This is a genomic window from Pseudomonas fluorescens, from assembly GCF_902497895.1.
Classification (GTDB): Bacteria; Pseudomonadota; Gammaproteobacteria; order Pseudomonadales; family Pseudomonadaceae; genus Aquipseudomonas; species Aquipseudomonas fluorescens_BP.
On sequence record NZ_CABVHQ010000025.1, the window covers coordinates 1 to 56,891 of the forward strand.

A 56,891-nucleotide genomic window follows, 5' to 3' on the forward strand; every position below is an offset into this window, starting at 1 on the left:
CTGTAGAGCCCGTAGCAGCTGCCGAGCAGCACGAGGCTGCGTTCGACCGCGAAGCGGTCGTAATCTGGTGCATACCGTCAATCTGTTAAATCGCGATCACAGGATTCACTGTAGAGGCCGTAGCAGCTGCCGAGCCTTGCGAGGCTGCGTTCGACCGCGAAGCGGTCGTCAAATCAGGCAACGGGTTCTTTCAGGCAAATCGCGTGCGCAGTATTTGCGAGGACTTCGTCCCCGAACGCAGCCTCGCGCAGCTCGGCAGCTGCTACGGGCATAGCCCGTGTTTCAGCTTTGGAGCGGAAGGCTCAGCGGTAGCAAGCGTGCGGTATTGCGCGCATCCTCCAGGGCCCGGTGCTGTTGGCCGTTGAACTGCATCCCGGCCAGTTGCAGCGCACCATTGAGCCCCAGCGGTCGTTCCAGCCGGCGGGCCTTGGCAAAGCGCTGTTTGAGGTTGATATGGGGCACCTGACTCAGGGCACTGGTCAACTGCAGGCGCTGCCAATCCTGTTCCAGTTGCCGGCGATCGTATTCACCCCAGCTGACCCAGCCAACCAGCTGCGATTGATGCTGGCCAAGCCAGCGTTCGAACTGTGGCCAGACCTCGGTCAAGGGCTGCGCGGCGTCGATATTGGCTTGAGTGATGTGCGTCAGCTCCCGACAGAATGGCGTCAGCAGCGGTCGACGCAACGGTCGCACGAACCGCTGAAAGCTGTCCAGCTCCCGGCCGTCGCGGGTCACCAGGGTGGCGCCGATTTCGGTGATTTCCATCTCGGTGATCGGCCAGCCGCCGTCGTCGGTTGTAGCTTCGAGATCAATTACCAGCCAGTGAGGCATTGCAGGCTTCCTGATATCCGCGTTCTGATGAGACTTGAGCGTAGCTAGATGCTTATTCGACCTCCAGTAAAATTTGTCGGTTTTGCACCTGATCGCCCCGACTGACCCGGATACGCTTGATCACCCCGGCTGCACGTTGCGGGCATCGGCATCGGCGTCGCTGAACACCGCGACCGTGCGGTAGCCCAGGGCCTGGGCGGTGCGCTGGACGCGACAGGCGATTTCACCGCGGTTGGCGATCAGGATTTTGCTGAAGGCGGGTATGGTGGTATTTCCTTGTATCTTGCGGCGTCAATGAAGGCCCTATCGCGAGCAAGCTCGCTCCCACAGGGAATCAATGGTGTGAACACAATTGGGTGATCACTTCAGATCTCATGTGGGAGCGAGCTTGCTCGCGATGCTTTTCAGGGTGCCCAACTCGGTGGTCTTTTTTGTACGAACGCCGTGGTCCCTTCGACACCTTCCGGTCCGGTCACTGCAGCGCTGAACCAGTCCGGGGCAGGATGCCCATCAGTTTGCAGATGATGCCCAGCATGATTTCGTCGGCACCGCCGCCAATCGAGACCAGTCGCACATCGCGATAAGCCCGGGCCACCGGGTTGTCCCACATGAAGCCCATGCCGCCCCAATACTGCAGGCAGCTGTCGCTGACTTCCCGACCCAGGCGTCCGGCCTTGAGCTTGGCCATGGAGGCCAGCCGCGTGACATCCTGGCCTTTGATGTACTGCTCGGTGGCCTGATAGACCAGCGCTCGCAGGCATTCGATTTCGGTTTGCAGTTCAGCCAGGCGGAAATGGATCACCTGGTTGTCGATCAGCGCGCTGGCGAACGTCTTGCGCTCCTTGCAGTACTCGATGGTGCTGTCGACGCAATACTCCAGGCCTTTGATCATGTTCGCTGCGCCGAACAACCGTTCTTCCTGAAACTGCAGCATCTGCATCATGAACCCCGCGCCTTCATGGCCGATGCGGTAACGCTGCGGTACGCGCACATTGTCGAAAAACACCTGGGCGGTTTCCGAACTGCGCATACCGAGCTTGTCCAGGTGCGAGCCGAGACTGATGCCGGGGCTGTTCATCGGCACCATGATCAGCGACTTGTTGACGTGGGGTTTGTCGTCCGAGGTGTTGGCCAGCAGGCAGATGAAATCGGCGCTCGGCGAGTTGGTGATCCACATCTTGCTGCCATTGATCACATAGTCGTCGCCGTCCCTGCGGGCGCTGGTTTTCAGCCCGGCGACGTCGGAACCGGCGCCGACTTCGGAGACGCCGATACAGCCGACCTGTTCGCCGCTGATAGCCGGGCGCAGGAACTCTTCGCGCAACTCATCGGAGCCGAAGCGCGCCAGCGCCGGGGTGCACATGTCGGTCTGCACGCCGATGGACATCGGAATGCCGCCGCAATGAATGGTGCCAAACTCTTCGGCAGCAACAATCGAATAGCTGTAATCAAGACCCATGCCACCGAATTTCTCCGGCTTGGAAATCCCCAGCAGGCCCAGTTCGCCGGCCTTGCGGAAAATCTCATGGATCGGAAAACTCCCGGCCTTTTCCCATTCATCGACATGAGGGTTGATCTCGCGCTCGACAAAGTTGCGCACCGTGCGACGCAGTTCTTCGTGTTCCTGGGTGAAGATCATTTTTATTGTTCTCCTTCAGGCCGAGTGATCAGAAGCGGGCGATGCGGGCACCTTCCACCAGTTGCCCGGCGGCGGTAGAGGTATCGCCCCGGAACGCACTGGCGCAACCGATGCGCACGGTCTTGCTCATGACGCAGACCCTCTGGGATAGAATTGAATCGAGATTACTAAGCAAGCGCTTGGTTTGTAAATGTTGAAATATCTTCTGCCCGAGCGCTTGCTTGGTGATCCTCTCCAGCTAAAATGCCGCGCACCCTCCCGGTTTTACCGGGCGGCAGCACACTTGATTGAAGCGCATACAGGAGAGAACGCATGGACGAGCAAAAAGCCCTGCTGGTAATGCGCGACCTGGTCGACAATGGGCAACTGACCGACCCGGAAAGTGCCCGCGGCAAATTGCTGCAAATGGCCGCTCACCTGTTTCGCAACAAAGGCTACGAGCGCACCACGGTGCGTGACCTGGCTGGCGCCGTGGGCATTCAGTCCGGGAGCATTTTTCATCACTTCAAAAGCAAGGATGAAATTCTGCGTGCGGTGATGGAGGAGACCATTCTCTACAACACCGCGCTGATGCGCGCATCCCTGGCCGAGGCGAGTAGCGTGCGCGAGCGCGTGCTGGCACTGATCCGTTGTGAACTGCAATCGATCATGGGCGGCAGCGGCGAAGCCATGGCGGTTCTGGTGTACGAGTGGCGCTCGTTGTCCGAGGAAGGCCAGGCCAGGGTGCTGGCGCTGCGCGACCTCTATGAACAGATCTGGCTGCAGGTGTTGGCAGAGGCCAAGGACGCCGGTTATATCAGAGGCGATGTGTTTATCACCCGACGCTTCCTGACCGGGGCTTTGTCCTGGACCACCACCTGGTTCCGCGTTGGCGCAAGTATGAGTCTCGATCAACTGGCAGATGAAGCGTTGATTCTGGTACTGGCAGATCCACAGCGGATGTAATGCAACCGATTAATTACTCGGTACCACGTTGTTTAAGTGGGCGAAAACGCCTAGCTTGGTTGGCTTGACGGTATTTCCTGGGGTGGGTCGCTTTGATGTCTTTGCCAATGCGGACGGCTTCACGGATGTTGTGGGTTGCACTCGGTGCGCTATGGATGCTGCCGACTTCGGCAGCTCAGCTGGTAAGGATTGGTGCAGCACATTTCCCGCCCTATACCGTGCGCCCGGAAACCGGTGCCGATACGGGTCTCCTGCCGCAGTTGGTCGAGGCCTTGAATCAGTCGCAAAACGACTATCAATTTGTGCTGGTGCCCACCTCGATTCCCCGGCGTTTCGGCGATTTCAAACAAGGCCGGGTGGATATGGCAATCTTCGAGAACCCGGATTGGGGCTGGAATGATATCCCGCATACCAGCGTCGACATGGGCCTGGAAGATGCCGAGATTTTCGTCGCGCAACGCAAACCCGATCACCAGCAGAATTATTTTTCCGACTTGAAAGGCAAGCGCCTGGCGCTGTTCAGCGGTTATCACTACGCCTTTGCCAACTTCAATGCCGACCCCAAGTACCTCGCCGATAACTACAAGGCCACGCTGACCTATTCCCATGACAGCAATCTGCTCATGGTGCTGCGGGGCAGGGCGGACATTGCGCTGGTGACGCGTTCATACTTCAGCGCCTACCTGCTGCGCAATGACAAGGTGGCGGATAAGTTGCTGGTCTCCGAGCGTATCGATCAGGTGTATCACCATTACGCACTGATCCGCCCGACCGCACCAATCAGCGGTGAGGCGTTTGGCAAGCTGCTCAAGGGTCTGCGGGAAAATGGCGAGATGCAGAAGATTTTCGATCCGTACAAGATCGCCGTTATGCCGGTGGCGAAAAAACTGAAATGATGCCAGCCAGCTGCTGATTGTATTGCCACCCCTAAATTTTCTTCCCGGGCGCACGTCACATCGTTGAACTGTCGACGATTACCGTGAGCCCGACCCATGTCCAATCTGAATGACCTGACTTCCCTGCTCCTGCCCCTGGGGCGCGGCCTCAGTGCCGATCAAAGCGACAGTCGACTGAGCCTGATACTCGAAGGACAGCCGCTGATCCAGTTGAGTCTGGAGCGCGATCCCGATCTGCAGCTACGTGTCCAGGAAAGCTCCAGCCGCCCCCTCGGGCAGGCGCTGTGGGCCGCCTGTTATTGGCTGTTTGCCCGAGACCCCGAATGCCAGCGCCTGACCTGGCACCTTGATGAACTGCCCCATGAGGCACTGCGCAGTGGTCTGCTGATTGCGACGCCAGGCACAGGCCAGTACCTGTGCGAGCGCGCCCTGTTCTGGCAACTGCCGCAACCCTGGTTGGGCGAGTCAGCCTCAGGCAGTTACCCGTAACAGATGATGATCAGTGCCGGCCAGCGCCATCCACGTCGCGCCCTGAAACCCCGAGGTGAGGTCTATCGACGTTTCGATGGGCGCCTGGGCGCCTGGGTCTCTCTGCGTACCGTGGAAATCGACAAGGATCTGGCTCGCTTCAATCGTTGGCAGAACAGCCCGCGGGTGATGAATTTCTGGGACGAAGGCGGCAGCCTCGAGCAGCACCACGAATACCTGAGCACGCTTGAGGCCGATCCACACACCCTGACCCTGATCGGCTGTTTCGACGACCAGCCGTTTGCCTACTTTGAAGCCTATTGGGCCAAGGAGGATCGCATCGCGCCGTTCTATGACGCCGGCGATTATGACCGCGGCATCCATATGCTGGTCGGAGAGGAAAACCATCGCGGCCCGCACAAGGTCGCCAGCTGGTTATCGGCGCTGGTGCACTACCTGTTTCTCGATGATCCGCGCACCCAGAAGGTAGTGTCCGAGCCGCGTGCCGACAATGCACGGATGATCAGACATATGCAGAATCAATGTTTCCATTGCGAGAAGGAGTTCGACTTCCCGCACAAGCGCGCGGCCTTGATGATCCTGGGGCGGGAGCGTTTTTTTGATCGCTGTGCGTTGGCGTGAGGCAGAGAGAACGACACCCATCTGCTGTGCCACTGTGCCACTGTGCCACTGAGCCACTGAGCCACTGAGCCACTGAGCCACTGAGCCACTGAGCCTCTGTGGCGAGGGGGCTTGCCCCCGCTGGGGTGCGAAGCAGCCCTGAAATCGGTAGGTGCGGTTTATCTGGAGAATCGCGGTGACTGGTTTTGGGGCCGCTCCGCGACCCAGCGGGGGCAAGCCCCCTCGCCACAACGGGTTACCAGGCAATAGATTGTGGAAGCCTTCCCTTCACAGGTATCAACGCCGGGCAAAGGTATCGCCGCGGTTGCCCGAGACCTTGCGGCAATGCACCAGGGCGTCGCGAATCATGAAGTTCACCAGAGTCGGCGAGACGCCCAGTTCCTTGGCGATGTCCTTTTGCGGCACGCCGTGCAGACGATACATCTCAAAGGCATAGCGGGTGCGGCTGGGAAGTTCGGTCAAGGCGTCGGCAATGTTTTCCAGGGTGGAAAAATTGATGTGCGAAGTTTCCGGCGACGCGCCATGAATGACCACATTCAAGCCTTCCTCTTCGGTACCCGAGTACTTCAGCTCCAGGGCCTAGTCGACGGCTTCCACGGCGACATGGCGGACCTGCCGTTGTTGGGTGTCGAGGAGCAGGACTTGCTGATCCATGGTTGTAACCAGAGCGACCACGATTATCCGCTGGAGCAGAGTTACGTCGAACTGTTCGAAGCCCGGGTCGCTCGACATCCGCAGCGGATCGCCGCCAGCTGTCTCGATCAGCACTCCAGCTATGCCGAACTGAACCAGCGCAGCAACCATCTCGGCCACGCCCTGGTCGCGGCCGGTGTCGGTCTGGATCAGCCGGTGGCGTTGCTGGCCGAGCGCAACCTGGATTTGCTGGGCATGATCATCGGCAGCTTCAAGGCCGGTGCCGGTTACCTGCCGCTGGACCCGGGGCTGCCGAGCCAACGCCTGAGCCGGATCATCGAGCTGAGCCGCACGCCGGTGCTGGTGTGCAGCGAGGCTTGCCGCGAACAGGCGCTGGCCTTGCTCGAGGAATTCACCTGTTCCAACCGGCCCCGTCTGCTGGTGTGGGAGGAGATTCAGCAGGGTGCCTGTTCCCTGGAAAATCCAGGCCTCTACAGCGGCCCGGATAACCTTGCCTACGTGATCTACACCTCCGGTTCCACCGGCCTGCCGAAGGGCGTGATGGTCGAGCAGCGCGGCATGCTCAATAACCAGTTGAGCAAAGTGCCGTACCTGCAACTGAACGAGGCGGATGTGATTGCCCAGACCGCTTCGCAGAGCTTCGATATCTCGGTCTGGCAATTCCTCGCTGCACCCCTGTTCGGCGCGCGGGTGGACATTGTGCCGAACAGCATCGCCCATGATCCGCAAGGCTTGCTCGGGCATGTGCAGGCCCAGGGCATCACGGTGCTGGAGTGCGTGCCGTCGCTGATTCAGGGCATGCTTGCCCAGGAGCGCATGAGCCTCGACGGTCTGCGCTGGATGCTGCCGACCGGAGAAGCGATGCCGCCGGAACTGGCGCACCAGTGGTTGCTGCGGTACCCGGACATCGGCCTGGTCAACGCCTACGGCCCGGCCGAGTGCTCGGACGACGTGGCGTTCTTCCGCGTCGACCTGGCGTCGACCCGCGGCAGTTACCTGCCGATCGGGACGCCGACCGACAACAACCGCTTGTACCTGCTCGACGGCGCCCTGGAGTTGGTGCCGCTGGGCGCCGTGGGCGAGCTGTGTGTGGCCGGTACCGGTGTGGGGCGCGGTTATGTCAGCGACCCGTTGCGCACCGCTCAGGTATTTGTGCCCAACCCGTTCGGCGCTGCCGGTGAGCGGCTGTATCGCACCGGTGACCTGGCACGGCGGCGCAGTGACGGTGTGCTGGAGTACGTCGGGCGCATCGATCATCAAGTGAAGATTCGCGGTTACCGCATCGAACTGGGGGAAATTGAAGCGCGTCTGCATGAGCAACCGGAAGTCCGCGAAGCGGCGGTCAGCGTGCAGGATGGGGTCAACGGCAAGCACTTGGTCGGTTATTTGGTGGCGACTGAATCGGCGCTGAGTACGGGCGAACGCCTGGAGCGAATCAAGCAGCGCCTGCTCGTTGAGCTGCCGGAATACATGGTGCCGCTGCATTGGTTGTGGCTGGTGCGGATGCCATTCAACGCCAACGGCAAACTCGATCGCAAAGCTCTGCCGGCGCTGGAGATCGGTCAGTTGCAGAGCCAGGATTACCAGGCACCGCGCAATGAGCTGGAGCAGACCCTGACCGATATCTGGGCCGAGGTACTCAAGGTCGAACGCGTTGGCATCCACGACAACTTCTTCGAACTCGGCGGCCACTCGCTGCTCGCCACACAAATTGCCTCGCGGGTGCAAAAAGCCCTGCAGCGCAATGTGCCGTTGCGGGCAATGTTTGAGTGCAGCACGGTGGCAGAGTTGGCCGAGTACATTGATGGGTTGGCGGCGAGCGACATCACCGAAGAGAAGGTCGATCGGTTGAACGATCTGATGGCAGAGCTGGAGGGTCTTTAAGAATCAAAAGATCGCAGGCTTCGCCGGCTCCTACAGGGGTTCGGCATACACCTGTAGGAGTTGGCGCAAATTGCGATCTTTTGATCTTTAACCGGGTCAGTCCAGTTGACTGTCGATCCCCTGCGGCTCAGTCTGCCTGAGCTTTTTGGGTGGATCCTATTCAGAAAGGAGAAAGTTGATGCCCTTCGCAACGATTGATGGACAATCCCATCACTACATTGATCAAGGCTCTGGTCCTGCGGTTCTGCTGGCCGGTAGTTACCTGTGGGACCAGGCCATGTGGGCGCCGCAGATTGCAGCACTGTCGCAACAGTATCGGGTGATCGCCCTGGACCTCTGGGGTCACGGTGAATCCGGACCACTGCCTGAGGGCACGGTTTCGCTGGATGACATTGCGCGACAGGCACTGGCATTGCTCGATCATCTGGACATTGATCGAGTCATCCTGGTCGGCCTTTCGGTCGGTGGCATGTGGGGTGCTCGACTGGCGCTTTCGGCTCCGCAGCGGATCAATGGCCTGGTGCTGATGGACACCTATGTCGGTGTCGAGCCCGAACAGACCCGTCAATACTATTTTTTGCTGTTCAAGCAGATCGAAGAGAGCGGTGTGATTGCGCCGCAGTTGCTCGATATCGTGGTGCCGATCTTCTTCCGTCCAGGGATCGATCCGCAGTCGGCGCTGTATCAGCAGTTCCGCGCATCACTGGCGGCACTGTCAGCTGAACGTCTGCGCGAAAGCATTGTGCCGATGGGGCGCATTACCTTTAGTCGTGATGATCTGTTGCCGCGCCTGGCTCTGTTGAACCCTGAAACCACGCTGCTGCTGTGCGGTGATCAGGACCAACCGAGGCCACCGGCCGAAACCAGGGAGATGGCCGGGTTGATCGGTTGCCCGTACCTGTTGGTGCCGCAGGCGGGGCATATCTCGAACCTGGAGAATCCGTCGTTCGTCACAGAAGCGCTGCTGTCATTCCTGGCCAACAGGAAATCCGCGTAGCGCTTGATGAAAAAGATCTTGAGACTGGTATGACCGAGGCGAAGGTTGATCGGTTGAAAGATTGCGGGTGTCTGTGCGGGACTCATCGCTTGCTCGCGATAGTGCCCACACAGGCGATACCGAACTTCACTTCGGCCCGAGAATCTTCACCAGCTTGTCCGGCGACGGCGCCCCTTGCTGTTGTTGCAATTCGCCTTTGTCATCCATATAAAAAATCGCCGGGGTGGCGGCCAGTTCCAGGTCCTCCATCAGCTGCATGTTGGCGGCGAGTTTGGTCTGGATGGCTTCGGGGATAGTCGTCAGCGGTTTCAACGCGGCGCTCTGGCCGGATTTTTCGTGGTCGGCCAAGGCTTTCTGTGGGTCCTTGCTGGCCAGCAGTGCGGCGGATTTGCCCGGGCTATCTTCGCGGATGATGCCGACCATGATGTGCCGCAGCTGGACCTTGCCGGCTTTCACCCACGGCCGGGCCTGTTGCCAGAACATGTTGCAGTACTGGCAGTTCGGATCGCTGAACAGGTAGACGATGCGTGGTGCATCCTTGCTGCCGTCGGCGATCCAGTTACTGGCGTCCATCTTGGTCCAGATCTCTTTGGCCATCGGCGCGTAGACCAGCTTTTGCAGCGGCTCCTGGGTCAGGTCCTTGCCCTCGGCATCGTACAGATTGCCGAGCAGCACATGCTTGCCATCCGGGGTCAGGTATAACGCCATGCCGCGGTTCTGGTACTGCGCCGCATAGCCGCGCAGACCGTTGGGGGCGTCGAAGCTGCCGACGATTTTGGCGCCCTTGGCTTCGATCTTCTTGATTGCTTCGGGCAATTCTTCAGCCTGCACCGACGGCAGGTGCAACAGGGCTGCGCCCAGGGTCAGGGTCAGCAGGTGGCGGAGGCGGGGCATGGCAGTTTCCTTGAAGAAGTGGCCGGTGCGGCAGGATTCGGGGTGGCGAAATTTTCCAGGGCGCGGGCCAGGCTGGCTTCCGACAGCTCTCCCAGATGGCTGCCCAGCAGGCGACCCTCGTTGCTATAGAAAAGCGTAGTCGGCAACGCCATGGAGCCGACGGCCTGACCCAATCGACCGCTGCCATCGAACAGCACGTTCGACAGGCTCAGGCCCTGGGTCTCGAGGAAGGTGCTGACGCTCTGCATGCTTTCGGCCTGGTTGACGAACAGGAAGGTCAGGTCCGGGCGTTGCTGCTGGGCCTCCTCCAGTACGGGCATCTCCCGCCTGCAAGGTGGGCACCAGGTGGCCCAGAGGTTGATCACCAGTGGCCCGCCCTGATAGTCGCTCAGTTGCACGGTTTCTCCTTTGGCATTGCGCAGGGCGATCTCGGGCAGACGGGTGCCTTGGTCGTAGATCGTCAGGGAAAAACTCGCCAGCAGCCAGAACAGCAGGCCGCTGCCAACACCGGCCCCCAGGGGACGGCGAAGTGCTGGCCGGCGCCAGCACCAGAGCACTGCACCGAGCAGCAGGACGATGACGCCCGGCCAGGCCAGGAAACCACCGTCGCGCAGATCGATGATCTGCCACAGGTCATCGTGATAGTGGGTCCAGTAGGCGAGGACGAACCCCACACGAGCGGCCAGCATCCCCAGCAGAAACAGGCTGAACAGGACCGATTCCGGGTTCTCGCCGCCGTGCCTGGCCATCCTCCAACCGACCAGCGTGGCCAGTGCCAGGGCACCGATCAGCAGCAGATGGTTGAGCGCGATGGCAAAGGTGCCGATGGTAAAAGTCAGCATCAACGGGCGTCCCGAGTGATAGTCCAGCGTTGCAGAAAGCCTGCGGCATCGACCTCGCCAGTGATGCGTTGGCTGCGGCGTTCTTCGCCATCCGGGCCGATCCACAGCAGGCTCGGTGGTCCGGGTACTTTATAGCGGCTCAGCAGTTCGCGGCTGGCGGCGTTGTCGGCGGTGACATCGAGGCGCAGCAGATGTACGTCTGTCAGGGCTTCCAATACCTGAGCCTTGGCGAACACCTGTTTTTCCATGATTTTGCACGACACGCACCAGTCTGCGTAGTAGTCGAGCAGCACCCATTTTCCCTGGGCCCTGGCACTGTCCAATTCGCGTTGCAATGCCACAGGGTCTTTGACGGTGGTGAAGGCCTCGTGTGCCGTGGGGTCTGCGCCGCCGCCTGCACGCGTTGCGGTATAGACCTGCAACGGCTTCCACAGATCATCGCTACCGCCAGCGGCACCAACCAGCAACAGGCTGCCCCATAGCCCGAACAGCAGCGAACTGGCGCCAAACACATGGGCGGAGCGACTGAAGCCGGCGGTTTGCTGCCAGCCGGCATAGGCCATGACCAGCAACAACGCGCCCCACAAACCGATCCACAACGATTCATCGAGCACCGGACGCAGCATCAGGATCGCGGTACCGAGGAACAGGAAGCCGAAGATGCCCTTGAGCAGGTTCATCCAGGTGCCGGGTTTGGGCAGGAAACGATTGCCGACGGTGACCAGCAGCAACAGCGGCACGCCAATGCCGATGCCCATGGCGAACAGGATCAGCCCGCCATGCAAGGCATTGCCGCTTTGGGCAATGTACAGCAAGGCACCGGCCAGCGGCGCGGTCATGCACGGGCCCACCAGCAGACCGGACAAGGCCCCGAGCGCGCCAGCGCCGATCAGGCTGCCGCCGCGCCGCGTGCGCCCGACGCCCTCCAGTCGGTCACGCACCGCAACCGGCAGTTGCAGTTCAAAGAAGCCGAACATCGGTAATGACAGCAGCACAAACACCGCGGCGAAACTGCCGAGCAGCCAGGGTTGCTGCAACAGCGCCGGCAGGTTGGCGCCGAGCATGGCGGCGAGCACCCCCATCGCGGCATACACCAGCGCCATGCTGACCACATAACTGCCGGCCAGGACAAAACCCCGTCTTGGACTGGCGCCACTGCCGACAACCAGCCCGGCCAGGATCGGCAACATCGGCAATGAGCAAGGCGTGAACGCCAGCAGCAGCCCGAGGCCGAAAAACACCAGCAGACTCCAGCCCAGGGCGCGTTGCTGCAGACCGCTGGCCAATGCCTGATCCGCTGCTTCACCCGCCGGTGTCGCCGCAGCGCCACCGCCAAGATCGACCATCAGCGATTGCGGTGGATAACACAGACCGGCATCCGCGCAGCCCTGCCAGCCGACTTTGACCTGGCCACTGGCGCCCGCAGGAATCCGTAGCTCAAGGCCCTGGCGATAAACCTGTTGTTCACCAAAGAACTCGTCGCTATGGGCTTCACCTACGGGCAATGACGGTTTGTCGGCCTCGGCCAGCCCGTCGAATTTCAGGCGTTGCTGGTACAGGTAATAGCCATCGGCAATTTGCCAGAAGAGTTGGGTTTCACCTGATTCGAGTCGTTGCGAGGTGAACACGAAGGCTTTGCCGACCGGAAGAAAATCGGCTTTGGTCTCGAACGGATTCGATCCCGCCTGAGCCAGGCCGCAGATAAGCATAAAAAGCAAAATAAAAAGTCGATGCATGGAGTAAAGCCCTGGAACAGTACAGTTGATGAGCACAATGGGTGTTGGCGATTAACCGGTGATTAACCCGTATATCGTCAGGTTGTAGGACTTTTCCTAATGTTTGCCGGGGGCAGGGCATAATGCCCGCTTAATCCTGTACCGTCTTAATCAACGCTTTTGCACAGGTCTCACCATGCATGTACTTGTCTGTGAAGATGATGAGCTGATCGCCAGCGGCATTGTCGCCGGTCTCACCGCCCAGGGGCTGACCGTGGAGCATGTCGCCACGGCCTCGGCTGCCCGCGCGATGCTCAAAGTCGCCGAGTTCGATGTCATGGTGCTCGACTTGGGTCTGCCGGACGAAGACGGCCTGAAGCTGCTGCAGCAGCTGCGTCATCAAGGGCTGGAACTGCCAGTGCTGATTCTTACCGCGCGGGACTCGGTGACCGACCGGGTCGAGGGTCTGCAGGCCGGTGCCGACGATTACCTGCTCAAACCCTTCGACCTGCGCGAACTCGCCGCCCGCCTGCACACCCTGCTGCGCCGGGTCGCCGGGCGCAGCGTCAATCTGATCGAACACGGGCGCCTGACCTACAACCCCAGCAGTCGCGAGACCCTGCTCGGCGGTCAGCTGGTGGACCTGTCGCGGCGCGAACAGTCGTTATTGCAGGCGTTGCTGCATAATCGTGGCCGGGTGCTGTCCAGCGAGCAGTTGAAAGACAGCGTCTACGGCTTCAACGATGAACTGGAAAGCAACGCCCTCAACGTGCATATCCACCACCTGCGGCGCAAACTCGGCAACGGTATCGTCGAAACCGTACGCGGCCTGGGCTATCGCCTGGGCCCGGCGGACGGCGGGGAGCAATAACCGTGATGAGTCTGCGCTTGCGCTTGAGCCTGACCCTGGGCGTGGCCTTCGCGCTGATCTGGGCCCTGGCTGCCGCCTGGATGCTCAGCGACCTGCGCAATCAGATGATGTTTTCCCTCGACCAGCGTCTGGTGGCCTCGGCACGCATGGTCGCCGGCTTGCTGGAGCAACTGCCGGCCTTGCCAAGCAACGGCGATGGCACCCATCTGAGCGCCGAACAGCTGAATATTCCTGGCGGCATGGCCTGCCAGGTCAGCTCCTTGCGCGGCGAAATTCTGGCCCGCAGCCACAGCCACCCGGATCAGAAACTGGAAGCCGAGAAGATGGGCTTCCATGATCAGATGATCGACGGGGCACGCTGGCGCAGTTTTACCCTGGCCCGCGGCGATTTGCGCATTACCACCGCGGACCGTCAGGTCGAGCGGGAGGCGTTGAACCTCTCGGTGCTGCTGGCGGCCTCGGTGCCGGTGGGGGTGGCTTTGCTGGGTTGCCTGTGTCTGCTCTGGCTGGGTATCGGTCAGGGTCTGGTGCCGCTCAATCGCATGCGCGATGCCTTGATGCGACGTAGCGCCGATTCTCTCGAACCCTTGCAGATCCAGCCGCTGCCCAGCGAACTGCAACCCTTGCTCGATACCCAGAATCAGCTGTTCCAGCGAATCGGCAAGGCCATCGAGCGCGAGCGCCGCCTGACCGGCGATGCGGCCCACGAATTGCGCAGCCCGCTGACGGCGATCAAGACTCACCTGCAAGTGGCGCGGATGACCGAGGGCGCGGCACGGGATCAATCCCTGGCCCGGGCCGAAGAGGGCGCGGACCGTTTGCATCGCACCCTGGAACAGCTCCTGCTGCTGGCTCGAGTCGAAGGCAGCCTGTCATTCGAAGACGGTGTGCAGTGCAACGCCGAACAGGTGGCGCGGCTGGCCATTCAGGATGCCGCCAGTGGCGATCGCCAGCGGATCAAACTGCACGTGCCCGACGACGTCTCTGCAGCACCGGTTGAAATGCCCTCGGTACTGTCGATCGCCGCCTTGCGCAACCTGTTGGACAACGCCTTGCGCCACACCCCGGACGATGCTGCGGTCGAGTTGCGCCTGGAAACCATCGGCAACCGGGTACGTTTCCAGGTCCGCGATCATGGCCCCGGTATTGCGGAGGATGATCTGCAGCATCTGACTCAACGCTTCTGGCGCAACGGCAAAAGCACCGGCTGTGGCCTCGGCCTGGCGATTGTCCAGGCGATTGTCCAGCGATGTGGCTGTGCCCTGCATTTCGACAGCCGGCCCGATGGCCTGCGGGTCGAACTGACCATGCCATTGCAGGCAGTCAGCTAAGAAAGAGACGCGCCGAACGCAAACCCTGTGGCGAGGGAGCTTGCTCCCGCTCGGCTGCGCAGCAGTCGTAAAGCCTGCACATGCGGTGTGTCTGGCAGAACCGGTTTGCAGGTTTTAGGGCCGCTGCGCGCCCCAGCGGGAGCAAGCTCCCTCGCCACAGGTCAGTGCTCGCCCCGGAGTGTGTTAACTGGCTGGCACTAAGGCATGCCTTCGCCGCACAAGAAATGTAACCTCAATCCATTCGCTATTACGGCTCCGGTGGCGGTAATGTCCCTGCCGTTGGACTCAATGGATTGAGGTTATAGCGCCATGGATGCACCGATAGAAATCTGCAAGGCAAAACCTGCGGACGCCGGGATTATCAGCCGAATACTCCAATGCTCGATCAAGGTCGGCTGCGCCCTCGATCACCGCAATAACCAACAAATCGTCGCCGCCTGGACGCGCAACAAGACTGTCGATCATGTGCAGCCCTGGCTGGCCGACCGGCGGCGCTACCTGAACATTGCGCTGCTTCACGACAAGCCGGTCGGGGTCGGCATGGCCGCGGACTCTGGCCGGATTACCTTCTGTTATGTCCAGCCCGAATGGTTTCGCCGTGGCGCCGGGTTGGCCCTGGTGGGCGATCTGGAAACCTGGCTGGGCCGGCAGGGTTGGACCCGGGCACTGCTCACCAGTACCCGCACCGGCCTGGATTTTTATACTCGGCTGGGGTATCGGCAATCGGCTGAAAGCTTCACCGTCGCCGGGCTCACGGCAACGCCGATGCACAAGCCATTGGCGCCCCCCTGATAGAAAGCTGTCTGCAGGTGTAAATCCTCACCGCGCTGGTGTGTTTCCAGAACAGGAAAACCTGCAAACGCACCTGTCCGACAGGTGTGCGCTTGGGGTCGCTATCACCAGCGTATTGAGGGTTGGAGAGATGTCAGTCGTTACCAGTCTTGTCGAAGATCAGTCGGTCCGGGTCAGCCCGGTGCCGGCCGAGACGCTCTATCAGTTCAACGAGTCGCCGTTGCTGGCACGCCAACGCCTGCAGGAATCGAACGCGCGCAGCTACCCACGACGCATTCCGCTGGCGCTCAAGCGCGCTCGCGGGATTTATCTCGAAGACGTCGAAGGCCGTAGTTTCATCGATTGTCTGGCCGGTGCCGGGACCCTGGCCCTCGGACACAACCATCCTGTAGTGATTGAGGCTATCCAGCAGGTACTGGCCGATGAACTGCCCCTGCACACCCTCGACCTGACCACGCCGGTAAAGGATCAGTTTGTGCAGGATCTGTTCGGATTGCTGCCCCAGGCGTTGGCCCGCGAGGCGAAAATCCAGTTTTGCGGGCCCACCGGCACCGACGCGGTGGAAGCCGCGTTGAAGCTGGTGCGCACCGCCACCGGACGCAGCACAGTGCTGTCGTTTCAGGGCGGTTATCACGGCATGAGCCAGGGCGCGTTGAGCCTGATGGGCAGCCTGGGGCCGAAAAAGCCCCAGGGCGCGCTGCTGAGCAACGGCGTGCAGTTCCTGCCATTCCCTTACGACTATCGCTGCCCGTTTGGTCTGGGCGGTGAAGAGGGCGTAAAGGTCAATCTGCATTACCTGGAAAACCTGCTGAACGACCCGGAAGCCGGGGTGCTGTTGCCGGCGGCATTCATAGTCGAAGCGGTGCAGGGTGAAGGCGGGGTGATCCCGGCCGATCTGGACTGGCTGCGCGGCTTGCGGCGGATCACCGAGCAGGCCGGTGTGGCGTTGATCGTCGACGAGATCCAGAGCGGGTTTGCGCGCACCGGCAAGATGTTTGCCTTCGAACACGCGGGCATCATTCCAGACGTGGTGGTGCTGTCCAAGGCGATAGGCGGCAGCCTGCCACTGGCGGTGGTGGTCTATCGCGACTGGCTCGACACCTGGTTGCCCGGAGCCCATGCGGGGACCTTCCGCGGCAATCAAATGGCGATGGCCGCAGGTTCGGCGGTGATGCGTTATCTGAAGGAACACAACGTCGCCGAACACGCCACCGCCATGGGGGAGCGTCTGAGCGAGCACCTGCGGATGCTGCAGCGTGACTTCCCGCAACTGGGCGATATCCGCGGCCGTGGCCTGATGCTCGGCGTCGAGCTGGTCGATCCGGCTGGCGCACTGGATGCCCAAGGTCATCCACCGGTCTTTGCCCGGCTGGCGCCATTGCTGCAGCGCGAATGCCTCAAGCGCGGGTTAATCCTCGAACTCGGCGGGCGTCACGCCAGCGTGGTGCGCTTCCTGCCGCCCTTGGTGATCACCCCCGGGGAAATCGACCGGGTCGCGGAGATTTTCGGCCGGGCACTGCCCGCGGCGATCGCCAGGCTCTAATTTTTCTCAACCTCGATACGTTCTTCTACACAACGGCTGCGCGTTAGGCGCCGCCAACCCCTACAGCGATGGAGAAAAGCAATGACTTCAGTATTTGACCGCGAGGACATCCTCTTTCAGGTAGTGGTCAACCACGAGGATCAATACTCGATCTGGCCAGACTACAAAGCCATCCCCCAAGGCTGGCGCACCGTCGGCAAGAGCGGCTTCAAAAAAGAATGCCTGGCCTACATCGAAGAGGTATGGACCGACATGCGTCCCTTGAGCTTGCGCCAGAAGATGGAAGAGCAGGCGGCAGTGGCTCACTGAGGATTGCCCCGCGACAAAAGCCCGCTGGACCGGTAATGGTCAGCGGGTTTTTTTTGCGGTGTTTTGAAGATCAAAAGATCGCAGCCTGCGGCAGCTCCTACACTGACCGTGTTCACCCGCGATATGGCAGGTGTACGCAATCCCCTGTAGGAGCTGCCGCAGGCTGCGATCTTTTGGCGGCAAACCTGATCCAACGGACAAGCCGGGCCCTACAGCTTGACCGAATACTCTCGATCCAGCGCCTTGCCTACCAACATTAACCCCAACTCCATCAACTGCTGAATCGCCAGCGCCAGGTTGCGATGCTTGCCTTCGAGGTCATCGGAAAGGTCGAGAGCCAAAGTGCTTGCCGAAGAGAAGGTTTCATAAGCATTGACCAGCAGTGCCTGGGTATTGATGTTCGGGGTGACGACGAAGATCTGTTGTGGATTGTCGTCGGTGGCTGGCGGTGTCAGATAGTGATCGAGGCCACGCTGCGCGGCGTCGTGAAGCTTGCTGGAATCGAGAGGGTCATAGGGGGAAACGTTGGGTATTTCAGGGGGGTTGGGGGTGACTTTGTGCATAAGTGAAGCTCCGTTTACTGGGGAGGAGCTACCACGTTCGTTTCCAAGCGAATGGGTGGCAGCTGTACGCAGGTTGGAAAACCGGGGTAAACGAGCCCGGCAGACCCGAGGGTCTCCCGCGCACAGCCGCCATTACACAGAAAAGCGGGCACAAAAAAAGCGCCTGCAATTGTGGTCTGGGCGCTGTTGCGCCGTTTACTTTCCGGGTTTCCAAGCCCGGTCGCTGAATTGGCAGCGACCCGCAGAGATTATCCGCGCACCGAGCTCAAAGCAACCCCGAGAACCTGTCAGAAAAGTCCTCACCTGTCACACCGCTATCGCGAGCAAGCTCGCTCCCACATTGGATCTGTGTCGGACCATGATGGTGTGATCGACACAAAACCCCTGTGGGAGCGAGCTTGCTCGCGATGAACGATGACGCGGTGGCACTGCCTCGCCTATGGCCCAGAGGACAACTCCTTGATCACCTGCTCAACATTCCCCTCCAGCTCACCCACCGGATCCGCCCCATCGGTACTCAACACCAGCAGTTGACTACCGGCAGCGCTAATCGCCGCCTTGACCTCATCCGACGGCTGACGATGATGCAACACCACCGCCACCTCATTGTCCTTCAACGTTTCACTCAATTGCTTGAGCGCCTCAGGCGTCCACTCGTTGTCTGCCCGTGCGTCGACCCTGATCAACTCCAGATTCAACCCACTGACCAGATACCCCAAATGATCGCTCAAGCTCACCACACTCAGATTGTCGGCACTGGCCAACCGTGCTTCGCTGTCGGCGCTGAGCTTGAGCAACCGCTGTTTGAGAGCCGCGAGATTGGCATCGATCCGTGGTTTGGCCTCGGGCGCCAGGCGTGCGAGGTCGGCGGCCATGACGTCGGCCATGCGGCCCATGTTGTTGCTGGCCATCCACGGTTGGCTGTTCAGGCCGTCGACCTGGCCCGGTTGCACGGCGATACCCGACAGGCCGCCGTCCACCGGGCGCGCGGCGTCGATTTCGATGATGCGGATGTTGCTGCGGCGGGCGACCGGGTAGAGCGGGTCGTCAGGCCACAGTGAGCGCAGGCCGATCACCGCGCCGGCTTCGACCGCCAGTTTGTGCAGGGCCGGTGCACCGCGACCGGTGAAGTAGGCGGTCTGCCGTGAGCCCGGCAGGTTGGCCGGCGCTGCATGTTCCAGGGTAATGCCCGTGCCTTCCAGCAGGATCTGGCCCAGGCCATAGGTGATCGGCAGCGCGGCCAGTACCCGTAGATGGGGAGTCGAGGTGGCGGCAAACAAGGCGCTATTGCCGACCCCATGATTGGCCATCAGGCGCATCGGCTCGAAGGCATCGGCGGCGGCATAGAGCGAGGTGTTGCCCAGGCCGCAAAGGGCCAGGGCCAGAGTCAGTTGACGCAAGGAACTATGCATTTTTATCCGATATTCCCTTTCAGAGCGGGGACTGTGCCGCGAGCGATGGCCGCCAGGGCGAAGGCGATGCCGGCCACCAGGATGATCGCCGCGCCGGACGGGATCGGCAGGTCGAAGACTATCGGCGCGAGGATCCCGCACAGGGTGCTGACGGTGGCGATGAGCACCGAGCACCAGAAGAAGCCTTTCAACGATTGACTCAACAGCCGAGCCGCTGCCGCTGGAATCACCAACAGCGCACCCACCAGAATCGCGCCGATGACTTTTACCGCCGCCACGGTGATCAGCGTCACCAGAATCACGAACAGATAATCCAGGGTTTTCACCGCCACCCCACGCACGGCCGCCAGTTGCGGGTTGAAGCTGGCGAGCATGATGCGGTTGTACAGCGGCAGGCTCAGGCCCATGACCAGGGTGCCGACGATGGCCAGGACCAGCAGATCGTTGCCGTTGACGGTCAGCACCGAGCCGAACAGCACGTTTTCGAGGATGTGCACGTTGATCTTGCCGGCCAGAATCAACAGCAGGCTGGCGCCCAGGGCCAGCGATACCGAGAGGAACACCCCGATCAAGGTGTCCGGCGCCAAGCCGGTGCGGTTGCGCAGGTAGTTGAGCAGGATGCCGAACAGCAGGCAGTAGCCGAACAGGCTGCCGTACGGGCCGGTGTAGGGTTCGCCGAGCAGGATGCCAATGGCCACGCCAGTGAGGGCCGCGTGACCCACTGCTTCAGAGAAAAACGCGAAGCGCTTGACCACCACCAGGGTCCCCAGACCGCCCAGTACCGGGCCGATCAGCAGGCCGGCGAGCAGCGCGTTGACGACAAAGCCGTAGGCCAGCGCCTCCGGCAGATACCCGGAAGAGGCCCAGCCCTGGACCATCAAACGAAAGGTTTCGTAACTCATCAGGCGGCACTCCCGGTAGTGGTTTGCCCGGCACGGGGATGGGTGGAGAACAGGGTCAGCAGTCGCTCCGGCGTCAGTGCCTGTTTCGGCGCAGCGTCGAATAGCACGCGGCGATTGAGGCCGGTGACGCGATCGGCGAGACGGCCCACCGCTTCCAGGTCGTGTTCGATCCACAGCACGGTGATCCCGGCCTGGCGCCAGTCGCCGAGCAGGCGTTCGAATACTTGAATGCCGGCTTCATCGAGAGCCGACATCGGCTCGTCAAGCACCAGCAATTGCGGCGCGGGGATCAGCCCTTGGGCCAGCAGCACCCGCTGGCGTTCGCCACCAGACAGCGCGCCCATCCGTCGTTTGCGTTTGTCCTGCATGCCGACCCGCTCCAGCGCCTCGCCAATCGCCGCCGAATAATGCCGGCTGATGCCAAGAAAGGCCGGGTGCCGCTGGCACATGGCGGCCATGAAATCGTCGACGGTCATTGGCAGGCCGCGATCGAATTCCAGGGCTTGCGGCACGTAACCAATGGTCCCGGGTTCGCCCGGCCAGTGCAGGCTCAGGCTGCCCTGATGGGGCATCTGCCCGAGCAGGGTCTTGATCAGCGAACTCTTGCCACCGCCATTGGGGCCGACCAGGGCGTGCACGCTGCCGGGTGGGACCTGGAAACTCACCTTGTCGAGAATCGTCGTGCGGCCGAGGGTCAGGTCGACGTCGGCGAACTCGATGGTCGGGCCGACGCTTTGCACGGCCAGGGATTCGACAGCAGTCATGCGCCGGCCTCCTGGATTGCCCGAACCACGGTGTTGAGGTTGCCGGTCATTTCCTTTTCGTACTTCTCGGCGCTGTAGTCGCCATAGGAAATGTGCGACAGCGGGTAGAGCTTGACCCCGGACTCACGCTGGATGGTGTCGACGTAGGTGGAAGGGAAGTCCATCTCGGAGAAGATCACCTTCACATCCAGCTCGCGCAGTTGGTCGATGGTCTTTTTCAACTGGCTCGGGCTCGGTTCGATGCCATGGGCCGGTTCGACCACGGCGGTCACTTCCAGGCCGAACTCGCGCAGCAGGTAGTCATAGGCGGCATGCACCGTGGCCACCCGCAGGTCGGCGTTGGGGGCGCTGGTCAGCTTGGCCAGGGCGTCGGCGCGCATCTGCCGCAGGCGTTTGCCATAGGCGCGAGCGTTTTGCGTGTAGGTCTTGGCATTGGCCGGGTCGAGCTTGCCGAGTTCCCGGGCGATGTTATTGACCTGGGCAATGGACGCGCTGATCGACAGGAAGGTATGCGGGTTGACCACCTTGCCAGCCCCGCGGGCGGCGGTCCCGGTGGCGGCCAGCAGCGGCACATTGGCGTTGGCTTCAATCACCGGGATGTCCGGGCGCTCGCTGGCTTCGATCATGCGGTCGGCGAAGTCGTCATGGCCGACCCCGTTGAGCACAATCACGTCCAGGGTGCAGATGCGCTTGATGTCCTCGGCGCGCGGCTCGTAAGCGTGCGGGTTGAAACCGGCAGGAATCAGCGGCACCACCTCGGCCTTGTCGCCGACGATATTGCTCACGTAGCTGTAATACGGGTGCAGGGTGATCCCGATGCGCAGGCGCTTGGCCTGGTCGGCGCTGGCCAGGCTGGCGAAAAAGCTGGCGAACAGGCCGACCAGCAGCAGACGCAACAGCGGATGGCGTTGAGATGAAATAGACATGGGGGAGCGGTCTTCTCTCGGGTGAATGCTTGGGTTCAGTGCCGATGCTGGCGAGTCACGCCAGCATCGAATTGCGCGACCACTTGCTGCCAGCCGGCACTGATCAGCGCCTGGTCGTCCACCTGGTCAGGGGCGGTGAGCGCCGCGTCGCGGTTGAGCCAGATGTCCGCCGTGGCGCCTTCTGCTGTGCTTATGCGCATCAGGAAAGAGCCGGCCACCGCCTGCGTCTGGCTGAGACCGAGGTAGGCCTGGGACTGCAGCAGGTTCCAGGCATGGCCGCCGCGACTGATTGAACTGGCGTCCTGGGCGAAGGGTGCAAAACCTTTTTCGGCGAGCCGTTCAGGGGAGGGCAGGGCCTGTTGTTCCTGGCGCAGCAATTGAATCTCGTCGAGGGTCACCCGCAGGTCGGCGTAGATGCCTTGCTCGGCGGCGCTCAGGTCGCGCCGCGCATCGAGTTGATGGGTTTCGACGCTCTCGACGGTCTGGCTTTCGCCGCGCCAGGCGACCACCGAACCGGCCACCGTCAGAATAATCAGGCACAACAGCAGCACATAGAGGGTTTCATGACCGGCACCGGCCGGGCGGATCACTTGGGTGGTAGGCGTGCTCATGGGGCCTCGATATCAGCTTGGTCGATCTCGACGACGTGGCCCGGGCCCGCATCGAACAGTACATAGAACTCCGCGCCGGGTTTCTTGAAAGTCAGCGTCGAGTCGGCGCCGAGCTTGCCCGGCAGCAGGATGGTTTCGTCGTAGCCGATCACGTCCAGGGTTACCCCCGGTGCGCCGCTGCCATCGGAAAAACCGCCGGTGCAGCGGATCTGTTCGCCGTCGATTGCCTTGCATTCGCACATCGGGTTGTGGGCCAGCGCAGTGCTGCTGAAGCCGCCACCGAGCATCAGCAACAGGCTGATGCCTGCCAGGCGCAAGCGAGTAGTGCATGCAGCAACGATCATGGTTTGCCTCCTTGTCTATTCAGCCAGGCGAGGGTGGCCGGGGATGCCTTGGCGAGCGGCACTGCGGCTTGATGCATGCTGCCGTCCCAGCCTTCCATGGTGATCCAGATCTCGGCGTCGGCCTTGGTCTTTTCCGGTACCGGCAACAGCGCCCCCATGCGATAGGGCGTTCCGAAGAAAATCACCCCGGCGGCGCGCAGACTGCGGGGTTTGCCGATGCGCAGGTAGGTGGCCTTGACCTGATTGATGCAGCTTTCGCACAGGGCTGCGTTAAAACTTTTCATGTAACCGGCGGGGCCGGACAGTAGCGGTGCCTCGTTGCGTAACTCGGCAAGACGCAGGCTCCAGGGCCCGACCTGGATGTCGCCGACTTCCCGTTCACCCAGGCCGCTGTCGCCGCGAAACAATGCGGCATCGGCGAAGTACTTGGGCATGAAGCCGAGTGGAATCAGCAGCAGCAAAATACTCAGGTGCAAGCGCCATTTGTGCCAAAGCCGGCTCAGGCGCGAAGGTTGTGCTGTAGTGGTTGCCTTGCTCACTGGTTGCCCTCCGGTGTCTGGGTATTCATGGCCGGTTGCGCCTGGGCAACGGTGGCAGGTTGGGTGGTTTTCGTGCTGCGCTTGAGGGCGTTGGCCGTGGCCAGGGCGGTGCGTTTGGTCCAGATCAATAGCCCGCTGAGGACCATCATGCTCAGGACCAGGCCGAAGAAGAACCAGATCAGCTTGATCCACAGCCCGCCGAAATCACCGGTGTGCAGCGGGCGCATGGATTCGGTGACGAATTCCAGGCCGGTGCGGTCCGAGAGCAGCCGCGAGGCGGCGATTTCGCCGTTGTAGGGGTGGATCGAGGCGGTCTGGAACATCAGCGGATACCAGCCGCGCCCGCCAATGACCAAGTGGCTGTAGGCATTGCTCGGCAGGCTGACGAAACTGGCTTCCAGCCCGGGGATTTTCTGGGTGGCGATCTGGATCGCCTGGTCCAGACCAATCATCGGTGCCGGTGCGCCCGTGGCAGAGGTCGGCACGCTTTCCCGTGATATCACCGGGACGATCGGTTCGCTGGAGATGGAAATCTGGTTGTCGGAAAGAATCGCCTCCATCAGGAACCAGAGCCCGGTGATGGAAATCACCGCAATGAACCAGATCGACCAGATACCACTCAGGCGGTGCAAATCGCCCCAGAAGATCCGCGCGCCATGACTGATCCGCAGGGTCGGGCGGAAGAAGCCTTTCCAGAAGCGTTTATAGACCACCAGCCCGGTCACCAGGGACGCCAGCAATGGCAGGCCGAGAAACGACACCAGGTACCAGCCCCAGCTATAGCCATTGGTGAACGGCACCAGCCACCAACCATGCAGCGCGCGGGTGAAGGCCTGGAAATTGAACTGCGGACTGATGCCCTGAATGACCCCGGTGTAAGGGTTGACGTAGACCGTGACCGAACGGCCATCCGGGTAACTGACGTCCACATCCAGGGCGAAATGCGACTCGTCGGGACGGCTGATGGACTCAACCAGGGTTTGCGGCTCGGCGCGCTTGATCGCCGCGACGACCTGGTCATAGCTGAGCAGTTCGGCGTCGTCCGAGGGTTTGCTGGCGCGGATGTCCGGGTTGGCCAGCCAGACAATTTCCTGGCTGACCACCGCCAGGGTGCCGGTGACACACACGATCAGCACGAAGAACCAGATGGGCAACGCCAACCAGCTATGCACAAGGAACCAGAGTTTCGAGCGGGACTTCTTCGACATGAATAAGGGTCTTGATTCGATGAGTGGAGTGACCCGAGCCTGTTGCTTGAGCCGCTTTCCAGAAAAAACCGACCGTGGCTGTTGCCTACGCGGTCTGCTGCATCTTATTAAGACGAATGAGAATCATAAAACCGCAAGGCGATATGAAAGAAAATGTTTCAGAGGGCCGGGGGGCGGCTTTTCAGGAGGTGGGGAAGCATCCAGCCGAAGATCAAAAGATCGCAAGCTGCGCCAGCTACCCGCATTGTCGGGGGTGTACGCAATCCCCCCGTAGGAGCTGCCGCAGGCTGCGATCTTTTGATCTTATTTGCCCTTTTACAACTCCAGCTGATCCGCCTTGATCCCGAATGCCAAGGCAATTTTCTCCCGCGTAGCCCGGCGGGGTTTGTTCACCGCTTCCTGTTGGGCAAAAGCCGGTTGTGAAATTCCCAGGCGTTTTGCCACTTCCTCTTGAGTGAGGTTCAAGTATTCGCGCCAGGCGCGGATCGGGGTGGCGCCATCGACGATGCGGCTGACCACTTCATGGGGGATCAGCTCGTCTTGACCCTGAGCCTTGTATTGCGCATAGGGAATGACGACGAAGGCCGGTTTGCCATCCGGGCCATTGATGATTTGTACGTCAGTAGGTGCGTTCGTCACGTTTTTTAACCTCTTGGATGCTGACGACCTGGATTGCGCCGTCCCAGTCGAAAAGCACTCTGTAATTGCCGACACGCAGTCGGTAGCCGTGAGCGTGATGCAACAGTGCTTTGACATTAGTCACGTCGGGCATGTACTCAAGCCCCGTCACTGCATCGCGAATGTGAACCTGCTGTTGGGTATGGAGCTTGAGCAGCTGCTTCACGGCTTTTCTGGTCCAGTAGATTTGATTCATGGAATATTAATAAGTCTTTTATAAGGTTAGCAAGGGGTTTTTATAAGTCAACGTAACGAAAGCCCTTGGCTTTCGTTTTGCTCATGACTAACCCTAGGTCTCCTGCCGAGACTCGGCCGGCCCAAACTGTTGCCTCATGTGGACGCTGCTGGTTATCCTGCTGAATCCTTTAATCGATTCACACACTGGCCGTACCTGAGCCGCTCCCGGGATGTATTTTGTTAACGGATCAGATGCGATGAATGCACAGTTGAATGAGTTCGGTCCGATCAAGGCCGTGATTTTCGATATGGACGGGTTGTTGCTGGACACCGAGGGGATTTACACCGAGGTCACCCAGATCATTGCCGAGCGTTATGGCCGGACCTTCGACTGGAGTGTCAAGCAGAACATCATCGGCCTGGGGGCGGGGGATCTGGCGCGGTATATCGTCCAGGCACTGGATTTGCCGATCACCGCCGAGGAGTTTCTTCGGGTACGCGAGCCATTGATGCGCGAGCGTTTTCCGAGTGCGTTGGCGATGCCGGGGGCACAGCAGCTGGTGCGGCATTTGAAGGCCAATAACATCCCGATTGCGGTGGGCACCAGCTCCTCGAGCCAGTCGTTCGGGCAGAAAACCACGCTGCATGGCGACTGGTTCGCGCTGTTCGACACCATAGTCACGGCGGACGATCCCGAGGTGGGCGCGGCCAAGCCGGCGCCGGATATCTTCCTGACAGCGGCACGCCGGTTGGGTGTGGCGCCGCAGGATTGCCTGGTATTCGAAGATTCGCCCTTTGGGGTCACGGCCGCCAAAGCGGCGGGAATGACGGCGATTGCCGTGCCTGATGCGGCGATGGCGGACGCCAGATACGCCCATGCAGACCGGATTATCCGTTCGCTGAAGGCTTTCCAGCCAGGTGCCTGCGGATTGCCAATGCTCGAATGGGCCTGATGGGCCAAGCGCTGATACAGCAAAACACCGGGCAACCTGATCGAGGTTGCCCGGCGTTTTTTTATGGCTCGACAATCAGGCGGCAAAACCACCGTCGATGGTCAGGCTGGCACCGGTGATGTAGCCGGTTTCCGGGCCGGCCAGGTAAGCGACGAAGCTGGCGATTTCTTCGACCTTGCCGTAACGACCGACCGCCATCAACGGGATCAGGCTGTCGGCGAAGTCACCTTCGGCCGGGTTCATGTCGGTGTCGACCGGGCCGGGCTGCACGTTATTGATGGTGATGCCCCGTGGACCGAGGTCGCGGGACAGGCCTTTGGTCAGGCCGACCAGCGCGGCTTTGCTCATGGCGTACGGGCCGCCACCGGCGAAGGGCATGCGCTCGGCGTTGGTGCTGCCGATGTTGATAATGCGGCCACCTTCAGTCATGTGCCGGGCGGCTTCCTGGGTCGCAATGAACACGCTGCGCACGTTGATGGCCAGGGTCTGGTCGAAGTCTTCCAGCTTGAAGTCTTCCAGTGGCGCGACGGCCAGCACGCCGGCATTGTTGACCAGAATGTCCAGTCGGCCAAAGGTTTCCACGGTGCGGTTGACGGCGTTGCGGATGGCCGCGGCATCAGCGCTGTCAGCCTTGATCGCCAGGGCCTTGCCGCCGTTGGCAGTGATGCTGTTCTGCAGTTCTTCAGCCTTGGCCGTAGAGCTGACGTAGGTGAAGGCCACCGCGGCGCCTTGCTCGGCCAGACGCTTGACGATGGCGGCGCCGATGCCGCGGGAACCGCCCTGAATCAGAGCTACTTTGCCGCTGAGGTTTTGCGTGGTCATGTCGTTCTCCAAAAAATTCAAGGCGGGCTGCCTTGTTGTTGGAGTCGAGTATCGACCTCGGATTACCGGCTGAGTAGAGGGTAATTGCTATAGTCTGTGTAAACCAAAAGTTTACAGTGACGGCCATGGAAACCTTCAGCAGTATCGAATGCTTCGTCCGTAGCGCCGAAGTTGGCAGCTTTGCCGAAGCCGCGCGACGCTTGAGTCTGACCCCGGCGGCGGTGGGCAAGAGTGTCGCCAAACTGGAAGCGCGTCTGGGCGTTCGGCTGTTCCAGCGCAGTACCCGCAGCCTGACCCTGACCGAAGCCGGCCAGCTGTTTCTCGGTGAAGTCAGTGCCAGCCTGCATACCATTCAAAATGCCGTGGCCAACCTGGCCAGCGCCGAAGGGCGCCCGGCGGGAACCCTGAAAGTCAGCATGGGCACGGTGTTTGGGCGTTTGTATATCGTGCCGTTGCTGGGGGAGTTCCTGCGGCGCTTTCCGGCGATCAACCCGGACTGGCATTTCGATAACCGCCAGGTCGATCTGATCGGGCAGGGTTTCGATGCGGCGATTGGCGGCGGTTTTGAATTGCCGCAAGGGGTGGTGGCGCGCAAGCTGACGCCGGCCCACCGGGTGTTGGTGGCTTCGGCCGACTATCTGGCGCAGCGCGAGGCCATTGTCGAGCCGGATGATTTGCGCCATTGCGACGGGATTCTGATTCGCTCACCACAAACCGGGCGGGTGCGCTCCTGGCAGCTGACCAGCCGCAGTCAGCAACACAGCCCATTGACCCTCCAGGCACGGATGACCATGAGCGATTCGGAGGCCGCCTGCGCCAGTGCCGCCCAGGGTTTGGGCATCGCCCTGGTGAGCATGCCGTTCGCCGTGAATTACCTGGACGCCGGCACCTTGCAACGGGTGTTGCCGGACTGGTATGTCGACGACGGCACTATCTCGATCTACTACGCCGAGCATAAATTACTGCCGGGCAAGACTCGGGCATTTGTCGACTTCATCATCGAGCAGTTTGCCGAGCAGGGGTTGGGGCAGAGGTTCAGTGCCCTGTAGGAGCGAGCTTGCTCGCGATGGACGTTAACGATAACGCGTGTTTTCTGAGTAAGCGCGCCGCCCTTGAGTCCATCGCGAGCAAGCCCGCTCCCACATTGGATTTGCTGTGTGCACACAATTTGTGCCCGACGCAGATCTAATGTGGGAGCGAGCTTGCTCGCGATGGCGGTATAACAGCCGACCAGGATATTTATGGCCTCTTCGCGAACAAGCCCGCTCCCACAGGAGGTCAGGATTTGCTGATGATGTTCCCGGCATGCAGCCCGCATTCTTTCTGCGTGGCTTCTTCCCACCACCAGCGGCCTTCGCGCTCGTGCTGGTTGGGCAGGACAGGGCGGGTGCAGGGTTCGCAACCGATGCTGATGAAGCCGCGTTCATGCAGGCTGTTGTATGGCAACTCGAGCATGCGGATGTAACCCCAGATCTCTTCGCTGGTCATTTGGGCCAGCGGGTTGAATTTGTAGAGAGTGCGTTCCGGGGTGGAAAAGCCGCTGTCGATTTCCACCGCGGCGACCTGGCTGCGGGTGCCAGGGCTCTGGTCGCGGCGCTGGCCGGTGGCCCAGGCGCTGACGGTGGAGAGTTTGCGCCGCAGCGGTTCGATCTTGCGGATGCCGCAGCATTCGCCATGGCCGTCCTTGTAGAAACTGAACAGGCCCTTTTCCTTGACGAAAGGTTCAAGTTTGCTTTGATCCGGCGAGACCAGCTCGATCTGGATCTGATAGTGCTCGCGGACTTGCTCGATGAAACGGTAGGTTTCCGGGTGCAGGCGGCCGGTGTCGAGGCTGAAGACCTTGACGTTTTTATTCAGTTTCCAGGCCATGTCCACCAGCACCACGTCTTCGGCGCCGCTGAAGGAGATCCACAGGTCATCACCGAACTGGGCGAAGGCCAGTTTGAGAATGTCCTGGGCGGATTTGTTGGCATAGGTCGCGGCGAGTTCAGCGACGTCGAACGATTGACTCATCAGGGCGGTTTCCTACAGGTCGGTGGCGCTAAGCGCTCTAGATAAGCTCGATAGTAACAAAAACTGCCTGAAAACTGCTGCGCTCGACAATACTGCGTTGAAAACAGACTCGTAATGCTCATTGACTGAAGTCAACTCTGCTTACTCGCCTGTTTTCGCCTTGTCTTGCCTTCGCTCGCTACGTTTTCAGCAGGTTTTAACGCGTTGCGCCGGCCAGAGCTTATCGCTAGAGTTCGGCTGTCTTTTACCCGCTCAACTCAATAAACATTACAAATGGGAGTGTCCTGTGGAAATTGCCTGTCTCGACCTGGAAGGTGTGCTGGTCCCGGAAATCTGGATCGCCTTTGCCGAAAAAACCGGGATTGAATCCCTCAAGGCAACCACTCGGGATATTCCCGACTACGACGTGCTGATGAAGCAGCGCCTGCGGATTCTCGATGAGCATGGCTTGAAACTGGCGGACATCCAGGAGGTGATCGCCACCCTCAAACCGCTGGACGGCGCTGTGGAGTTCGTCAACTGGCTCCGTGAGCGCTTTCAGGTGGTGATCCTTTCCGACACCTTCTACGAGTTCTCCCAGCCGTTGATGCGCCAGCTGGGCTTCCCGACTCTGCTGTGCCATCGCTTGATCACCGATGAAAGCGGTCGGGTGAGCGGTTATCAACTGCGCCAGAAAGACCCCAAGCGTCAGTCGGTGCTGGCGTTCAAGAGCCTGTACTACCGGGTGATCGCCGCCGGTGATTCCTACAACGACACCACCATGCTGGGCGAGGCCGATGCGGGGATTCTGTTCCATGCGCCGGAGAACGTGATCCGCGAATTCCCGCAATTCCCGGCAGTGCATAGCTTTGTCGAGCTCAAGCAGGAGTTTCTGAAAGCGTCGAACCGCGAACTCAACCTGTAAATACCCCGTAGGAGCTGCCGCAGGCTGCGATCTTTTTCCATCAGGCGACGCGATTCCAGTGGGAAATCTGAAAAAGCAAGATCAAAAGATCGCAGCCTGCGGCAGCTCCTACAGGATCGCGTGTTCCTGCAATTTCACAGGTGTACCCGGTCGGCGTAGGAGCTGCCGCAGGCTGCGATCTTTTCCATCAGACGACCCGATTGCAGGAGCGTCCGCGAAGAGTGCGAAGTACCCATCAGAGGCTTTGCAAGGTCTCCAGCAACACCTTCACCTTGGTGATGGACTCCTGATACTCGGCCTGCCAGTCCGAGTCGGCGACTATCCCGCCACCGCCCCAGCAGCAGACCTGCCGATCCTTGACCAGCAAGCTGCGGATGGCGATGGAGCTGTCCATTTCCCCGCGGACATCCAGGTACAGCAATGAACCGCAATACAGTCCGCGGCGGGTTGGCTCCAGCTCGTCGATGATCTGCATCGCACGGATTTTCGGCGCGCCGGTGATCGAGCCGCCGGGGAAGCTGCCGGCGATCAGGTCCAGCGCATCTTTGCCTTCGGCCAGTTCGCCAGTCACGCTGCTGACCAGGTGATGCACGTTCGGGTAGCTTTCCAGGCTGAACAACTCCGGCACTCGCACCGAGCCAATACGGCAGGTGCGGCCCAGATCGTTGCGCAGCAAGTCGACGATCATCAGGTTTTCCGCGCGGTCCTTGGCGCTGGCCAGCAATTCGGCGGCGTTGGCCGCGTCCTCGACAGGGTCCTGGCCCCGTGGCCGGGTGCCTTTGATTGGCCGGGTTTCGACCTGGCCTTCACTGACCTTGACGAAGCGCTCCGGGGACAGGCTCAGCACTGCGCCGCCGTCGGGCAGGCTCTGGAAACCGGAGAAGGGCGTCGGGCAAGCCGCCCGCAGCGCGCAATAGGCCGTCCACGGGTCGCCTTCGCAGGGGGCGCGAAAGCGTTGGGCAAAGTTGACCTGGTAGCAGTCACCCGCCTGAATGTACTGCTGGATGCGCACAAAGGCTTGTTCATAGTCGCCGGTACTGAGATCGGCGCGCATCGCTGCGGTCAATTTGAAGGCTTGCGTCGGCGTGGCCACGGGCTGGTTGAACAGATCGATCAGACGCAGGCGTTCACTGTCGGCCAGGCTGGGGTGAAATACCAGTTGGCTGGAGGCGAGTTGGTGGTCGCTGATCAGCGCCCAGTTGTACAGGCCCAGGTGCGCATCGGGTAATTGCAGATCATCGCCAGCCTGGTGGGGCAGGGTTTCCAGGCGGCGGCCGAAGTCGTAGCTGAGGTAGCCGATCAAACCGCCGGCGAACGGCAGTTGATAAGGTTGCGGCAGCACTGCATTGCCGAGTCGGCGCAGGTTGTCTCGCAACCGCTGCAGGAACGCGGTCCCGGATTCGTCCGGCAATACCGTCAGTTGCTCCAGCGGCCAGGCGCTGAGCAGGTCATAGCGTCCGCGTTCGGCACTCGGCCGGCCACTGTCGAGCAGCACGGCACCGGGGGCATGACGAATCGCCGCGAAATACTCGGCAGGGTTGGCGCGATAGGGAAGCGGGTGTACGGAGCAGGTCAACATGCGGGGCAGGTCAGTCATCGGTGCGCGGCTGGCGATTGTAGTCTCCTGGGGGAATTGCTCCTAGAGGGGATGTCGGGAAGAGATACATGCAAGAGGGGCTGGCTCGAACTTTGTGGCGAGGGGGCTTGCCCCCGCTGGGCTGCGAAGCGGCCCCAAAACCAGCCACCCCATTGTGTCAGGTAAAACCCGCTTGCCCAGGATTTACGACGGCTTCGCCGCCGAACGGGGCGATGCGGCATTCCGACAAGCCCCCTCGCCACAGATCAGCCCTCGACCCCCGGAATATGCCCAAACAACTCTTGTGCGAACTTCACCCGATCCTCGGCAGTTTCCTTGATACCTTTGGCCTTCAGCTCTTCCAGGCGGGCTTCCACCGCATGGGTGCGCAAGGTCAGGCCGCAATCGTTGGCGATCTGGATGTTCAGGCCGGGGCGGGCGTTGAGTTCGAGAATCAACGGGCCCTTTTCCTGGTCCAGCACCATGTCGACCCCAATGTAGCCGAGTCCGCAGAGCTCATGACAACCGGCCGCCAGCTTCATGAAGCCGTCCCAGTAGGGCAGTTGCACGCCATCCACCGCGTTGGTGGTGTCCGGGTGTTTGGTGATGATGTTGTTCAGCCAGGTACCGCGCAGGGTGAGACCGGTGGCCAGGTCGACGCCGACACCGATGGCGCCCTGGTGCAGGTTGGCCTTGCCGCCCGATTGCCGGGTCGGCAGGCGCAACATGGCCATCACCGGGTAGCCCATCAGCACGATGATGCGGATATCCGGCACGCCTTCGTAGCTGATGCTCTTGAAGATCTGATCCGGGGTCACGCGGTACTCGATCAGCGCCCGGTCCCGATGACCGCCCAGGGAGTACAGGCCGGTGAGGATGCTGGAAATCTGGTGTTCGATTTCCTCATGGCTGATGATCTTCCCGGAAACCGTGCGATAGCGACCCTCGAAGCGGTCGGCGATCACCAGGATGCCGTCACCACCGGCGCCCTGGGCCGGCTTGATGACAAAATCGTTGCGCCCGCCGATGATCTCGTCGAGCTTGTCGATTTCCTTCTCGGTGGAGATCACCCCGTACAACTCCGGCACGTGAATGCCGGCCTTGATCGCATGTTCCTTGGTGATGATCTTGTCATCGACAATCGGGTACAGGCTGCGCTTGTTGTACTTGAGCACGTAGTCCGCGTTGCGCCGATTGATGCCCATGATGCCCCGGGCTTCCAGGGCCTTCCAGGTCTTCCAGAAACCGAACATTACGAATCGGCCTTGAGGAAGGCTTTGAAGCGCACCAGCTCGGTCAGGCGGTAGCCGCGATAGCGACCCATGGCCAGCATGAAGCCGACCATGATCAACAGGATCGCCGGGAAGGTGAACACGAAGTAGATCAGCTCCGGCACGCTCATGATCAAGTGCGCCAGGGTGGCGGCGAACAGCGTGCCGATCGCGACTTTCATCGCATGGCCGCCACCGCGTTCTTCCCAGGTGATCGACAGGCGTTCGATGGTCATGGTCAGAATCACCATCGGGAACAGCGCGACCGACAGCCCGCGTTCCAGGCCGAGCTTGTGGCTGAACAGACTGATGGCGGCGATCAGCACCACGACAAAGGTCAGTACCACCGACAACCTCGGCAGCATTTGCAGCTTCAGGTGTTCAAGGTAGGAACGCAGCGACAGGCCGAGCGCGGTAATGATGGTGAACAGCACGATGCCGAAGCCCAGTTGGGTCTCGCGAAAGGCCAGGGCGATCAGCACCGGGGTGAACGTGCCAAGAGTCTGCAGGCCGATCAGGTTGCGCAGGATCAGGATCACCAGTACGCCGATCGGGATCATCACCATGATCATGAAGGTCTGCTGGGTTTGCAGCGGCAGCCCGTAGAGCGAGTATTCGAGGAAGTTGGCGTCGGAGTTCTCGTCGGTCAGCTTGGCCAGGCGAATGGCGTTCATTTCGCTGTTGTTCATGCTGAAGGTGACGGTGGCTTTCTTGCCGCCATCGACGGTAATCAGGTTGTCATCACCGGTCCACCACAGCAGACGGTCGGTAGGCAGACCCTGTTCACCGGTTTCCGGGTTGAAGTACAACCAGTCGGTGCCGTTGAAACTACGCAGCCACAGCTCCGGGGTTTGTGGCTGGTCGGCCACCAGACGAATGGTATGCACCTTCTCCACCGGGACATGGCCGATGGACAGCAGCAGTTCGACGATTTTCGCCTTGTGTGCGGTCGACGGGTCGCCGCCCAGCAGCAGTTTGACGTTGTCATCGTTGAGGTTGTTGACCCGTTTGATGGCTTCGCCGATGAAGGTTTCGACGTCTGCCGAGTGCTGGCGAATCGGCGCGAGCAAGGCCTCGATGGCAATTTTTTCCGGGCCTTCGACGGCGATGCTGTCACGGAAGGTCGGGCCTTTGACCTTGAGTTTTTCGCCGGTGTAACGCTTGGTCAGCACCAGGCGGTAGTAGAGGGTCTGGTTGCCCTTGGCACGGCGCGCGGACCAGGTGACCTTGCGGTTACCGTCGGCGCGGTTGACGGCCACCCCGTAGTTATTGGAGATGAAACTCTCGTTCAGGCTGACGTAGTCGCGGCTCAGCGGCGGCACGAACATCTGGATCTTGATCGGGTCCTTTCCGGCGGCGACGAACTCGACCTTGGCGTCGATGTTCCACAAGTCGTCAGTGGCGTCTTCGGTCACCGGAATGCCGAGCACGAAGATTTGATAGGCCGTGACCGAAATACCCAGCGCCACCAGGAGAGCGATCAGGAGTTTCAGATGGAGGGTAATAGAGCGCATTGGAATTACTCTGCGGTAAGAGCGTCGGTGGCGCAGGCGGGTTTGCCAGCAGCGTATTTAAGACTGGGGTCGACCAGCGCATCAAAGCGTTTCAGCGCTTCGGAGCCGATCAGCAGCGGGTATTGGAATGCACTTCGGTCGGTCAAGTTCACTTCAATACTGCGTAAAGCGCTGCCCATGCAGATATCCAGGGCAATCACCGGGCGGGCGGTGTAGTTCTTGCCTTCATCGGGGTCGTAGTCGCCAGCGCGGCGCTTGATCTTGCTGACCCGGGCCAGCGGACGTTCGATCGGGTGCGAATGGGCGGCGTCGATCGCCAGGTAGAAGCGCACCCAGGACTCGCCGTTGCGTTTGAAACGCTTGATGTCGCGAGCGCTGAGGGAGGCGGTCTTGGCGCCGGTGTCGAGTTTGGCCGCGACTTCCAGGTTGATCCCGGACAGCTGCGCGTATTCATTCAAGCCGTAAACGGTCTTCTCGGCGGCGGCACTCGGCCCTGACAGGCAGAGCAGGTAAAGCAATATAAGGAAGGGCTTGAGTCTCATAAATCCTGGCGCGTTGCAGTGCGATCTTCAGTTCAAGGCGACTGGCATTGCTGCGCAAGCTCCCTCGTGTGCCTGCCTTATTAAGGCGACAGGCAAATGCGGGCGGCATTCTAGCATGCTGGTTTTATGACGCCACCGCCTGCGGGCGGCTATAAACAGAGCTATTGCGTCGTTATGGTGCAGTTGGTTATTAGACGATTGTCGACAATACCTATTTTTCCTTTGACTGAACCGGCTTAATTCGCTAGTTTTTGTCGCATTGGCTTACAAGGTGTCGACAATATGCTGGATCAACTTGATCCCCCGCTGGTAATGCAGGACGATTCGGAGACGCTCTCCGAGAACGTCTTCCGCCGTATCCAGGCGGCCATCGTCAAGGGCGAGATCGCCCCGGGCAGCAAGATCTCCGAGCCGGAACTGGCGCGCACCTATGGCATCAGCCGCGGGCCGCTGCGCGAGGCGATCCACCGCCTGGAAGGGCAGCGGCTGCTGGTGCGCATCCCGCACGTCGGAGCGCGGGTGGTTTCCCTGAGCCAGGCCGAGCTGATCGAGCTCTATGAAATTCGCGAATCCCTGGAAGGCATGGCCTGTCGTCTGGCCGCCGAGCGCATGACCCTCGAAGAAATCGACGAGCTGCGTCGGGTGCTCGAGACCCATGAGCGCGACGCGGCATTTCAGGCGGGTGTCGGTTACTACCAGCAGGAAGGCGATTTCGACTTTCACTACCGCATCATTCAGGGCGCCGGCAACCGCACCCTGACCCAGATGCTCTGCGGTGAGCTGTACCAGTTAGTGCGCATGTACCGCATCCAGTTTTCCGCCACGCCTAACCGCCCGCGTCAGGCGTTCGCCGAACATCACCGGATTCTCGACGCGATTGCTGATCGCGACGGGGAACTGGCCGAGTTGTTGATGCGCCGTCACATCGGCGCTTCCAAACGCAATATCGCCCGTCACTATCAGGACGGCGCCAATCAGACAGCCACTCCACGAGGTGAGTCATGAGTTCCAACAAGAGCACTCCAGGCCAGCGTTTCCGCGATGCGGTCGCCAGTGAACAACCGTTGCAAGTGGTCGGTGCGATCAATGCCAACCACGCCCTGCTGGCCAAGCGCGCCGGGTTCAAGGCGATCTACCTGTCGGGTGGCGGGGTGGCTGCCGGCTCCCTCGGCGTACCGGACCTGGGGATTACCGGTCTGGATGACGTGCTGACCGACGTACGGCGGATCACCGACGTCTGCGACCTGCCATTGTTGGTGGACGTGGACACCGGTTTCGGTTCCTCGGCGTTCAACGTGGCGCGCACCGTCAAATCGATGATCAAGTTCGGCGCGGCGGCGATTCACATCGAAGACCAGGTCGGCGCCAAGCGTTGCGGTCACCGTCCGAACAAGGAAATCGTGTCCCTGCAGGAAATGGTCGACCGCATCAAGGCCGCCGTCGATGCCCGCACCGATGACAGCTTCGTGATCATGGCGCGTACCGATGCGCTGGCGGTGGAAGGTCTGGAGTCGGCGCTCGAGCGCGCTGCTGCCTGCGTCGAAGCCGGCGCCGACATGGTGTTCCCGGAAGCCATCACTGAACTTGAGATGTACAAGCTGTTCGCCAGCCGTGTGAAAGCGCCAATCCTGGCCAACATCACTGAGTTCGGCGCGACGCCGCTGTACACCACCGAACAGCTTGGGTCTGTTGGTGTGTCGCTGGTGCTGTACCCGCTGTCGGCGTTCCGCGCCATGAACAAGGCGGCGCAAAACGTCTACACGGCGATTCGCCGCGACGGCACGCAGCAGAACGTCGTCGACACCATGCAAACCCGCATGGAGCTGTACGACGCCATCGACTACCACGTGTTCGAGCAGAAGCTTGATGCGTTGTTTGCTGCGAAGAAATAAGCAATAGATCGCGTTGTTTGACGGGTATCGCTGAAAGATCGCAGCCTCGCGTTGCTCGTCAGCTCCTACGCCAATTTCCCTAACAAATTCAAGATTGGAGAGAACAATGGCCGAAGCAAAAGTATTGAGTGGCGCCGGGCTACGTGGCCAGGTTGCCGGGCAAACCGCACTGTCCACGGTCGGGCAATCGGGTGCCGGGCTGACCTATCGCGGCTATGATGTTCGCGAACTGGCTGCCGACGCGCGGTTTGAAGAAGTGGCTTACCTGCTGCTGTACGGCGATCTGCCGAACAAGGAGCAACTGGCTGCTTACATGAGCAAACTGAGCAAGCTGCGTGACCTGCCGCAAGCCTTGAAGGAAGTGCTCGAACGCATTCCGGCCGACGCTCACCCGATGGACGTGATGCGCACTGGCGCTTCGTTCCTGGGTAACATCGAACCGGAAACAGATTTTTCCCAGCAACATGACGTCACCGACCGGATGCTGGCCGCGTTCCCGGCGATCATGTGCTACTGGTATCGCTTCAGCCACGACGGCCTGCGAATCAACTGCGTCACTGATGAAGAGTCCATTGGCGGGCATTTCCTGCACCTGCTGCACGACAAACCGCCGAGCGAGTTGCACCGCAAAGTGATGGACGTTTCGCTGATCCTCTACGCGGAGCACGAATTCAATGCCTCGACTTTCGCCGCGCGGGTTTGCGCGTCGACGTTGTCAGACATGTTCTCCTGTATAACGGCGGCTATCGGTACCCTGCGCGGCCCGCTGCACGGCGGCGCCAACGAAGCGGCGATGGAAATGATCTCGCGTTTCAAGTCCCCCGAAGAGGCCATCAAAGGCACCCTCGGCATGCTCGAGCGCAAGGACAAGATCATGGGCTTCGGTCACGCGATCTACAAAGACAACGATCCGCGTAACGAAGTGATCAAGGGCTGGTCGAAAAAACTCGCCGACGAAGTGGGCGACACCGTGCTGTTCCCGGTCTCCGAAGCCATCGACAAGACCATGTGGGAGCAGAAGAAGCTATTCCCTAACGCTGACTTCTACCATGCCTCGACGTACCACTTCATGGGGATCCCGACCAAGCTGTTCACGCCGATTTTCGTCTGCTCGCGCCTGACCGGCTGGGCCGCCCACGTGTTCGAACAGCGCGCCAACAACCGCATCATCCGCCCGAGCGCCGAGTACGTCGGCGTCGAACAGCGCAAGTTCGTGCCAATCGAACAACGCTGAATGGTGGGTGCCTGACAGGCGCTGAGGTTTGTAGGTGGTAACCGGATCCTGTGGGAGCGAGCTTGCTCGCGATGACGGACTGACATCCAACATTGATGTCGACTGATACACCGCTATCGCGAGCAAGCTCGCTCCCACAGTAAACCAGGTTCACTTCAAGCCCGGCGCCAGGCGCCCCCTCTGAATTTACCGTGACCGAGTCCTGACGATGAATACTGAATTCCGCAAACCGCTGCCTGGCAGCCATCTGGATTACTTCGACGTCCGTGCGGCGGTCGATGGCATCCAGCCCGGCGCCTATGACACCCTGCCGTACACCTCCCGCGTGCTGGCGGAAAATCTGGTGCGTCGCTGCGACCCGGCCACGCTCACCGATTCCCTGAAGCAGCTGATCGAACGCAAGCGCGACCTCGACTTCCCGTGGTTCCCGGCTCGCGTGGTGTGCCACGACATTCTCGGCCAGACCGCGCTGGTCGACCTCGCCGGACTGCGCGATGCGATCGCCCTGCAAGGTGGTGATCCTGCCCAAGTGAACCCGGTAGTGCCGACTCAATTGATCGTCGACCACTCCCTGGCCGTTGAGTCGGGCGGCTCCGATCCCGAGGCGTTCGAAAAGAACCGCGCTATCGAAGACCGTCGCAACGAAGATCGCTTCCACTTCATCAACTGGACCAAAAAAGCCTTCAAGAACGTCGATGTGATCCCGCCGGGCAACGGGATCATGCACCAGATCAACCTGGAGAAAATGTCTCCGGTGATCCAGGTGCGTGATGGCGTGGCCTTCCCGGACACTTGCGTAGGCACCGACAGCCATACCCCGCACGTGGATGCCCTTGGGGTGATCGCCATCGGTGTCGGTGGCCTTGAAGCCGAAAGCGTCATGCTCGGCCGCGCCTCCTGGATGCGTCTGCCGGAAATCGTCGGCGTCGAACTCACCGGCAAGTTGCAGCCGGGCATCACCGCCACCGACATGGTACTGGCGCTGACCCAGTTCCTGCGCCAGCAAAAGGTGGTCGGCGCCTGGCTGGAGTTCTTCGGTGAAGGTGCCTCGGCCCTGACCCTGGGCGATCGCGCGACCATCTCCAACATGGCCCCGGAATACGGCGCCACCGCGGCGATGTTCTATATCGACCGGCAGACTATCGACTACCTCAAGCTCACCGGCCGTGAAGACGAGCAGGTGAAACTGGTCGAAAGTTACGCAAAACTGACGGGTCTCTGGGCCGACAGCCTGAAGGGCGCCCAATATGAACGCGGGCTGACCTTTGACCTGTCCTCGGTGGTGCGAAACATGGCCGGCCCGAGCAATCCCCACGCCCGTGTGGCCACTTCGGACCTCGCGGCCCAAGGCATTTCCGGCCAGTGGGACGATGTGCCAGGGCAAATGCCGGATGGTGCGGTAATCATCGCCGCCATCACCAGCTGCACCAACACCAGCAACCCACGCAACGTCATCGCCGCCGGCCTGCTGGCGCGCAACGCCAACAAACTCGGGCTGACCCGCAAACCCTGGGTCAAGTCGTCCCTGGCACCCGGTTCGAAAACCGTGGCCTTGTACCTGGACGAAGCCGGCCTGACTAGCGAACTGGAGCAATTGGGCTTCGGTATCGTGGCGTTTGCCTGCACCACCTGCAACGGCATGTCCGGCGCGCTGGATCCGGTGATCCAGCAGGAAATCATCGACCGTGACCTGTACGCCACGGCCGTGCTGTCCGGTAACCGCAACTTCGACGGACGGATTCACCCATACGCCAAGAATGCGTTCCTCGCGTCGCCGCCACTGGTGGTTGCGTATGCCATCGCCGGGACCATCCGTTTCGACATCGAGAAGGATGTGCTGGGTCTGGATGCCAACGGCAAGGAAATCCGCCTGAAAGACATCTGGCCAAGCGACGAAGAGATCGACGCGGTGGTCAAGGCTTCAGTCAAGCCGGAGCAGTTCCGCCAGGTCTATATCCCGATGTTCGCCATCGAAGAAGACACCGGTCCCAAGGTCGAGCCGCTGTATGACTGGCGCGAGATGAGCACCTATATCCGCCGTCCGCCGTACTGGGAAGGCGCACTGGCCGGTGCTCGTCCGCTCAAGGGCATGCGCCCTCTGGCCGTGCTGCCGGACAACATCACCACCGACCACTTGTCGCCGTCGAACGCCATCATGCTCGACAGCGCGGCCGGTGAGTACCTGTTCAAGATGGGCCTGCCAGAGGTGGACTTCAACTCTTACGCCACCCATCGCGGCGACCACTTGACCGCGCAGCGCGCCACTTTCGCCAACCCGAAACTGTTCAACGAAATGGTTCAGGAAAACGGCAAGGTGAAACAGGGTTCCCTGGCTCGCGTCGAGCCGGAAGGCCAGGTCATGCGCATGTGGGAAGCCATCGAAACTTACATGGAGCGCAAGCAGCCGCTGATCATCATCGCCGGTGCCGACTACGGTCAGGGTTCTTCCCGGGACTGGGCGGCCAAAGGCGTGCGCCTGGCCGGCGTCGAAGCCATCGCGGCCGAAGGTTTCGAACGCATCCACCGCACCAACCTGGTGGGCATGGGCGTGTTGCCGCTGGAGTTCAAGCCGGGCACCGACCGCAAGACCCTCGGCATCGACGGCAGTGAAACCTTCGATGTGATCGGCGAACGTATCCCGCGCAGCACCCTGACCCTGGTGATCACCCGCAAGAACGGCGAGCGTGTCGAAGTGCCGGTCACCTGCCGTCTCGACACTGCTGAAGAAGTCTCGATCTACGAGGCGGGCGGCGTGCTGCAGCGTTTCGCCCAGGACTTCCTCGAATCGGCTGTTGCCGTCTAACCCGACGCGCAGCGCGGGGCCGCCAAGGTCTCGCCGCTGCCAATAAGGAACCCGTTCCATGGCTCACGCACCACAAATCAGGATTCCCGCCACCTACATGCGCGGCGGCACCAGCAAAGGCGTGTTCTTCAGCCTGCAAGACCTTCCCGAATCCGCACAGGTCCCGGGCGCGGCCCGCGATGCACTGTTGCTGCGGGTGATCGGCAGTCCCGACCCTTATGACAAGCAGATCGACGGCATGGGCGCGGCGACCTCGAGCACCAGCAAGACGGTGATCCTGGCCAAAAGCACCAAGGCCGACCACGACGTCGATTACCTGTTCGGTCAGGTCTCCATCGACAAGCCTTTCGTCGACTGGAGCGGCAACTGCGGCAACCTTTCTGCTGCGGTCGGCGCATTTGCCATCAGCAGCGGCCTGGTGGACGCCAGTCGCCTGCCGCGTGACGGCGTGGCCATCGTGCGCATCTGGCAAGCCAACATCGGCAAGACCATCATTGCCCACGTGCCTATTACCGATGGCGCAGTGCAGGAAACCGGTGACTTCGAACTCGATGGCGTGACCTTTCCGGCCGCCGAAGTCCAGCTCGAATTCATGGACCCGGCCGCCGAAGAAGAGGGTGGGGGCGGTTCGATGTTCCCTACTGGCAATCTGGTGGATGATCTGGAGGTGCCTGGCGTCGGTACGCTCAAGGTGACCATGATCAATGCCGGGATCCCGACCATCTTTGTCAATGCCGAGGACATCGGTTACACCGGTACCGAACTGCAAGGCCAGATCAATGGCGACCCCAAGGCGCTGGCGATGTTCGAGACCATCCGCGCCCACGGCGCGCTGCGCATGGGCCTGATCGAGCACCTTGATCAAGCTGCCAAGCGTCAGCACACGCCCAAGGTCGCCTTCGTCGGCAAGCCGGCCGAGTACCTCGCCTCCAGCGGCAAGCCGGTGGCGGCGGGTGACATAGACCTGCTGGTGCGCGCACTGTCCATGGGCAAGCTGCACCACGCCATGATGGGCACTGCCGCTGTCGCCATCGGCACCGCCGCGGCGATTCCTGGCACCCTGGTCAACCTCGCCGCGGGCGGCACTGCGCGCAACGCGGTGCGCTTCGGTCATCCCTCGGGCACCCTGCGCGTAGGCGCCGAGGCCCGCCAGGTCAATGGTGAATGGACCGTGAAGAAAGCCATCATGAGCCGCAGTGCGCGGGTGTTGATGGAAGGTTTTGTTCGTGTGCCGGGTGATGCTTTTTGAGGGGGTAACCCTGAAAACCACCCCTCACCCCAACCCTCTCCCCAGGGCGGAGAGGGAGCTGACCGAGGTGTTTTTTTGATGTGCTTCGACCTGAAAGATCGCAGTGAATATGGATTCAATGCAGAGCTTTCAGGTCGCCGTAGATCTTCAATTTCCCACGGTCAGTCCCCTCTCCCCTCTGGGGAGAGGGCTAGGGTGAGGGGTGGATCCACCTGAAAAAACACAAATCAAGCAGGCACCCCAGACCTGCAATTCGTCGCAACCAACCCTGATCCTGAGGATGAACATCACCCCCCTTACCGGAGCAAACCCCAATGAGCGCCAACGTCGACCTGAACATCCGCCCCGACTACGACACCGTCCTGCAGGACATCGCCGACTACGTCCTGAACTACAAGATCGAGTCCGCAGAGGCGCTGGACACCGCCCGCAACTGCCTGATAGACACCCTCGGCTGCGGTCTGCTGGCCCTGCGTTTCCCCGAGTGCACCAAGCACCTGGGGCCGATCGTCGAGGGGACCGTGGTTCCATTCGGCGCTCGGGTGCCGGGCACCAGTTACCGCCTGGACCCGGTCAAGGCGGCCTGGGACATCGGTTGCATCGTCCGCTGGCTCGACTACAACGACACCTGGCTGGCGGCCGAGTGGGGCCATCCGTCCGATAACCTCGGCGGGATCCTCGCAGTCGCCGATCACCTGTCGCAGAAACGCGTGGCCAATGGCGACGCACCCTTGACCCTGCGCGCGGTGCTCGAGGCGATGATCATGGCCCACGAGATCCAGGGCGTGATCGCCCTGGAAAACTCCTTCAACCGGGTCGGCCTGGACCACGTGATCCTGGTCAAAGTCGCCTCCACCGCGGTCACCGCGAAACTGCTGGGCGCCAACCGCGAACAACTGCTGTCCGCACTGTCCCATGCGTTCGCCGATGGCCAGGCGTTGCGCACCTACCGTCACGCGCCGAACGCCGGTTCGCGCAAGTCCTGGGCGGCGGGCGATGCGTCCAGCCGGGGCGTGCGTCTGGCAGACATCGCCATGCGCGGTGAAATGGGCATTCCCGGGGTGCTGACAGCCGGGCAGTGGGGGTTCTACGACGTGCTGTTCAGTCATACCAACAAGGATCTGGCGCTCAAGCCTGAAGACCAGCGGGTCTTCAGCATCTCGCAGGAATACGGCAGCTACGTGATGGAGAACGTGCTGTTCAAGATCAGCTTCCCGGCCGAGTTCCACGCGCAAACCGCCTGCGAAGCCGCGGTGACCCTGCACCCGCAGGTCAAGGATCGTCTGCAGCAGATCGAGAAGATAGTCATTACCACCCATGAGTCGGCAATCCGTATCATTTCCAAGGTCGGCAAACTGGCCAACGCCGCTGACCGCGACCACTGCATCCAGTACATGACTGCCGTGCCGCTGGCCTTCGGTAACCTGGTGGCCGAGCACTACGAAGACGACTTCCATGCGGCTCATCCGATCATCGACGAGTTGCGCGAGAAGATGGTCATTGTCGAAGACTCGCGTTACACCCGGGAATACCTGGAAGCCGACAAACGCTCCATTGCCAACGCCATTCAAGTGTTCTTCAACGACGGCTCAAGCACCGAACAGGTTGTGGTTGAATACCCGATCGGCCACCGCCGTCGTCGCGCCGATGGCATTCCATTGCTGGAAGACAAGTTCAAGGCCAACCTGGCGACCCGGTTCACCGCCCAGCGCTCGGCTGAAATCTTTGCTCTGTGCAAGGACCAGGCGGCGCTTGAAGCCACGCCGGTCAACCGCTTCGTGGATTTGTGGGTGATCTGAGGGACGTTTGCACCGTGTGTCACCGTGATGGATCTGTTGCACGCAACCCCCGTAGGAGCTGCCGCAGGCTGCGATCTTTTGATCTTGCTTAGGTGCAATGTATGGAGATCAAAAGATCGCAGCCTCGTTTCACTCGACAGCTCCTACACAGCTCCTACACAGCTCTTACACAGCTCCTACGCCGATCGTGTGTCCACCGTGATTGATTGGTTGTACGCAACCCCCGTAGGAGCTGCCGCAGGCTGCGATCTTTTGATCTTGCGGTTATTCGAAACGCAAAATCACTCGCCGGTTGTGCTTGCTCTTCTTCTCGATTTTCTCGCAGAAGACCCGGCCAATTTCTTCGGTATTGATAACGTGTGTACCCCCGCAAGGCTGGATGTCGACGCCGTCTACTTCGATGACCCGCACCGCGCCTTGTATGACCGGTGGTGCGACGGCTTGCGTGCGGGTTATCTGCAGCAACGTGGCGTACTCGGACGCCGGCATGGACAGCTGTTTTACCTCCAGGGCTTGAGCCACGAGGGCGTTCAATTGCTCAGTGATGCGTTCTTTTTCGAGGGACATTTCCGGCAGGTCGAAATCCAGCCGACCTTTATCATGGCTGATGCTGCACCCGGTGACCGGCGCATCGATGATCGAGCACAGCAGGTGCAGACAGGTATGCATCCTCATGTGCTGGTAACGTCGTTCCCAGTCCAGGCTTGCGTCGATCTTCAGGCCGGCTCGCAGTTGCGGGGGATAAGCCTCCAGCTGATGCCAGATGATCGAACGCAAGAGCGGGTCGCGCACCGTGCCGGTCACCTTGAGGCTGGTGCCGTCTGGCAAGGTGATAAGACCGGTGTCCCCGGGTTGGCCGCCACCCGTTGGATAAAATAGCGTGTGCTCCAGGGCGAGACCCTGATCGCTGACAGCCACGATCCTCGCGTCGAAAGCGTTCTGGTAGGGCGCGTTATCGTAAAGCGCCAGGGTTTCCATCGTGTGTACTGACATGTTCAACCTCCGACAGATTGAGGGCGAGTTTGCATCAGGCGCCGGACCATCGCGCTCAAGCCTGGTGGTGCGATCAAGGTAATATCCTGGTTGGGCCCGCAGACATGCAGGTTCAGTGGCAGTCGCGGTGGGTAGTCGCCATCTTCGGTGTGATGAATCCGGAACTGTAAGTGGGTGCGCTCTTTGACGGTGGCTTCCAGCGCAAGACTGCTCAGTGGATGAAAGTCTGCATCCAGCAGTGTGACGTGTTGGCTGTTGCCGACTTCACCGACCAGGTGCAAGCGCTCGTTGAGCGCAAAGGCGCCGAGGAAACTGCCATGGTCGGACTCTGACGTTTTCTGCAGCTGGACCTGATTGACGATCTTCACTTTCGTGTCGGCCGGTACGTCATGGGTAATGACACACGCCGGCGAGATGAAGACGTTGTCGCCAATCGTCACGCAACCCAGAATTCTGGCTCCCGCGCCGATCTCTACATTGTTGCCCAGGCGTGGGTGACGTTTGCCATTGGGGTTGTTGGCTATACCACGGGCGCCCAGCGTCACCCCGCAAAGGATGTAGCAGTCGTTGCCAATTTCGCAGGTTTCGCCAATCACCGTGCCGTAGCCATGATCGAGGACAAATCGGCGACCGATCCGCGCCGCCGGGTGGATCTCGGCGCCCGAAAGGAGCTTGCCCTGATTGCTGAGCTTTTGCGCGATACAGGGGAAGTAGCGGTCCTCTTCGCCGCCAAGCTTCAACACCTGATGAGCCAGGCGGTAGTAGAGAACAGCCTTGAAGGACGCGTACGACTCCAGGATCAAGCTGCCGCGACCTTGCGATGCCGGGTCGCGGGAGGCGAAGGCCATCAGGTCCTCGGCAAGCCAATCGGCCACACAGGGAAGCAATCTGTGCAAATGGCCGTCCAGCTGCAGCAAGTCAGCAGGTTCCAGGGTGTTGATGAGGTGCGCGAGCAACTCATCGTGCAGCTGTTGCATATCAATGAAGCCCCCCATGGAGGCACCCCGCATTTGGATTATTCGAATAAGGGCAGGTAGGCGTCCGCGCTGTCGTAGACCATGGTCAGGACAGTGGAGTGTTCGGGCATTTCCTTGGCCAGGGCGGCAATGGCGACCAGGTTGGCCGCCGATGAAAGCCCCAGGCTGATGGCATCGCTGCGCATTACCCGTTGCATCATTTCCAGGCATTGATCCTTGGAAACCTTGAGCATGCCGTCCAGTACCGAGAGATTGAGAATGCTCGGCACAATGCCGATCGACAGTCCCTGGATCTGGTGGGGCGCGTGCTGGTCATTGAGCAGGTCGCATTCTTCGGGTTCGACGCCCAGAACGCGGATGGCCGGCCAGGTGGCCTTGAGTATTTCGCCGATGCCGGTGATATGACCGCCGGTACCGATCCCGCCGACAAAATAGTCCACCCGGCGTCCGGCAAATGCCCGGACAATTTCCCGAGCAGTGCCTTGTCGGTGGGTTTCGGGGTTGGCCCCATTACGCTGCTGATTGAGCATTACGTAGTGGGGGTTCTCCAGTTGCAGCTCCATGGCTTTCTGGCCATGGGAGTTGTTGCCCAGGCGGCTGTCAGACAGCACTACTTCGGCGCCATACAGGCGCAGCAGTTTTTGTTTTTCCGGGCTGTAGTTGTCCGGAATCACCAAAACCACTTTGTAGCCCAGCACGTTGCCCGCCATCACCAGGCCAATGCCGGTGTTGCCGCCGCTGGGCTCGATGATGGTCTGTTGTGTGCCACGCAGCAGAATGCCTTTGCGCTCGGCATCGAGGATCATGCCCAGTGCGATGCGGGCTTTGTGACTGCCGCCAGGGTTCAGCGATTCGAGTTTGACGAAGACCTCCACGCCGAGGTCGGTGGAGAGTTTCTCCAGGCGCACGATCGGCGTTTGGCCGATGGCGTCGAGTATCGAGTTATGCAACATCAGATAAGAGCTCATGGCCGCCACCTATCAATACAAAGGCATGTCGGGTTCGACGTCACGAACCCAGTGCTTCATGCCGCCTTCAAGGACTCGGGTATTGGCGAAACCTGCCGCGAGCAAGGTGCTTGCGGCACGTTCGGCGCGTATGCCGGCGTAACAGATGACGTAGTGGTGATGGTCGCGATCGAGGGAGTCGAGTCGGGTTTCCAGATCTTCGAGCGGGATGTGCAGCACGCCGGGCAATTGGCAGACTTCCAGCTCGCAAGCGTCGCGAACATCCAGCAAAATGTCGGCCGTGCCCTTGAGTTCCAGCAATTGCTTGAGCCGTTGCGGCGTGATGTAGCGTTCCTCTGCCAGGAGTGGCGTGGTCGGCACAGCGCTGGCACAGCTGACGGCGGTGTGTTCGGCAAGCTGGCCGGTGCGCAGGGTCGAGCAGCACGGGCAATCGGCCCGCCGTTTGAAGCGTATTTCAGAAAACTTCATCGCCAGCGCATCGAAACACATCAAGCGCCCGACCAAAGGTTCGCCGATGCCAATGATCAACTTGATCGCTTCGGTGGCCTGGATCATTCCGACGACGCCGGGCAGGACGCCGATCACCCCGCCTGCGCTGCAATTGGGCGCCAGTTCCGCAGGCGGGCTTTTCGGAAACAGGCAGCGATAGCAGGGGCCGCCGCGATAGTTGAGGACACTGATCTGCCCGTCGAAACGGTAAATCGATCCATAGACCAGCGGCTTGCCCAGTTGCACGCAAGCATCATTGATCAGGTAGCGCGTCGAGAAGTTATCGGTACCGTCGACGACCACGTCGTACTGCCCGATCAGCTCCAGGGCGTTGTCGGTGTTCAGCGCCGTGTTATGCGCGTTGATCCGGATATGTTCGTTGAGGTCTTGCAGGCGTCTTTTCGCCGACTCGACTTTGGGCAGGCCCAAGGTGCTTTTGCCATGCACGATTTGTCGTTGCAGGTTGCTGCTTTCCACTACGTCGAAGTCGATCAGCCCCAGGGTGCCGATGCCGGCAGCGGCCAGGTACATGCACACCGGTGAGCCCAGGCCTCCCGTGCCGATCACCAACACCCTGGCGTTTTTCAGCTTCAGCTGGCCTTCGCGGCCGACGCCCGGCAGGGTGATGTGCCGCACATAGCGCTGGACTTCTTCGTTGCTCAAGCGGTCCTGATCGATGCCGCCGGACGTGGCGAGCAGGACGTCGATGGTGCCGCCAGCGGGGAAGGCATCATCGGGTTCGATCAGCTCGCCGTTGGCGGTAAACAGAAAGTGTTCCTTGAGTTGATTGTTCTCGTATTGCAGGTGCGCGCGCAGTTGTGGGTGGTCGGTGCAGATGCTTTCGAGCACTGCGCGCAACGTCGTGCCGCTGCCTTCAAGTTGCGAATCGGGCAGTTTTGCGACGCGAGCCAGGATGTCGGGGAAAGAGACAGCGTTCATGCGCAACTCCGTTTGTAGGTCGGTGATGGTTTCAAGAAAACGCCTGGCTGCAAATAAAACTCTGGCCATTCCATTCGAACAGTTTGGAACCTGCTGCCGTGCCTTTATGCACACCGATGACCAGGTAGCTGACCGGATAAATCGGTTCGCCCATGAACAGGGCCTTGTCCTGGTCCTCGTGGCTGAAGTAGGCACCGACATCGGGGTGCGAGTGATAGATGACCGTAACGGGGTTATCGCTGCGAAAGCTCTTGTTCATCATTAAGGTGTCTGCCACCGAGAAGGTGTAGCCCTCGGCGGCGGTGCGCCGATAGACCTCGGGGTTGCGTCGGTGCAGCTCGTTCTGAATGTTCTCGCCGATGTAGACGCTGCCATCTTTGAACACAAACCCGCAGCACTCGTCGGGGTAGGTGCTGCTGGCGTGTCGATAGATCTGCTCAAGTGTTTTGGGGCAGAGGCCTTCCATGTTTCTCTCGCGAAGTCAGGTGGGTCAGTTCTTTTTGGCCAGCAGTTTTTCCACCGGGAGTTTGGTGATCGCAAACCCCGCCAACAGAATGGCCGAATAGGTCATCAGGTCCTTGGAAATCGGCTGGCCTTCGTACCAGGAGCCGATGACCACGGCGAACACCGGAAAAATAATGAACACGAAGGACAGGATGATCGGACTCAGGCGCTTGAGCAGCATGAAGTACACAATGAAGCCGCCGACCGAAGCGACCAGTCCGAGGTAGAGCAGGGCACTCCAGGAGCGCAGCGTGATGTCACTGAACATCGGCGTTTCGATGTACAACCCGGCCACGAACAGCATCAGGCCGGCGATGCCGATGGGTAGGGTGTTGTAGGTGATGACGCTGATGGCGCTGCCTTTCTGCTTGGTGATCACGTAGCACAGGGCGTGCATCACGGCCGCGGCGAGGATCGCAATGACCCCCAGGAACTCCGCATGGTCCAGGTGCAATCCCTGGCTGCGGATGATCATGTACAGGCTGCCAAAGCCGATGGCGATGCCGACGACTTGGGAAAAGTAGATTTTCTCGCGCAGAAACATGGCGGAAAAAATCAGGATGAACACCGGCATGCAGCTGAACAGCAGCGCCGTGAGCCCCGAGGAAACGTGCATCTCACCGTAGTTGAGCAAGTAGTAGGGAACGCTGAAGTAGGTCAGCGTGACAAACACAAAGAACCAGCGGCTTTCCCTGGGGAACAGCACCGGTTCGCGGCGCACTTTGGCAAAGCACAGGAACAATGGAAAGGCGATCAGAAAGCGCAGCCCCGCGGACGTCAGGGGAGGCACGCTTTCGACGGCGATCTTGATCCCCAGCCAGGTGGTTCCCCAGCTCAGGCATACGATCAGGAACATCACACTGGTAATGGCACCCGCCAGCCACTGTTTTTGAGTCTTATCACTATTTTCGATGACGGCAGACATTGGCATGGCGACATTTCTTCCATGAGGCGGAATTGACCTCTATATTGAAAGGCTTCATCCGGTAATTGAACCTGTTAAACCACACTATTAGGGCGAATGATGGCTGTCAAAATAAATAATGACATGGTGTCAATTGTGCGAAATGGGCTTTCGAACGGTCAGGGCGTGAAGTACAAACGCCTTGCCGGCGCCATAGAAACGGGGATCCTCGACGGCGTGATCGAGCCCGGCTGCAAACTGCCGCCCCACAGGATGCTGGCGGACAATCTCGGCGTGACGATTGGCACCATCAGTCGCGCCTACGGTGAGTTGGAGAAGCTGGGGCTGGTGGTGGCGCGGGTGGGTGATGGCACCTTTGTTCGCAAGCGTGGGCTGGAACGCAAACGCGATGAGGGCTTTCGCAATGTCAGCGAGGAACCCCGGCAGTATTTCGACATGAGCCGCAATACCCACATTCCCGGTCAGGAAACCGTCTTTCTGGCCCAGAGTCTGCAAGCCCTGGCCAACAATCCCAAGGTGCTGCAGGACATCAGTCTCTATACCCCGGACGCGGGATTGCCGCGGTATCGCGCCGCTGGCGCGCACTGGTTGAAGCAGAGTGAGTTTTCCCCGAGCGCCGATCAGGTGATCTGCGTCAACGGCGGCCAGCACGGCTTGTTGTGTGCGTTGATGGCGCTGCTGCGCCCAGGGGATACGGTGGTGACCGAACAACTGACCTATCCGGGGTTGATCACCGCCGCCCGCATGCTGGGCATTCGCTTGATTGGCCTGGATATGGACGACGAAGGTTTGCTGCCCTCGGCACTCGAAGAGGTGTGCCGTACGCACCGGGTTTCAGCCCTTTACTGCACGCCGACGATTCAGAACCCGACGACCGCGGTGCTTTCGGTGGCGCGCCGAGAGGCGGTGGCCCGGGTTTGTCGCGAGCATAACCTGCTGGTCCTGGAGGACGAGGCCCACGGCGTACTGGTTGAAGATCGCCTGCCGCCCCTCAGCTACTTCGCGCCGGAACGCACGATTCTCATCAGTAGCTTGAGCAAGGCGGTTTCGGCAGGTTTGCGGGTGGGTTACCTGCATGCACCGCAGGCATTGATGAGCCGGCTGGCGGCGGCCTTGAGGTCCACCTGCTGGATGGCGACACCCTTGACACTGGAGCTGGCAACCGCCTGGATAGAAAACGGCACCGCCGCCCACCTGCTGCAGCAGCAGATACTTGAGATGGGGCGTCGCAAGGCATTGGTCGAGGATCTGCTGGCGGGGCTCGCCTACAAGACGCATTTGAACAGCCCGCACTTCTGGATCGAGGTCCCGGAGCCATGGCGGGCTTCGGAAATTGAGGCGGAGCTCAAGCAAAGCAATTACCTGGTCTCGACGGCTGAATCCTTCGCGGTGGGGCATGCGGCGGTGCCGCAGTTCATTCGGGCGAGTATCTGCAATACATCGGGTGATGATCAGCTCCTGCGCGAAGGGTTTGAGGCACTTGCAACGGCTTTGGGGCAGGGCGCCGGGCGGTTCAGTTTGTGATTCATTCGTGTTTCAGGCCCCGCATGTTCCCCCGTAGCAGCTGCCGAAGGCTGCGTCCGGCTGCGCAGCGGCCGTAAAATCAAGCACTGCGGTGTTCCTGGCAAACCGTGGAAGCAGGGTTTACGGCTGCTTCGCAGCCGGACGCAGGCTTCGCCAGCTGCTACGGACCGCGTAAAGGCCTAACCGACCGGCATCGCCACAAAATACTCCCGTGAAATTACTTGAATCGCCGCTCCACACCTTTCTCCACCAGAATCTTCGCCGAAATCTCTTCCACCGAAAAATGCGTGGAATTGATGTGTGCGATGTTCTCGCGGCGGAACAGGTTCTCCACTTCCCGTACTTCGAACTCGCACTGGGCATAGCTCGAATAGCGGCTGTTGGGCTTGCGCTCGTTGCGAATCGCGGTGAGGCGGTCCGGGTCGATGGTCAGGCCGAATAGCTTGTGCTGGTGGGCGCGCAGGGCGGTGGGCAGCTGCAGGCGCTCCATATCGTCTTCGGTCAGCGGGTAGTTCGCCGCGCGGATGCCGAATTGCATGGCCATGTATAGACAGGTCGGGGTCTTGCCGCAGCGCGAAACACCTACCAGAATCAGATCGGCCTTGTCGTAATAGTGCGTGCGGGCGCCGTCGTCGTTGTCGAGGGCGAAGTTCACCGCCTCGATACGCTCCATATAATTGGAGTTGCCACCAATGGAATGTGACTTGCCGACCGAATACGATGAATGCTCGCTCAATTCCTGCTCCAGGGGCGCGAGGAAGGTCGAGAAAATGTCAATCATGAAACCATTTGACGTTGCGAGGATCTCACGAATGTCCTGATTGACGATGGTGTCGAATATTATCGGCCGAAATCCGTCCGTTTCGGCGGCGTTGTTGATTTGTTGTACCATGGCCCGCGCTTTATCCACGTTGTCGATGTACGGCCGCGTGACTTTCCTGAAGGTAATATTCTCGAATTGCGCCAAAAGGCTTTGACCGAGGGTCTCGGCTGTAATGCCCGTGCCATCGGAGATAAAGAAAGCGGATCGTTTCATTTGCGCCTTGGGCCTTAAGCTAGTGACAATTCTTGGATATGATAGGCGCGGCTTGCCGGCCTCGAATGGCCTGCATTCTCACTTATTTTCCAGGTCCAGGCCATAACGCTGGCAAATGCTCCTCTGAGCCGCCGGCGTCCTGAGCTTTTCCAACACAGTTAGTGGAGAGATCACCTTGGTAGAGTACGTAGTTTCCCTCGATAAGCTCGGCGTCCACGATGTAGAGCATGTGGGGGGCAAGAACGCATCCCTGGGCGAGATGATCAGTAACCTTGCAGGTGCCGGTGTATCGGTGCCTGGTGGCTTTGCTACAACGGCTCAGGCTTACCGTGACTTCCTTGAACTAAGCGGTCTGAACGATCAGATCCACGCCGCACTCGATGCGCTGGACATCGAAGACGTGAATGCCCTGGCGAAAACCGGCGCGCAAATCCGTCAATGGATCATGGATGCCGAATTCCCCGAAAAACTCAACGCCGAAATCCGCACTGCGTTCGCCACGCTGTCGGCCGGCAACCCTGACATGGCCGTCGCTGTGCGTTCTTCGGCTACCGCTGAAGACTTGCCCGACGCGTCCTTCGCCGGTCAGCAGGAAACCTTCCTCAACATCCGTGGTGTCGAGAACGTTATTCGCGCCGCCAAGGAAGTGTTCGCTTCGTTGTTCAACGACCGCGCCATCTCCTACCGGGTACACCAGGGTTTCGACCACAAACTGGTGGCCTTGTCGGCCGGTGTGCAGCGCATGGTGCGTTCGGAAACCGGCACTGCCGGCGTCATGTTCACCCTCGACACCGAATCGGGTTTCCGTGACGTGGTGTTTATCACCGGTGCTTACGGCCTGGGTGAAACCGTCGTGCAAGGCTCGGTGAACCCGGACGAGTTCTACGTTCACAAGCACACCCTGACCGCCGGTCGTCCGGCCATTTTGCGCCGCAACCTGGGCAGCAAAGCCATCAAGATGATCTACGGCGAAGTGGCCACGGCCGGCAAGTCGGTCAAGACCATCGATGTCGACAAAGCCGATCGTGCGCGGTTCTGCCTCAGCGACGCTGAAGTCAACGAACTGGCCAAGCAAGCGATGATCATCGAGAAGCACTACAAGTGCCCGATGGACATCGAATGGGCCAAAGACGGTGACGACGGCAAGCTGTACATCGTTCAGGCCCGTCCTGAAACCGTGAAAAGCCGCACCTCGGCCAACGTCATGGAGCGTTACCTGCTCAAGGAAACCGGGACCGTGCTGGTTGAAGGTCGTGCCATCGGCCAGCGCATCGGCGCCGGCAAGGTGCGGATCATCAAAGACGTTTCCGAGATGGACAAGGTCCAGCCGGGCGACGTTCTGGTTTCCGACATGACCGACCCGGACTGGGAACCGGTGATGAAGCGCGCCAGCGCCATTGTCACCAACCGTGGCGGGCGTACCTGCCACGCGGCGATCATCGCTCGCGAACTGGGGATCCCGGCCGTCGTGGGTTGCGGCAATGCCACCGAACTGTTGAAAGACGGCCAGGGCGTTACCGTGTCCTGCGCTGAAGGCGACACCGGTTATATCTTCGAAGGCGAACTGGGCTTCGATATCAAGAAAAACTCCATCGACGCCATGCCTGATCTGCCGTTCAAGATCATGATGAACGTCGGTAACCCGGACCGTGCCTTCGACTTCGCGCAGTTGCCGAATGCTGGTGTGGGCCTGGCCCGTCTGGAATTCATCATCAACCGCATGATCGGCGTGCACCCCAAGGCACTGCTGAACTACGCCGGGCTGCCGCAGGACATCAAGGAAAGCGTCGACAAGCGCATTGCCGGCTACGACGATCCGGTCGGTTTTTATGTCGAGAAGCTGGTCGAAGGCATCAGCACCCTGGCCGCGGCATTCACGCCGAAAAAGGTCATCGTGCGTCTGTCGGACTTCAAGTCCAACGAATACGCCAACCTGATCGGCGGCAAACTCTACGAGCCGGAAGAAGAAAACCCGATGCTGGGTTTCCGTGGCGCCTCGCGTTACATCAGCGAAGCGTTCCGTGACTGCTTCGAGCTCGAATGTCGTGCGCTGAAGCGTGTGCGCAATGAGATGGGCCTGACCAACGTCGAAATCATGGTGCCGTTCGTCCGTACCCTGGGCGAAGCCAGCCAGGTCATCGACCTGTTGGCGGAAAACGGTCTGAAGCGCGGCGAAAATGGCCTGCGCATCATCATGATGTGCGAACTGCCGTCCAACGCCATCCTGGCTGAAGAGTTCCTCGAGTTCTTCGATGGCTTCTCCATCGGTTCCAACGACCTGACCCAGCTGACCCTGGGCCTGGATCGCGACTCCGGGATCATCGCGCACCTGTTCGACGAACGTAATCCTGCGGTCAAGAAGCTGTTGGCCAATGCCATCCAGGCATGCAACAAGGCCGGCAAATACATCGGTATTTGTGGCCAGGGCCCTTCCGATCACCCTGATCTGGCCAAATGGCTGATGGAACAAGGTATCGAAAGCGTTTCGTTGAACCCCGATTCCGTACTGGAAACCTGGTTCTTCCTCGCAGAGGCTCAGGCTCCGGTCTGATAGGTGAATGAAGTGTCGGTCAGCATTGGCTGACCGACACTTTCAGATTCGAGTAGGGCGGGCTCCATCTGGATGCCGCCCTTTTTTGTGCAAGAGCATTATGCAAAGCAGCAGCAACCTATTTCCTGTGGCCTTGATCAGCGCCGAACGTCGTGGCGATCTGAGCGAGGACGTCTATCGCTTGAAACCGGGCAACAGCCCGGATGGCACCGTGGAACTGGCCGTCACCCGCTTGGGCATGGCCGATGGACCGCAAGTGCGCGGTGTTCCGGTGGTCCTGCTTCACGGCAGTTTTTCCAACCGGCGCTTCTGGTTTTCACCCAAGGGCCTGGGGCTGGGTGCCTATCTGGCGCGCGCCGGCTTTGATGTGTGGATTCCCGAGATGCGCGGCCACGGCTTGTCCCGGCGCAATCAGCACTATCCCAAGAACCGCGTTGCCGACTATGCCCGCTACGATCTGCCGGCGATTGCCGCGTTCGTCCGTGAGCAAAGTGGCCAGATCCCCCATTGGCTCGGGCATTCGCTGGGTGGCATCACCCTGGCGGCGGCCTTGGGTGGCCAGTACCTGGGCGAACCCGCAGTAGCGTCCGCGGCGTTTTTCGGCACCCAGGTCAGTCGCACCTACTGGCCGTTGAAAATTCCACCGGTAGAGTGGAGTGGACGTTTTATCTTGAAGCGTTTCGCCCAGATTTCCGGCTCCCGGTTCAAGCGCGGCCCCGAGGACGAGCCGATTGGCCTGGCCCTGGAAGGCATGCGCTGGTACGGGCTGTTCGGGCGTTTCGGCGATGCCGACAAAGACTGGTGGGCGGGGCTGGCAGAGGTCCAGGTACCGGTGCTGGCGGTCAGTGCAACCGATGATCATCAGGACCCGACGTGGGCCTGCCGCAAACTCTTCGAGCAGTTTGGCGGTGAACAAAAACAGTTCGTTTGCCTGGGGCGTGAGCAGGGCTTTAGTGAAAATTTTGGCCATGTGGCAATGCTGGTCAGCAAAAGTGCCCAAACAGAAGTCTGGCCACTGGTGGAGCGCTGGTTGAACGATCAGCAAGCGCCATTGCTGACCCATAAGTCGAATCTGGCCGCAGCAGTCTGAACCGAGCGCTCTAACAAGGGCGTTTCGCTCTGCTCGACTAACGGCTAAGATATGACGCATTGAGCTGTTTTGGTCACTTTCGGTTACTGGGTCAGCCTTCATGTTCGGCTCAAACCTTGAATATCCGGCGCCGGAATTCGTTTATTAGCGTAATCGCTGCGATTTTCGACTCTTTCTATCGTGTGCTTTCCTTTACAGGAGTTTCTCGATGAAACATTACCTTACTCCCGACCTGTGCGACGCCTACCCGGAACTGGTGCAGGTGGTCGAACCGATGTTCAGCAATTTTGGCGGTCGTGATTCCTTCGGCGGCGAAATCGTGACCATCAAGTGCTTCGAAGACAACTCGCTGGTCAAGGAACAGGTTGATCTCAAGGGGAACGGCAAGGTGCTGGTGGTCGATGGCGGTGGTTCGCTGCGCCGGGCGTTGCTGGGCGACATGCTGGCCGAGAAAGCCGCCAAAAACGGTTGGGAAGGGCTGGTGATCTACGGTTGCATCCGGGATGTCGATGTCATCGCGCAAACCGATCTGGGCGTCCAGGCCCTGGCCAGTCACCCGATGAAGACTGACAAGCGCGGTATCGGTGATCTCAACGTTGCAGTGACCTTTGCTGGCGTGACCTTTCGTCCAGGCGAATACATTTATGCGGACAATAACGGCGTGATCATCTCGCCAAGCCCGCTGAAGATGCCTGAGTAAAGCGTTCGATCAAGCAAGGGGTAAGGATGTTCGAGGAAGAAAACGCGCAGTGGGGGCTGGTTCACGCCCTGGTGCTGGATGGTAAAGGCGGTGCGCGTTCGATTGCCCGGACTGAACTGGATGACCTGCAACTGCAGCCATACGAGAGTATTTGGCTGCATTGGGATCGCAGTCACCCGCAAACCCAGACCTGGCTGCGTAAATACAGCGGCCTGAGCGAATTCAGCTGCGACCTGCTGCTTGAAG

The 56,891-nt window shown here is 60.4% G+C and carries 49 protein-coding genes and 6 pseudogenes (1 of these 55 running past the window's edge); 24 read left to right on the forward strand and 31 right to left on the reverse strand.

Going from position 1 to position 56,891, the window contains the following annotated elements:
• Positions 1–282 precede the first annotated feature (282 nt).
• The 4 genes and pseudogenes from F8N21_RS14340 to F8N21_RS31480 form a co-directional block, all read right to left on the reverse strand.
• Positions 283–831 carry an exonuclease domain-containing protein gene (locus tag F8N21_RS14340; protein WP_150642764.1) on the reverse strand — a complete coding sequence of 183 codons (549 nt, stop codon included), beginning with the start codon at positions 829–831 and terminating at the stop codon, positions 283–285.
• Positions 832–960: 129 nt separating this feature from the next.
• Positions 961–1,095 (reverse strand): annotated as a pseudogene (locus tag F8N21_RS14345) (biotin carboxylase N-terminal domain-containing protein); the annotation flags it as partial.
• A 208-nt stretch (positions 1,096–1,303) separates the two neighbouring features.
• Positions 1,304–2,470: a citronellyl-CoA dehydrogenase gene (atuD, locus tag F8N21_RS14355; protein WP_150642765.1), complete on the reverse strand. Its 1,167-nt coding sequence runs from the start codon at positions 2,468–2,470 to the stop codon at positions 1,304–1,306.
• Between the two features lie 46 nt (positions 2,471–2,516).
• Positions 2,517–2,600 (reverse strand): annotated as a pseudogene (locus F8N21_RS31480) (hypothetical protein); the annotation flags it as partial.
• Positions 2,601–2,782: 182 nt separating this feature from the next.
• On the opposite strand from F8N21_RS31480, the gene F8N21_RS14360 reads away from it, so the two are divergent.
• From F8N21_RS14360 to F8N21_RS14370, 3 genes and pseudogenes are all read left to right on the forward strand, one after another.
• Entirely contained in the window at positions 2,783–3,415 is a 633-nt protein-coding gene (locus F8N21_RS14360; RefSeq protein ID WP_150642766.1) for a TetR/AcrR family transcriptional regulator, read from the forward strand.
• 95 nt (positions 3,416–3,510) lie between these two features.
• Complete coding sequence (locus F8N21_RS14365; protein WP_150642767.1) at positions 3,511–4,311, forward strand: substrate-binding periplasmic protein; 801 nt, start codon at positions 3,511–3,513, stop codon at positions 4,309–4,311.
• 96 nt (positions 4,312–4,407) lie between these two features.
• A pseudogene (locus F8N21_RS14370) lies at positions 4,408–5,421 on the forward strand (GNAT family N-acetyltransferase).
• 276 nt (positions 5,422–5,697) lie between these two features.
• Here the strand turns inward: F8N21_RS14370 and F8N21_RS14375 are convergent.
• Positions 5,698–6,000 (reverse strand): annotated as a pseudogene (locus F8N21_RS14375) (sigma factor-like helix-turn-helix DNA-binding protein); the annotation flags it as partial.
• Here F8N21_RS14375 and F8N21_RS14380 point away from each other — a divergent pair.
• Positions 5,992–7,959, forward strand: a pseudogene (locus F8N21_RS14380) (amino acid adenylation domain-containing protein); the annotation flags it as partial. The pseudogenes F8N21_RS14375 and F8N21_RS14380 overlap by 9 nt on opposite strands.
• 178 nt (positions 7,960–8,137) lie before the next feature.
• The gene (locus tag F8N21_RS14385) at positions 8,138–8,956 is read left to right on the forward strand and encodes an alpha/beta fold hydrolase (RefSeq protein WP_150642768.1); all 819 of its coding nucleotides are present in this window, start codon (positions 8,138–8,140) and stop codon (positions 8,954–8,956) included.
• A 126-nt stretch (positions 8,957–9,082) separates the two neighbouring features.
• On the opposite strand, the gene dsbG is transcribed toward F8N21_RS14385, so the two are convergent.
• Genes dsbG through dsbD form a run of 3 tightly spaced genes read right to left on the reverse strand, consistent with a single transcriptional unit; the run spans position 9,083 to position 12,428 of the window.
• Positions 9,083–9,850: a thiol:disulfide interchange protein DsbG gene (dsbG, locus tag F8N21_RS14390; RefSeq protein ID WP_150642769.1), complete on the reverse strand. Its 768-nt coding sequence runs from the start codon at positions 9,848–9,850 to the stop codon at positions 9,083–9,085.
• The gene (locus F8N21_RS14395; RefSeq protein WP_150642770.1) at positions 9,826–10,692 is read right to left on the reverse strand and encodes a TlpA disulfide reductase family protein; all 867 of its coding nucleotides are present in this window, start codon (positions 10,690–10,692) and stop codon (positions 9,826–9,828) included. Before F8N21_RS14395 ends, dsbG begins: the two co-directional genes overlap by 25 nt.
• On the reverse strand, positions 10,692–12,428 hold the full coding sequence (gene dsbD, locus F8N21_RS14400; RefSeq protein WP_150642771.1) for a protein-disulfide reductase DsbD: 1,737 nt from the start codon (positions 12,426–12,428) through the stop codon (positions 10,692–10,694). Before dsbD ends, F8N21_RS14395 begins: the two co-directional genes overlap by 1 nt.
• A 175-nt stretch (positions 12,429–12,603) precedes the next feature.
• Between dsbD and F8N21_RS14405 the strand changes: the two genes are divergently transcribed.
• From F8N21_RS14405 to F8N21_RS14425, 5 genes are all read left to right on the forward strand, one after another.
• Complete coding sequence (locus tag F8N21_RS14405; RefSeq protein ID WP_150642772.1) at positions 12,604–13,278, forward strand: response regulator; 675 nt, start codon at positions 12,604–12,606, stop codon at positions 13,276–13,278.
• A gap of 2 nt (positions 13,279–13,280) precedes the next feature.
• Entirely contained in the window at positions 13,281–14,609 is a 1,329-nt protein-coding gene (locus F8N21_RS14410) for an ATP-binding protein (protein ID WP_191624326.1), read from the forward strand.
• A 309-nt stretch (positions 14,610–14,918) separates the two neighbouring features.
• Complete coding sequence (locus tag F8N21_RS14415; protein ID WP_150642774.1) at positions 14,919–15,401, forward strand: GNAT family N-acetyltransferase; 483 nt, start codon at positions 14,919–14,921, stop codon at positions 15,399–15,401.
• Positions 15,402–15,531: 130 nt separating this feature from the next.
• Positions 15,532–16,944 carry an aspartate aminotransferase family protein gene (locus tag F8N21_RS14420; RefSeq protein ID WP_191624327.1) on the forward strand — a complete coding sequence of 471 codons (1,413 nt, stop codon included), beginning with the start codon at positions 15,532–15,534 and terminating at the stop codon, positions 16,942–16,944.
• 81 nt (positions 16,945–17,025) lie between these two features.
• Positions 17,026–17,253, forward strand: coding sequence for an MbtH family protein (locus F8N21_RS14425; RefSeq protein WP_150642775.1), 228 nt, complete (start codon positions 17,026–17,028; stop codon positions 17,251–17,253).
• Positions 17,254–17,462: 209 nt separating this feature from the next.
• On the opposite strand, the gene F8N21_RS14430 is transcribed toward F8N21_RS14425, so the two are convergent.
• The 11 genes from F8N21_RS14430 to F8N21_RS14485 form a co-directional block, all read right to left on the reverse strand.
• On the reverse strand, positions 17,463–17,816 hold the full coding sequence (locus tag F8N21_RS14430; protein WP_150642776.1) for a DUF6124 family protein: 354 nt from the start codon (positions 17,814–17,816) through the stop codon (positions 17,463–17,465).
• Between the two features lie 437 nt (positions 17,817–18,253).
• Positions 18,254–19,228 (reverse strand): metal ABC transporter solute-binding protein, Zn/Mn family, encoded by a 975-nt coding sequence (locus tag F8N21_RS14440; protein WP_150642777.1) that lies wholly within the window; start codon positions 19,226–19,228, stop codon positions 18,254–18,256.
• A 2-nt stretch (positions 19,229–19,230) separates the two neighbouring features.
• Positions 19,231–20,130: a metal ABC transporter permease gene (locus F8N21_RS14445; RefSeq protein ID WP_150642778.1), complete on the reverse strand. Its 900-nt coding sequence runs from the start codon at positions 20,128–20,130 to the stop codon at positions 19,231–19,233.
• A complete protein-coding gene (locus F8N21_RS14450; RefSeq protein WP_150642779.1) occupies positions 20,130–20,894 on the reverse strand; it encodes a metal ABC transporter ATP-binding protein in 765 nt (254 codons plus the stop codon). Before F8N21_RS14450 ends, F8N21_RS14445 begins: the two co-directional genes overlap by 1 nt.
• Positions 20,891–21,820 carry a metal ABC transporter substrate-binding protein gene (locus tag F8N21_RS14455; protein WP_150642780.1) on the reverse strand — a complete coding sequence of 310 codons (930 nt, stop codon included), beginning with the start codon at positions 21,818–21,820 and terminating at the stop codon, positions 20,891–20,893. The genes F8N21_RS14450 and F8N21_RS14455 overlap by 4 nt, the downstream gene beginning before the upstream one ends.
• Positions 21,821–21,855: 35 nt before the next feature.
• Positions 21,856–22,431 carry a DUF6162 family protein gene (locus F8N21_RS14460; RefSeq protein WP_150642781.1) on the reverse strand — a complete coding sequence of 192 codons (576 nt, stop codon included), beginning with the start codon at positions 22,429–22,431 and terminating at the stop codon, positions 21,856–21,858.
• Positions 22,428–22,775: a hypothetical protein gene (locus F8N21_RS14465; protein ID WP_150642782.1), complete on the reverse strand. Its 348-nt coding sequence runs from the start codon at positions 22,773–22,775 to the stop codon at positions 22,428–22,430. The genes F8N21_RS14460 and F8N21_RS14465 overlap by 4 nt, the downstream gene beginning before the upstream one ends.
• Positions 22,772–23,314, reverse strand: coding sequence for a thiamine pyrophosphate-binding protein (locus F8N21_RS14470; RefSeq protein WP_150642783.1), 543 nt, complete (start codon positions 23,312–23,314; stop codon positions 22,772–22,774). Before F8N21_RS14470 ends, F8N21_RS14465 begins: the two co-directional genes overlap by 4 nt.
• The gene (locus tag F8N21_RS14475) at positions 23,311–24,522 is read right to left on the reverse strand and encodes a PepSY-associated TM helix domain-containing protein (RefSeq protein WP_150642784.1); all 1,212 of its coding nucleotides are present in this window, start codon (positions 24,520–24,522) and stop codon (positions 23,311–23,313) included. The genes F8N21_RS14470 and F8N21_RS14475 overlap by 4 nt, the downstream gene beginning before the upstream one ends.
• Before the next feature lie 315 nt (positions 24,523–24,837).
• On the reverse strand, positions 24,838–25,161 hold the full coding sequence (locus F8N21_RS14480) for a helix-turn-helix domain-containing protein (protein ID WP_150642785.1): 324 nt from the start codon (positions 25,159–25,161) through the stop codon (positions 24,838–24,840).
• A complete protein-coding gene (locus tag F8N21_RS14485; protein WP_150642786.1) occupies positions 25,142–25,396 on the reverse strand; it encodes a type II toxin-antitoxin system RelE family toxin in 255 nt (84 codons plus the stop codon). The genes F8N21_RS14480 and F8N21_RS14485 overlap by 20 nt, the downstream gene beginning before the upstream one ends.
• A 238-nt stretch (positions 25,397–25,634) precedes the next feature.
• Between F8N21_RS14485 and F8N21_RS14490 the strand changes: the two genes are divergently transcribed.
• Positions 25,635–26,330 (forward strand): HAD-IA family hydrolase, encoded by a 696-nt coding sequence (locus F8N21_RS14490; RefSeq protein ID WP_150642787.1) that lies wholly within the window; start codon positions 25,635–25,637, stop codon positions 26,328–26,330.
• Between the two features lie 75 nt (positions 26,331–26,405).
• Here the strand turns inward: F8N21_RS14490 and F8N21_RS14495 are convergent, their stop codons facing one another.
• Positions 26,406–27,152 (reverse strand): 3-oxoacyl-ACP reductase family protein, encoded by a 747-nt coding sequence (locus tag F8N21_RS14495; RefSeq protein WP_150642788.1) that lies wholly within the window; start codon positions 27,150–27,152, stop codon positions 26,406–26,408.
• A gap of 125 nt (positions 27,153–27,277) precedes the next feature.
• Here F8N21_RS14495 and F8N21_RS14500 point away from each other — a divergent pair, with 125 nt between their 5' ends.
• Positions 27,278–28,201: a LysR family transcriptional regulator gene (locus F8N21_RS14500; RefSeq protein ID WP_150642789.1), complete on the forward strand. Its 924-nt coding sequence runs from the start codon at positions 27,278–27,280 to the stop codon at positions 28,199–28,201.
• Between the two features lie 229 nt (positions 28,202–28,430).
• Here the strand turns inward: F8N21_RS14500 and F8N21_RS14510 are convergent, their stop codons facing one another.
• Positions 28,431–29,165, reverse strand: a complete 735-nt coding sequence (locus F8N21_RS14510) for a phosphoadenylyl-sulfate reductase (protein ID WP_150642791.1) — start codon at positions 29,163–29,165, stop codon at positions 28,431–28,433.
• A 286-nt stretch (positions 29,166–29,451) separates the two neighbouring features.
• On the opposite strand from F8N21_RS14510, the gene thrH reads away from it, so the two are divergent.
• Positions 29,452–30,069, forward strand: coding sequence for a bifunctional phosphoserine phosphatase/homoserine phosphotransferase ThrH (thrH, locus tag F8N21_RS14515; protein ID WP_150642792.1), 618 nt, complete (start codon positions 29,452–29,454; stop codon positions 30,067–30,069).
• 235 nt (positions 30,070–30,304) lie between these two features.
• On the opposite strand, the gene pabB is transcribed toward thrH, so the two are convergent.
• The 4 genes from pabB to F8N21_RS14535 all read right to left on the reverse strand — a co-directional run bounded on the left by pabB (position 30,305) and on the right by F8N21_RS14535 (position 34,972).
• The gene (gene pabB, locus F8N21_RS14520) at positions 30,305–31,648 is read right to left on the reverse strand and encodes an aminodeoxychorismate synthase component I (RefSeq protein WP_150642830.1); all 1,344 of its coding nucleotides are present in this window, start codon (positions 31,646–31,648) and stop codon (positions 30,305–30,307) included.
• 263 nt (positions 31,649–31,911) lie between these two features.
• On the reverse strand, positions 31,912–32,898 hold the full coding sequence (locus F8N21_RS14525) for an alpha-L-glutamate ligase-like protein (protein ID WP_150642793.1): 987 nt from the start codon (positions 32,896–32,898) through the stop codon (positions 31,912–31,914).
• A complete protein-coding gene (locus F8N21_RS14530) occupies positions 32,898–34,430 on the reverse strand; it encodes an inactive transglutaminase family protein (protein WP_150642794.1) in 1,533 nt (510 codons plus the stop codon). Before F8N21_RS14530 ends, F8N21_RS14525 begins: the two co-directional genes overlap by 1 nt.
• Positions 34,431–34,435: 5 nt before the next feature.
• Positions 34,436–34,972 (reverse strand): ATP-dependent zinc protease, encoded by a 537-nt coding sequence (locus tag F8N21_RS14535; RefSeq protein WP_150642795.1) that lies wholly within the window; start codon positions 34,970–34,972, stop codon positions 34,436–34,438.
• Between the two features lie 285 nt (positions 34,973–35,257).
• On the opposite strand from F8N21_RS14535, the gene F8N21_RS14540 reads away from it, so the two are divergent.
• The 6 genes from F8N21_RS14540 (at position 35,258) to prpD (ending at position 43,949) form a co-directional block, all read left to right on the forward strand.
• Positions 35,258–35,977, forward strand: coding sequence for a GntR family transcriptional regulator (locus F8N21_RS14540; protein WP_191624328.1), 720 nt, complete (start codon positions 35,258–35,260; stop codon positions 35,975–35,977).
• Positions 35,974–36,864 (forward strand): methylisocitrate lyase, encoded by an 891-nt coding sequence (prpB, locus tag F8N21_RS14545; protein WP_150642797.1) that lies wholly within the window; start codon positions 35,974–35,976, stop codon positions 36,862–36,864. Before F8N21_RS14540 ends, prpB begins: the two co-directional genes overlap by 4 nt.
• Before the next feature lie 106 nt (positions 36,865–36,970).
• Positions 36,971–38,098, forward strand: coding sequence for a 2-methylcitrate synthase (gene prpC / locus F8N21_RS14550; protein ID WP_150642798.1), 1,128 nt, complete (start codon positions 36,971–36,973; stop codon positions 38,096–38,098).
• A 208-nt stretch (positions 38,099–38,306) separates the two neighbouring features.
• Positions 38,307–40,901, forward strand: a complete 2,595-nt coding sequence (gene acnD / locus F8N21_RS14555) for a Fe/S-dependent 2-methylisocitrate dehydratase AcnD (protein WP_150642799.1) — start codon at positions 38,307–38,309, stop codon at positions 40,899–40,901.
• Between the two features lie 58 nt (positions 40,902–40,959).
• Entirely contained in the window at positions 40,960–42,150 is a 1,191-nt protein-coding gene (prpF, locus tag F8N21_RS14560) for a 2-methylaconitate cis-trans isomerase PrpF (RefSeq protein WP_150642800.1), read from the forward strand.
• Positions 42,151–42,464: 314 nt separating this feature from the next.
• Positions 42,465–43,949 (forward strand): 2-methylcitrate dehydratase, encoded by a 1,485-nt coding sequence (gene prpD / locus F8N21_RS14565; protein WP_150642801.1) that lies wholly within the window; start codon positions 42,465–42,467, stop codon positions 43,947–43,949.
• A gap of 264 nt (positions 43,950–44,213) precedes the next feature.
• Here the strand turns inward: prpD and F8N21_RS14570 are convergent, their stop codons facing one another.
• The 5 genes and pseudogenes from F8N21_RS14570 to F8N21_RS14590 all read right to left on the reverse strand — a co-directional run bounded on the left by F8N21_RS14570 (position 44,214) and on the right by F8N21_RS14590 (position 49,744).
• Positions 44,214–44,942 carry an alanyl-tRNA editing protein gene (locus tag F8N21_RS14570; protein WP_150642802.1) on the reverse strand — a complete coding sequence of 243 codons (729 nt, stop codon included), beginning with the start codon at positions 44,940–44,942 and terminating at the stop codon, positions 44,214–44,216.
• 2 nt (positions 44,943–44,944) lie between these two features.
• A complete protein-coding gene (locus F8N21_RS14575) occupies positions 44,945–45,937 on the reverse strand; it encodes a serine O-acetyltransferase (RefSeq protein WP_150642803.1) in 993 nt (330 codons plus the stop codon).
• Between the two features lie 20 nt (positions 45,938–45,957).
• Positions 45,958–46,872 carry a PLP-dependent cysteine synthase family protein gene (locus tag F8N21_RS14580; RefSeq protein ID WP_150642831.1) on the reverse strand — a complete coding sequence of 305 codons (915 nt, stop codon included), beginning with the start codon at positions 46,870–46,872 and terminating at the stop codon, positions 45,958–45,960.
• A 27-nt stretch (positions 46,873–46,899) separates the two neighbouring features.
• Positions 46,900–48,781, reverse strand: a pseudogene (gene moeB, locus F8N21_RS14585) (molybdopterin-synthase adenylyltransferase MoeB).
• 24 nt (positions 48,782–48,805) lie between these two features.
• Positions 48,806–49,744 (reverse strand): DMT family transporter, encoded by a 939-nt coding sequence (locus tag F8N21_RS14590; RefSeq protein WP_150642832.1) that lies wholly within the window; start codon positions 49,742–49,744, stop codon positions 48,806–48,808.
• A gap of 99 nt (positions 49,745–49,843) precedes the next feature.
• Between F8N21_RS14590 and F8N21_RS14595 the strand changes: the two genes are divergently transcribed.
• Entirely contained in the window at positions 49,844–51,268 is a 1,425-nt protein-coding gene (locus F8N21_RS14595; protein WP_150642804.1) for a PLP-dependent aminotransferase family protein, read from the forward strand.
• A gap of 217 nt (positions 51,269–51,485) precedes the next feature.
• Here the strand turns inward: F8N21_RS14595 and F8N21_RS14600 are convergent, their stop codons facing one another.
• The gene (locus tag F8N21_RS14600) at positions 51,486–52,304 is read right to left on the reverse strand and encodes a pyruvate, water dikinase regulatory protein (RefSeq protein ID WP_150642805.1); all 819 of its coding nucleotides are present in this window, start codon (positions 52,302–52,304) and stop codon (positions 51,486–51,488) included.
• 175 nt (positions 52,305–52,479) lie between these two features.
• Here F8N21_RS14600 and ppsA point away from each other — a divergent pair, with 175 nt between their 5' ends.
• From ppsA to F8N21_RS14620, 4 genes are all read left to right on the forward strand, one after another.
• Positions 52,480–54,855: a phosphoenolpyruvate synthase gene (ppsA, locus tag F8N21_RS14605; protein WP_150642806.1), complete on the forward strand. Its 2,376-nt coding sequence runs from the start codon at positions 52,480–52,482 to the stop codon at positions 54,853–54,855.
• Positions 54,856–54,955: 100 nt separating this feature from the next.
• Positions 54,956–55,945, forward strand: coding sequence for an alpha/beta fold hydrolase (locus F8N21_RS14610; RefSeq protein ID WP_150642807.1), 990 nt, complete (start codon positions 54,956–54,958; stop codon positions 55,943–55,945).
• Between the two features lie 208 nt (positions 55,946–56,153).
• Complete coding sequence (gene rraA, locus F8N21_RS14615) at positions 56,154–56,645, forward strand: ribonuclease E activity regulator RraA (RefSeq protein ID WP_150642808.1); 492 nt, start codon at positions 56,154–56,156, stop codon at positions 56,643–56,645.
• A 26-nt stretch (positions 56,646–56,671) separates the two neighbouring features.
• A protein-coding gene (locus F8N21_RS14620; protein WP_150642809.1) for a zinc transporter ZntB crosses the window boundary here: on the forward strand, positions 56,672–56,891 show its beginning. 776 nt of this gene lie beyond the right edge of the window; 220 of the gene's 996 nt are visible here — the first part of the coding sequence; its start codon is at positions 56,672–56,674; the stop codon falls past the right edge of the window.

Excerpts from the sequence above, each read along its gene's own strand:
- F8N21_RS14365 (WP_150642767.1), top strand. The coding sequence starts at position 3,511 with ATGTCTTTGCCAATGCGGACGGCTTCACGGATGTTGTGGGTTGCACTC.
- F8N21_RS14425 (WP_150642775.1), top strand. The coding sequence starts at position 17,026 with ATGACTTCAGTATTTGACCGCGAGGACATCCTCTTTCAGGTAGTGGTC.
- F8N21_RS14340 (WP_150642764.1), bottom strand. The coding sequence starts at position 831 with ATGCCTCACTGGCTGGTAATTGATCTCGAAGCTACAACCGACGACGGC.
- F8N21_RS14465 (WP_150642782.1), bottom strand. The coding sequence starts at position 22,775 with ATGATCGTTGCTGCATGCACTACTCGCTTGCGCCTGGCAGGCATCAGC.
- prpF (WP_150642800.1), top strand. The coding sequence starts at position 40,960 with ATGGCTCACGCACCACAAATCAGGATTCCCGCCACCTACATGCGCGGC.
- F8N21_RS14525 (WP_150642793.1), bottom strand. The coding sequence starts at position 32,898 with ATGTTCGGTTTCTGGAAGACCTGGAAGGCCCTGGAAGCCCGGGGCATC.
- acnD (WP_150642799.1), top strand. The coding sequence starts at position 38,307 with ATGAATACTGAATTCCGCAAACCGCTGCCTGGCAGCCATCTGGATTAC.
- F8N21_RS14415 (WP_150642774.1), top strand. The coding sequence starts at position 14,919 with ATGGATGCACCGATAGAAATCTGCAAGGCAAAACCTGCGGACGCCGGG.
- F8N21_RS14575 (WP_150642803.1), bottom strand. The coding sequence starts at position 45,937 with ATGGGGGGCTTCATTGATATGCAACAGCTGCACGATGAGTTGCTCGCG.
- dsbD (WP_150642771.1), bottom strand. The coding sequence starts at position 12,428 with ATGCATCGACTTTTTATTTTGCTTTTTATGCTTATCTGCGGCCTGGCT.
- F8N21_RS14580 (WP_150642831.1), bottom strand. The coding sequence starts at position 46,872 with ATGTTGCATAACTCGATACTCGACGCCATCGGCCAAACGCCGATCGTG.
- F8N21_RS14420 (WP_191624327.1), top strand. The coding sequence starts at position 15,532 with ATGTCAGTCGTTACCAGTCTTGTCGAAGATCAGTCGGTCCGGGTCAGC.
- F8N21_RS14405 (WP_150642772.1), top strand. The coding sequence starts at position 12,604 with ATGCATGTACTTGTCTGTGAAGATGATGAGCTGATCGCCAGCGGCATT.
- F8N21_RS14590 (WP_150642832.1), bottom strand. The coding sequence starts at position 49,744 with ATGTCTGCCGTCATCGAAAATAGTGATAAGACTCAAAAACAGTGGCTG.
- F8N21_RS14475 (WP_150642784.1), bottom strand. The coding sequence starts at position 24,522 with ATGTCGAAGAAGTCCCGCTCGAAACTCTGGTTCCTTGTGCATAGCTGG.
- prpB (WP_150642797.1), top strand. The coding sequence starts at position 35,974 with ATGAGTTCCAACAAGAGCACTCCAGGCCAGCGTTTCCGCGATGCGGTC.
- F8N21_RS14395 (WP_150642770.1), bottom strand. The coding sequence starts at position 10,692 with ATGCTGACTTTTACCATCGGCACCTTTGCCATCGCGCTCAACCATCTG.
- F8N21_RS14490 (WP_150642787.1), top strand. The coding sequence starts at position 25,635 with ATGAATGCACAGTTGAATGAGTTCGGTCCGATCAAGGCCGTGATTTTC.
- atuD (WP_150642765.1), bottom strand. The coding sequence starts at position 2,470 with ATGATCTTCACCCAGGAACACGAAGAACTGCGTCGCACGGTGCGCAAC.
- F8N21_RS14440 (WP_150642777.1), bottom strand. The coding sequence starts at position 19,228 with ATGCATAGTTCCTTGCGTCAACTGACTCTGGCCCTGGCCCTTTGCGGC.
- F8N21_RS14495 (WP_150642788.1), bottom strand. The coding sequence starts at position 27,152 with ATGACCACGCAAAACCTCAGCGGCAAAGTAGCTCTGATTCAGGGCGGT.
- pabB (WP_150642830.1), bottom strand. The coding sequence starts at position 31,648 with ATGTTGACCTGCTCCGTACACCCGCTTCCCTATCGCGCCAACCCTGCC.
- dsbG (WP_150642769.1), bottom strand. The coding sequence starts at position 9,850 with ATGCCCCGCCTCCGCCACCTGCTGACCCTGACCCTGGGCGCAGCCCTG.
- F8N21_RS14455 (WP_150642780.1), bottom strand. The coding sequence starts at position 21,820 with ATGTCTATTTCATCTCAACGCCATCCGCTGTTGCGTCTGCTGCTGGTC.
- F8N21_RS14570 (WP_150642802.1), bottom strand. The coding sequence starts at position 44,942 with ATGTCAGTACACACGATGGAAACCCTGGCGCTTTACGATAACGCGCCC.
- F8N21_RS14500 (WP_150642789.1), top strand. The coding sequence starts at position 27,278 with ATGGAAACCTTCAGCAGTATCGAATGCTTCGTCCGTAGCGCCGAAGTT.
- F8N21_RS14385 (WP_150642768.1), top strand. The coding sequence starts at position 8,138 with ATGCCCTTCGCAACGATTGATGGACAATCCCATCACTACATTGATCAA.
- F8N21_RS14450 (WP_150642779.1), bottom strand. The coding sequence starts at position 20,894 with ATGACTGCTGTCGAATCCCTGGCCGTGCAAAGCGTCGGCCCGACCATC.
- prpC (WP_150642798.1), top strand. The coding sequence starts at position 36,971 with ATGGCCGAAGCAAAAGTATTGAGTGGCGCCGGGCTACGTGGCCAGGTT.
- F8N21_RS14530 (WP_150642794.1), bottom strand. The coding sequence starts at position 34,430 with ATGCGCTCTATTACCCTCCATCTGAAACTCCTGATCGCTCTCCTGGTG.
- F8N21_RS14460 (WP_150642781.1), bottom strand. The coding sequence starts at position 22,431 with ATGAGCACGCCTACCACCCAAGTGATCCGCCCGGCCGGTGCCGGTCAT.
- F8N21_RS14600 (WP_150642805.1), bottom strand. The coding sequence starts at position 52,304 with ATGAAACGATCCGCTTTCTTTATCTCCGATGGCACGGGCATTACAGCC.
- F8N21_RS14610 (WP_150642807.1), top strand. The coding sequence starts at position 54,956 with ATGCAAAGCAGCAGCAACCTATTTCCTGTGGCCTTGATCAGCGCCGAA.
- rraA (WP_150642808.1), top strand. The coding sequence starts at position 56,154 with ATGAAACATTACCTTACTCCCGACCTGTGCGACGCCTACCCGGAACTG.
- F8N21_RS14360 (WP_150642766.1), top strand. The coding sequence starts at position 2,783 with ATGGACGAGCAAAAAGCCCTGCTGGTAATGCGCGACCTGGTCGACAAT.
- prpD (WP_150642801.1), top strand. The coding sequence starts at position 42,465 with ATGAGCGCCAACGTCGACCTGAACATCCGCCCCGACTACGACACCGTC.
- F8N21_RS14430 (WP_150642776.1), bottom strand. The coding sequence starts at position 17,816 with ATGCACAAAGTCACCCCCAACCCCCCTGAAATACCCAACGTTTCCCCC.
- F8N21_RS14485 (WP_150642786.1), bottom strand. The coding sequence starts at position 25,396 with ATGAATCAAATCTACTGGACCAGAAAAGCCGTGAAGCAGCTGCTCAAG.
- F8N21_RS14445 (WP_150642778.1), bottom strand. The coding sequence starts at position 20,130 with ATGAGTTACGAAACCTTTCGTTTGATGGTCCAGGGCTGGGCCTCTTCC.
- F8N21_RS14535 (WP_150642795.1), bottom strand. The coding sequence starts at position 34,972 with ATGAGACTCAAGCCCTTCCTTATATTGCTTTACCTGCTCTGCCTGTCA.
- F8N21_RS14510 (WP_150642791.1), bottom strand. The coding sequence starts at position 29,165 with ATGAGTCAATCGTTCGACGTCGCTGAACTCGCCGCGACCTATGCCAAC.
- F8N21_RS14595 (WP_150642804.1), top strand. The coding sequence starts at position 49,844 with ATGGCTGTCAAAATAAATAATGACATGGTGTCAATTGTGCGAAATGGG.